This window comes from Nocardia sp. NPDC102475 (genome assembly GCF_055584605.1).
Genome location: NZ_JBVJLS010000002.1, coordinates 1 through 55,754 on the forward strand (window position 1 = coordinate 1; position 55,754 = coordinate 55,754).

Annotated in this window: 59 protein-coding genes and 1 pseudogene (1 of these 60 running past the window's edge); 21 read left to right on the top strand and 39 right to left on the bottom strand. The window is 64.8% G+C overall.

The genetic code is table 11. The features are described from left to right. Both ACZ60G_RS02980 and ACZ60G_RS02985 read left to right on the top strand, forming a co-directional pair. Nucleotides 1-387, top strand: a 387-nt coding sequence (locus tag ACZ60G_RS02980) for a transposase (protein WP_465806775.1), incomplete at its 5' end; no start/stop codon positions are given. 952 nt (nt 388-1,339) lie between these two features. Beyond that, entirely contained in the window at nt 1,340-1,855 is a 516-nt protein-coding gene (locus ACZ60G_RS02985; protein WP_465806777.1) for a glycine-rich domain-containing protein, read from the top strand. On the opposite strand, the gene ACZ60G_RS02990 is transcribed toward ACZ60G_RS02985, so the two are convergent. Genes ACZ60G_RS02990 through ACZ60G_RS03000 form a run of 3 tightly spaced genes read right to left on the bottom strand, consistent with a single transcriptional unit; the run spans nt 1,848 to nt 5,645 of the window. After that, on the bottom strand, nt 1,848-3,620 hold the full coding sequence (locus ACZ60G_RS02990) for an SDR family oxidoreductase (protein ID WP_465806778.1): 1,773 nt from the start codon (nt 3,618-3,620) through the stop codon (nt 1,848-1,850). The genes ACZ60G_RS02985 and ACZ60G_RS02990 overlap by 8 nt on opposite strands. A 25-nt stretch (nt 3,621-3,645) precedes the next feature. Next, entirely contained in the window at nt 3,646-4,737 is a 1,092-nt protein-coding gene (locus ACZ60G_RS02995) for a PDR/VanB family oxidoreductase (RefSeq protein WP_465806779.1), read from the bottom strand. A gap of 11 nt (nt 4,738-4,748) precedes the next feature. Next, nucleotides 4,749-5,645, bottom strand: a complete 897-nt coding sequence (locus ACZ60G_RS03000; protein ID WP_465806780.1) for a metal-dependent hydrolase — start codon at nt 5,643-5,645, stop codon at nt 4,749-4,751. Nucleotides 5,646-5,885: 240 nt separating this feature from the next. Between ACZ60G_RS03000 and ACZ60G_RS03005 the strand changes: the two genes are divergently transcribed. Then, nucleotides 5,886-7,283, top strand: coding sequence for a WS/DGAT/MGAT family O-acyltransferase (locus ACZ60G_RS03005; RefSeq protein WP_465806782.1), 1,398 nt, complete (start codon nt 5,886-5,888; stop codon nt 7,281-7,283). Nucleotides 7,284-7,336: 53 nt separating this feature from the next. Here the strand turns inward: ACZ60G_RS03005 and ACZ60G_RS03010 are convergent, their stop codons facing one another. Together ACZ60G_RS03010 and ACZ60G_RS03015 are read right to left on the bottom strand one after the other, a co-directional pair. Continuing rightward, nucleotides 7,337-8,245, bottom strand: coding sequence for an alpha/beta fold hydrolase (locus tag ACZ60G_RS03010; protein ID WP_465806783.1), 909 nt, complete (start codon nt 8,243-8,245; stop codon nt 7,337-7,339). A gap of 64 nt (nt 8,246-8,309) precedes the next feature. Continuing rightward, nucleotides 8,310-8,768: a MaoC family dehydratase gene (locus ACZ60G_RS03015; RefSeq protein WP_465806785.1), complete on the bottom strand. Its 459-nt coding sequence runs from the start codon at nt 8,766-8,768 to the stop codon at nt 8,310-8,312. Between the two features lie 108 nt (nt 8,769-8,876). On the opposite strand from ACZ60G_RS03015, the gene ACZ60G_RS03020 reads away from it, so the two are divergent. Beyond that, nucleotides 8,877-9,620: a glucose 1-dehydrogenase gene (locus tag ACZ60G_RS03020; RefSeq protein WP_465806787.1), complete on the top strand. Its 744-nt coding sequence runs from the start codon at nt 8,877-8,879 to the stop codon at nt 9,618-9,620. Here the strand turns inward: ACZ60G_RS03020 and ACZ60G_RS03025 are convergent. Next, nucleotides 9,571-9,939 (bottom strand): helicase associated domain-containing protein, encoded by a 369-nt coding sequence (locus tag ACZ60G_RS03025; RefSeq protein WP_465807611.1) that lies wholly within the window; start codon nt 9,937-9,939, stop codon nt 9,571-9,573. The two genes, ACZ60G_RS03020 and ACZ60G_RS03025, sit on opposite strands and share 50 nt — an antisense overlap. Before the next feature lie 86 nt (nt 9,940-10,025). Here ACZ60G_RS03025 and ACZ60G_RS03030 point away from each other — a divergent pair, with 86 nt between their 5' ends. From ACZ60G_RS03030 to ACZ60G_RS03045, 4 genes and pseudogenes are all read left to right on the top strand, one after another. Continuing rightward, nucleotides 10,026-10,193 (top strand): DUF397 domain-containing protein, encoded by a 168-nt coding sequence (locus ACZ60G_RS03030; RefSeq protein WP_465806789.1) that lies wholly within the window; start codon nt 10,026-10,028, stop codon nt 10,191-10,193. 502 nt (nt 10,194-10,695) lie between these two features. Further along, on the top strand, nt 10,696-10,941 hold the full coding sequence (locus ACZ60G_RS03035; RefSeq protein ID WP_465806791.1) for a hypothetical protein: 246 nt from the start codon (nt 10,696-10,698) through the stop codon (nt 10,939-10,941). A 300-nt stretch (nt 10,942-11,241) separates the two neighbouring features. Further along, a complete protein-coding gene (locus tag ACZ60G_RS03040) occupies nt 11,242-12,096 on the top strand; it encodes an SDR family oxidoreductase (RefSeq protein WP_465806793.1) in 855 nt (284 codons plus the stop codon). Between the two features lie 96 nt (nt 12,097-12,192). After that, nucleotides 12,193-12,519: pseudogene (locus tag ACZ60G_RS03045) on the top strand (anthrone oxygenase family protein); the annotation flags it as partial. A gap of 26 nt (nt 12,520-12,545) precedes the next feature. Here the strand turns inward: ACZ60G_RS03045 and ACZ60G_RS03050 are convergent. The 5 genes from ACZ60G_RS03050 to ACZ60G_RS03070 form a co-directional block, all read right to left on the bottom strand. After that, complete coding sequence (locus tag ACZ60G_RS03050) at nt 12,546-13,226, bottom strand: TetR/AcrR family transcriptional regulator (RefSeq protein ID WP_465806794.1); 681 nt, start codon at nt 13,224-13,226, stop codon at nt 12,546-12,548. Further along, nucleotides 13,223-15,487 (bottom strand): MMPL family transporter, encoded by a 2,265-nt coding sequence (locus ACZ60G_RS03055; protein ID WP_465806796.1) that lies wholly within the window; start codon nt 15,485-15,487, stop codon nt 13,223-13,225. Before ACZ60G_RS03055 ends, ACZ60G_RS03050 begins: the two co-directional genes overlap by 4 nt. Nucleotides 15,488-15,604: 117 nt before the next feature. Then, the gene (locus ACZ60G_RS03060; RefSeq protein WP_465806798.1) at nt 15,605-16,402 is read right to left on the bottom strand and encodes an N-acetylmuramoyl-L-alanine amidase; all 798 of its coding nucleotides are present in this window, start codon (nt 16,400-16,402) and stop codon (nt 15,605-15,607) included. Nucleotides 16,403-16,440: 38 nt separating this feature from the next. Further along, a complete protein-coding gene (locus ACZ60G_RS03065; protein ID WP_465806799.1) occupies nt 16,441-17,229 on the bottom strand; it encodes a hypothetical protein in 789 nt (262 codons plus the stop codon). 105 nt (nt 17,230-17,334) lie between these two features. Continuing rightward, nucleotides 17,335-17,964: a LysE/ArgO family amino acid transporter gene (locus tag ACZ60G_RS03070; RefSeq protein WP_465806801.1), complete on the bottom strand. Its 630-nt coding sequence runs from the start codon at nt 17,962-17,964 to the stop codon at nt 17,335-17,337. Between the two features lie 65 nt (nt 17,965-18,029). Here ACZ60G_RS03070 and ACZ60G_RS03075 point away from each other — a divergent pair, with 65 nt between their 5' ends. After that, complete coding sequence (locus ACZ60G_RS03075; protein WP_465806803.1) at nt 18,030-18,923, top strand: LysR family transcriptional regulator ArgP; 894 nt, start codon at nt 18,030-18,032, stop codon at nt 18,921-18,923. Here ACZ60G_RS03075 and ACZ60G_RS03080 read toward each other — a convergent pair. The 5 genes from ACZ60G_RS03080 to ACZ60G_RS03100 all read right to left on the bottom strand — a co-directional run bounded on the left by ACZ60G_RS03080 (nt 18,903) and on the right by ACZ60G_RS03100 (nt 23,588). Next, nucleotides 18,903-20,132 (bottom strand): cytochrome P450 family protein, encoded by a 1,230-nt coding sequence (locus ACZ60G_RS03080; RefSeq protein WP_465806805.1) that lies wholly within the window; start codon nt 20,130-20,132, stop codon nt 18,903-18,905. The two genes, ACZ60G_RS03075 and ACZ60G_RS03080, sit on opposite strands and share 21 nt — an antisense overlap. A 42-nt stretch (nt 20,133-20,174) precedes the next feature. Beyond that, on the bottom strand, nt 20,175-20,399 hold the full coding sequence (locus ACZ60G_RS03085; protein WP_465806807.1) for a hypothetical protein: 225 nt from the start codon (nt 20,397-20,399) through the stop codon (nt 20,175-20,177). Continuing rightward, nucleotides 20,396-21,832, bottom strand: a complete 1,437-nt coding sequence (locus tag ACZ60G_RS03090; protein ID WP_465806808.1) for an amidase — start codon at nt 21,830-21,832, stop codon at nt 20,396-20,398. The genes ACZ60G_RS03085 and ACZ60G_RS03090 overlap by 4 nt, the downstream gene beginning before the upstream one ends. Before the next feature lie 79 nt (nt 21,833-21,911). Then, nucleotides 21,912-22,514, bottom strand: coding sequence for a hypothetical protein (locus ACZ60G_RS03095; RefSeq protein ID WP_465806809.1), 603 nt, complete (start codon nt 22,512-22,514; stop codon nt 21,912-21,914). A 102-nt stretch (nt 22,515-22,616) separates the two neighbouring features. Next, a complete protein-coding gene (locus ACZ60G_RS03100) occupies nt 22,617-23,588 on the bottom strand; it encodes an EamA family transporter (RefSeq protein ID WP_465806810.1) in 972 nt (323 codons plus the stop codon). Nucleotides 23,589-23,626: 38 nt separating this feature from the next. On the opposite strand from ACZ60G_RS03100, the gene ACZ60G_RS03105 reads away from it, so the two are divergent. Then, entirely contained in the window at nt 23,627-24,157 is a 531-nt protein-coding gene (locus ACZ60G_RS03105) for a CGNR zinc finger domain-containing protein (RefSeq protein ID WP_465806812.1), read from the top strand. Between the two features lie 592 nt (nt 24,158-24,749). After that, on the top strand, nt 24,750-24,845 hold the full coding sequence (locus ACZ60G_RS03110; protein ID WP_387290543.1) for a DUF2510 domain-containing protein: 96 nt from the start codon (nt 24,750-24,752) through the stop codon (nt 24,843-24,845). A gap of 6 nt (nt 24,846-24,851) precedes the next feature. Here the strand turns inward: ACZ60G_RS03110 and ACZ60G_RS03115 are convergent, their stop codons facing one another. From ACZ60G_RS03115 to ACZ60G_RS03155, 9 genes are all read right to left on the bottom strand, one after another. After that, nucleotides 24,852-26,714 carry an APC family permease gene (locus ACZ60G_RS03115; protein ID WP_465807612.1) on the bottom strand — a complete coding sequence of 621 codons (1,863 nt, stop codon included), beginning with the start codon at nt 26,712-26,714 and terminating at the stop codon, nt 24,852-24,854. Between the two features lie 185 nt (nt 26,715-26,899). Continuing rightward, a complete protein-coding gene (gene dgoD / locus ACZ60G_RS03120) occupies nt 26,900-28,045 on the bottom strand; it encodes a galactonate dehydratase (RefSeq protein WP_465806814.1) in 1,146 nt (381 codons plus the stop codon). Continuing rightward, nucleotides 28,042-28,797 (bottom strand): SDR family NAD(P)-dependent oxidoreductase, encoded by a 756-nt coding sequence (locus ACZ60G_RS03125; protein ID WP_465806816.1) that lies wholly within the window; start codon nt 28,795-28,797, stop codon nt 28,042-28,044. The genes dgoD and ACZ60G_RS03125 overlap by 4 nt, the downstream gene beginning before the upstream one ends. 10 nt (nt 28,798-28,807) lie before the next feature. After that, nucleotides 28,808-29,752: a sugar kinase gene (locus ACZ60G_RS03130; RefSeq protein WP_465806818.1), complete on the bottom strand. Its 945-nt coding sequence runs from the start codon at nt 29,750-29,752 to the stop codon at nt 28,808-28,810. Between the two features lie 270 nt (nt 29,753-30,022). Next, a complete protein-coding gene (locus ACZ60G_RS03135; protein ID WP_465806819.1) occupies nt 30,023-30,634 on the bottom strand; it encodes a bifunctional 4-hydroxy-2-oxoglutarate aldolase/2-dehydro-3-deoxy-phosphogluconate aldolase in 612 nt (203 codons plus the stop codon). Continuing rightward, nucleotides 30,631-31,515: an SMP-30/gluconolactonase/LRE family protein gene (locus ACZ60G_RS03140; RefSeq protein WP_465806821.1), complete on the bottom strand. Its 885-nt coding sequence runs from the start codon at nt 31,513-31,515 to the stop codon at nt 30,631-30,633. The genes ACZ60G_RS03135 and ACZ60G_RS03140 overlap by 4 nt, the downstream gene beginning before the upstream one ends. Nucleotides 31,516-31,534: 19 nt before the next feature. Next, complete coding sequence (locus ACZ60G_RS03145) at nt 31,535-32,575, bottom strand: ABC transporter permease (protein WP_465806823.1); 1,041 nt, start codon at nt 32,573-32,575, stop codon at nt 31,535-31,537. Next, complete coding sequence (locus ACZ60G_RS03150; RefSeq protein ID WP_465806825.1) at nt 32,572-34,092, bottom strand: sugar ABC transporter ATP-binding protein; 1,521 nt, start codon at nt 34,090-34,092, stop codon at nt 32,572-32,574. Before ACZ60G_RS03150 ends, ACZ60G_RS03145 begins: the two co-directional genes overlap by 4 nt. Further along, nucleotides 34,083-35,129: a substrate-binding domain-containing protein gene (locus ACZ60G_RS03155; RefSeq protein ID WP_465806827.1), complete on the bottom strand. Its 1,047-nt coding sequence runs from the start codon at nt 35,127-35,129 to the stop codon at nt 34,083-34,085. The genes ACZ60G_RS03150 and ACZ60G_RS03155 overlap by 10 nt, the downstream gene beginning before the upstream one ends. Before the next feature lie 147 nt (nt 35,130-35,276). On the opposite strand from ACZ60G_RS03155, the gene ACZ60G_RS03160 reads away from it, so the two are divergent. Beyond that, a complete protein-coding gene (locus ACZ60G_RS03160) occupies nt 35,277-36,497 on the top strand; it encodes an ROK family protein (RefSeq protein WP_465806829.1) in 1,221 nt (406 codons plus the stop codon). 72 nt (nt 36,498-36,569) lie between these two features. Here the strand turns inward: ACZ60G_RS03160 and ACZ60G_RS03165 are convergent, their stop codons facing one another. The 6 genes from ACZ60G_RS03165 to ACZ60G_RS03190 form a co-directional block, all read right to left on the bottom strand. Then, nucleotides 36,570-37,625, bottom strand: coding sequence for a DUF4185 domain-containing protein (locus ACZ60G_RS03165; protein WP_465806830.1), 1,056 nt, complete (start codon nt 37,623-37,625; stop codon nt 36,570-36,572). A gap of 17 nt (nt 37,626-37,642) precedes the next feature. Beyond that, entirely contained in the window at nt 37,643-37,978 is a 336-nt protein-coding gene (locus tag ACZ60G_RS03170; RefSeq protein WP_465806832.1) for a hypothetical protein, read from the bottom strand. 21 nt (nt 37,979-37,999) lie between these two features. Continuing rightward, nucleotides 38,000-38,950: a hypothetical protein gene (locus tag ACZ60G_RS03175; RefSeq protein ID WP_465806833.1), complete on the bottom strand. Its 951-nt coding sequence runs from the start codon at nt 38,948-38,950 to the stop codon at nt 38,000-38,002. 156 nt (nt 38,951-39,106) lie between these two features. Next, nucleotides 39,107-39,706 (bottom strand): DUF4232 domain-containing protein, encoded by a 600-nt coding sequence (locus tag ACZ60G_RS03180; RefSeq protein ID WP_465806835.1) that lies wholly within the window; start codon nt 39,704-39,706, stop codon nt 39,107-39,109. 167 nt (nt 39,707-39,873) lie between these two features. After that, entirely contained in the window at nt 39,874-40,572 is a 699-nt protein-coding gene (locus tag ACZ60G_RS03185; protein WP_465806837.1) for a DUF8020 domain-containing protein, read from the bottom strand. 94 nt (nt 40,573-40,666) lie between these two features. After that, nucleotides 40,667-41,593 carry a PDR/VanB family oxidoreductase gene (locus ACZ60G_RS03190; protein ID WP_465806839.1) on the bottom strand — a complete coding sequence of 309 codons (927 nt, stop codon included), beginning with the start codon at nt 41,591-41,593 and terminating at the stop codon, nt 40,667-40,669. Between the two features lie 144 nt (nt 41,594-41,737). Here ACZ60G_RS03190 and ACZ60G_RS03195 point away from each other — a divergent pair, with 144 nt between their 5' ends. The 8 genes from ACZ60G_RS03195 to ACZ60G_RS03230 are packed head-to-tail and all read left to right on the top strand — an operon-like array spanning nt 41,738 to nt 49,461. Beyond that, on the top strand, nt 41,738-42,895 hold the full coding sequence (locus tag ACZ60G_RS03195; protein WP_465806841.1) for an acyl-CoA dehydrogenase family protein: 1,158 nt from the start codon (nt 41,738-41,740) through the stop codon (nt 42,893-42,895). An 11-nt stretch (nt 42,896-42,906) separates the two neighbouring features. After that, nucleotides 42,907-43,431, top strand: a complete 525-nt coding sequence (locus ACZ60G_RS03200; RefSeq protein ID WP_465806842.1) for a YiiD C-terminal domain-containing protein — start codon at nt 42,907-42,909, stop codon at nt 43,429-43,431. Continuing rightward, entirely contained in the window at nt 43,428-44,321 is an 894-nt protein-coding gene (locus ACZ60G_RS03205; RefSeq protein ID WP_465806844.1) for an alpha/beta hydrolase family protein, read from the top strand. Before ACZ60G_RS03200 ends, ACZ60G_RS03205 begins: the two co-directional genes overlap by 4 nt. Nucleotides 44,322-44,329: 8 nt before the next feature. Beyond that, nucleotides 44,330-45,457 carry an ABC transporter ATP-binding protein gene (locus tag ACZ60G_RS03210; RefSeq protein WP_465806845.1) on the top strand — a complete coding sequence of 376 codons (1,128 nt, stop codon included), beginning with the start codon at nt 44,330-44,332 and terminating at the stop codon, nt 45,455-45,457. Nucleotides 45,458-45,480: 23 nt separating this feature from the next. Further along, entirely contained in the window at nt 45,481-46,869 is a 1,389-nt protein-coding gene (locus ACZ60G_RS03215; protein ID WP_465806847.1) for an ABC transporter substrate-binding protein, read from the top strand. Next, nucleotides 46,866-47,717: a metallophosphoesterase gene (locus tag ACZ60G_RS03220; RefSeq protein WP_465806848.1), complete on the top strand. Its 852-nt coding sequence runs from the start codon at nt 46,866-46,868 to the stop codon at nt 47,715-47,717. The genes ACZ60G_RS03215 and ACZ60G_RS03220 overlap by 4 nt, the downstream gene beginning before the upstream one ends. Then, the gene (locus tag ACZ60G_RS03225) at nt 47,718-48,659 is read left to right on the top strand and encodes a carbohydrate ABC transporter permease (RefSeq protein WP_465806850.1); all 942 of its coding nucleotides are present in this window, start codon (nt 47,718-47,720) and stop codon (nt 48,657-48,659) included. After that, nucleotides 48,649-49,461: a carbohydrate ABC transporter permease gene (locus ACZ60G_RS03230; protein WP_433622830.1), complete on the top strand. Its 813-nt coding sequence runs from the start codon at nt 48,649-48,651 to the stop codon at nt 49,459-49,461. The genes ACZ60G_RS03225 and ACZ60G_RS03230 overlap by 11 nt, the downstream gene beginning before the upstream one ends. Nucleotides 49,462-49,502: 41 nt before the next feature. Here ACZ60G_RS03230 and ACZ60G_RS03235 read toward each other — a convergent pair whose 3' ends face one another. The 5 genes from ACZ60G_RS03235 to ACZ60G_RS03255 form a co-directional block, all read right to left on the bottom strand. Next, nucleotides 49,503-49,835, bottom strand: a complete 333-nt coding sequence (locus ACZ60G_RS03235; protein WP_465806852.1) for a hypothetical protein — start codon at nt 49,833-49,835, stop codon at nt 49,503-49,505. 68 nt (nt 49,836-49,903) lie between these two features. Then, nucleotides 49,904-50,251, bottom strand: coding sequence for a hypothetical protein (locus ACZ60G_RS03240; protein WP_465806854.1), 348 nt, complete (start codon nt 50,249-50,251; stop codon nt 49,904-49,906). A 254-nt stretch (nt 50,252-50,505) separates the two neighbouring features. Then, nucleotides 50,506-51,300: a hypothetical protein gene (locus ACZ60G_RS03245; RefSeq protein WP_465806856.1), complete on the bottom strand. Its 795-nt coding sequence runs from the start codon at nt 51,298-51,300 to the stop codon at nt 50,506-50,508. 207 nt (nt 51,301-51,507) lie between these two features. After that, on the bottom strand, nt 51,508-52,044 hold the full coding sequence (locus tag ACZ60G_RS03250) for a hypothetical protein (RefSeq protein WP_465806857.1): 537 nt from the start codon (nt 52,042-52,044) through the stop codon (nt 51,508-51,510). Between the two features lie 677 nt (nt 52,045-52,721). Continuing rightward, a complete protein-coding gene (locus tag ACZ60G_RS03255; protein WP_465806859.1) occupies nt 52,722-53,198 on the bottom strand; it encodes a hypothetical protein in 477 nt (158 codons plus the stop codon). A 149-nt stretch (nt 53,199-53,347) separates the two neighbouring features. Here ACZ60G_RS03255 and cyaB point away from each other — a divergent pair, with 149 nt between their 5' ends. Further along, nucleotides 53,348-53,920, top strand: coding sequence for a class IV adenylate cyclase (cyaB, locus tag ACZ60G_RS03260; protein ID WP_465806861.1), 573 nt, complete (start codon nt 53,348-53,350; stop codon nt 53,918-53,920). Between the two features lie 24 nt (nt 53,921-53,944). Here the strand turns inward: cyaB and ACZ60G_RS03265 are convergent, their stop codons facing one another. The 3 genes from ACZ60G_RS03265 to ACZ60G_RS03275 all read right to left on the bottom strand — a co-directional run. Next, nucleotides 53,945-54,364, bottom strand: a complete 420-nt coding sequence (locus tag ACZ60G_RS03265) for a VOC family protein (protein WP_465806862.1) — start codon at nt 54,362-54,364, stop codon at nt 53,945-53,947. A 40-nt stretch (nt 54,365-54,404) separates the two neighbouring features. After that, the gene (locus tag ACZ60G_RS03270) at nt 54,405-55,217 is read right to left on the bottom strand and encodes an SDR family NAD(P)-dependent oxidoreductase (RefSeq protein WP_465806863.1); all 813 of its coding nucleotides are present in this window, start codon (nt 55,215-55,217) and stop codon (nt 54,405-54,407) included. 301 nt (nt 55,218-55,518) lie between these two features. Continuing rightward, a protein-coding gene (locus ACZ60G_RS03275; protein WP_465806865.1) for an MFS transporter crosses the window boundary here: on the bottom strand, nt 55,519-55,754 show its 3' end. 1,183 nt of this gene lie beyond the right edge of the window; the window shows 236 of its 1,419 coding nt (coding positions 1,184-1,419); its start codon lies off the right edge, out of view — the gene reads right to left on this strand; its stop codon occupies nt 55,519-55,521.

Here is a 55,754-nt window from a genome sequence, read left to right on the forward strand (position 1 = left end):
TTCAAAAAATTCCTGGTCACTATCGACAAAGCCGTGCCCCGCGACCTCGACGTGCACCTGGTCTGCGACAACTACGCCACCCACAACACCGCCGAAATCAAGACCTGGCTGGCCCGGCATCCCCGCTTCCACATCCACTTCACCCCCACCGGATCGAGCTGGATGAACCAGGTCGAACGCTGGTTCGGCCTGCTCACCGACAAACTCATCCGCCGCGGCGTCCACACCTCCGTCAAGGCCCTCGAAGACGACATCACCGACTGGATCCAGACCTGGAACGACAACCCCCGCCCCTTCTGCTGGACCAAGACCGCCGACGAGATCCTCAAATCCCTCGCCGACTACCTCGTCAAAATCAACCTGCCAGCCCCCAAAACAAAACAGTAACTTACTGGCCCAATTTCAGGCGCGACACACTAGTGCCCCGTCCAGATAGGTTGCCGCGCTATCCGGTCCGGCCAGCTCGCTGAGCGCAGTCGAAATGCGGCACGACACGGCCCGCGGCACCGCCATATGACTGCGCTCGACGGATCTCGATACCTCAGAAGCCAGCTGGACGCGGCACTAGCCCGTAGCCGCTCGCGCATCTCCGGTCGACCGCACGGCCGTCAGGAACCTCCTCCACCGCAGCTACCACCACCACAGCCGCTGCCGCCGCTACTGCTGCCCCCACCGCAACCACTACCGCCACCCGCACCACACCTACCGCCGCTCCCCGAGTCATTGCCTCCCGCATCACCGGCATCCCAGGACGAAGAACTGGACCCCCCGATCCACCCGAACCCGCGCCACTGCGTCCGACTCGGCAAGTTGGTCACCAGCAGCACGAATCCGGCGATCCCGCCCATGATGAGGACCGTGATCAGGAAGACCAGCAGCAGGGCGAGCATTCAGGACCCGCCACCGCCGCAGCTACTCCCGCCGCCACCACAACTGCTCCCCCCACCGCCGCAGCTACTACTACTCCCACCGCCGCAGCTGCTGCCGCTGCCGCCATCGTGCCCGTGCCCGTGATCATGTCCGTGACCGTGGCCATGCCCATAACCCCCACCACTGCCCGGATCGAAACCCACCCCCGAATCGAACCCGGCGGCCCCGTAAGCCCACTGCGAGTCACTGGAGCCCCCATACCTCATCTGTCCATGCCGCACTGCCCTGTTCGCCCGCGTGATCAGAAACCCGACCAGCGCCGTGATACCACCACCGACCAGGAGGATGATCAGCAGCAGTACAACGAAGAAAACCGCCATTCCAAAATGGTATAGGCCCACTCCCCGTCGCTGAACCCACGAAAAGCAACGGCTCGCCGAACAATCACCCATTCGCCGTAGAGTGAATCGTGGCCTTCTTACGAAACCGTACCCAGCGCCGAATCGACCTGAGCGATGTCGGCCGGGTGGTGGCCGCACTCGAATTTCCCGACGCGGTTTTCAAAACCAGCCCGTGGCAGCCGCGGGAACTGGTGGAAACCGGGCTGCGGCAGTGGCTGCGCTGCTGTGGTGCGGCGATGCGCGACGGTCAGGTCATCGGTATGCCGTCCCATGCGGTCGACGAGGCCTGGCACGGATTCATTCTGTGCACGGAGATGTATGCCGCATTCTGCACCGCGGCATATGGCCGTTTCCTCCATCACTTCCCGGAAGGCGTTGCGACGAAGGGCATTTCGCACGGATCCATGGGCGAACAACTCGGCCGCACGGTGGTCGCGTGGTCGATGGTCGCAAAGCCCGGCGAGACGTGCGTGCTCTGGGATCTCGACAGCAAGGTGGGCGTCGAGCACCCGTGGGGTATCGGTACCGAGCGAGTTGCGGCCATAGAGGCCGAACTCGCAGGCACACCTCAGACGCTCAGGTAAGCTTCACCCGTGCGGCGAAGAACCGCACCACCGCCGGGGCGAACTTGTTGAACTGGTACTGCAGCCGCGCCTCCGGGGTGACCGGCACAATGCTGCGATCCCGTTCGACCGCCCGCACGATCTGCGCGGCCACCTTCTCCGGACCGTAGCGCCGCGCCTGGTACAGCTTGTCGTACCGCTCCTGCTTGCGTTGCTCCTCCTCCGCGCTGACACCCGAAAACCTGGTGGTGGCAACGATATTGGTGTGCACGATGCCGGGGCAGATGGTGTGCACGGAGATGCCGCGCCCGGCCAGTTCCGCGCGCAGGCAGTCGGAGAACATGAATACCGCCGACTTACTGGTGGAGTATGCGCTGAACCCCTGCTGCGGACTGTAGGCCGCCATGCTGGACAGGTTGACGATGTGTCCGCCGAGTCCGCGCTCGGCCATCGCCGAACCGAAGGCACGGCAGCCATTGACCACGCCGCCGAGATTGATCCGCATGACCCGATCGAACTCCGCCGATGGCGTATCGAAGAACCCACCGGCCTGCCCGATTCCGGCATTGTTGATCAGAATGTCGGGCACGCCGTGCGCGGCGAGCACCTCCACCGCGTGCAGGTGCACCGCTTCCTCATCGGATACGTCGAGCTGATAGGCATGCGCCACACCGCCTTCGGCCGCAATCAGCTCCCTTGTCTGCTTGGCCGCATCCAAGTTGATATCCGACAGCACGATTTCCGCGCCTAGACGCGCGAATGCCAGGCCGGTCTCGCGACCGATACCGCTGCCGCCGCCGGTGATCACCACGAGCTGATCCTCGAATGGCCTTCGACTGCGCCCGATTTCAGCGCGACGAAGGCCGCGCGGCGCCACGCCACTATTCACCGCGTCGATGAGCTCGGTGGTCGCGGTGGCAAGCAATTCGGGATGGGAGAACGGCATCCAATGTCCGGCGGGCACGTCACGACGCCACAGCCGCGAAACCCATTTGTGCCCATCGTCATATCCCGCGGGCCGCACCGCGACATCGCGACCGGCGACGATCAACTGCACCGGCACCTCGGTCCGGCGCTCTCGCGGTGCGAGCATTCGCGGCAGGATATTGGCACGGTAGATGAGCAGACCTTCCACGGCGTCGCGACGGAACGTGGGGCCGAGAACGATATTCGACGGCGCGGTGTCGTTCATGATCGAAACAATGCGCTGCCAGCGCTTTTCGTGGGCGACAACCCGGAACACCTGATTGAGCCCGGGTGTCATGGAGAAGATCGTGTATCCCGACGACAGCGCCTGGGTGAGTGGCTGCCACAGATTGCGCGGCGTCGGCCGGGACAGCCTGGCGCGCACCCACTTCGCGAGATGGTCCAGGTTCGGCCCGGAGACCGAGGTGAACGACGCGACCCGAGCCGCGGCCTGCGGTTCGCACACCGCCTCCCACACCTGCACCGAACCCCAGTCGTGCGCGAGGACGTGCACCGGCCGATCCGGGCTGACCGCGTCGGCGACGGCGAAGAAATCACCGGCCAGCGCATCCAGGCGGAAGTCTCGGGCGCGCCGGGTGCGGGTGGACTCCCCGTGGCCGCGAGTGTCGTAGGTGACGACGTGGAAGCGGTCGGTCAGCAGTGGCACCACCGCATTCCAGAGATGATGGGTGTCCGGCCAACCATGCACCAGCACAATGGTTTCCGCGCTCGGATCGCCGTATTCGAAGACGGCGATATCGAATTCGCCGCTGCGCACGGTCCGCCGCGTCGCGGCCGAGTCCAGGTCGGTCGTCGTCATTGACGTATCTCCTCGAGGTTCCTACTCACAGGTCCAAAACCAATCGCCCACCCCGCGAACGCGAGACGCAGACGAGCATCTCCCCCGCCTCGTGATCGGCGGCGGTGAGCACGCTCTCGCGATGCTCCGGTTCACCGGAGAGCACCCGCACCTTGCAGGTCCGGCAGAAGCCCTGGCGACACGAATACGGCCGATCCGGGCGGCTCCGCAGAATCGTCGCCAACGCCGACTCTTCCGCAGGCACCTCGACAACTTCACCGGTGGAGGCGAATTCGATCTCGAATGCGACGCCGTCGACGATCGGCGGTGGCGAGAATCGCTCGGAATGCAGTTCGACGCCGGGCATTTCGCGCACCGCATTCGCGACGGCGGTCGTCATCGGGACCGGGCCGCAGCAGTACACCGCGGTATCGGAGGTGACCTCAGCGAGTAGCGTTGCGGCGTCGGGCAATCCGTGTTCGTCGTCGGTGCGCACGGTGACCCGATCCCCGAATCCGGCGATCTCGTCGAGAAACGGAATCGTGTCGCGATTGCGCCCGGTGTACACCATCGACCAGTCGATACCGAGCCGCAGCGCCAGCCGCGCCATCGGCAGAATCGGGGTGATCCCGATCCCGCCCGCGATGAAATGCAGACGGGTGGCGGGTGATCCGTGACCGGGTACCGCGAACGGGAACGCATTGCGCGGACCACGAACCACAATGCGCGATCCGACCCGCAGTTCGTCGTGCACCTCCACCGAACCGCCGCCGCCATCGGGAATGCGGCGCACCGCGATTCGATACGCCCGGGTGTCGGCCGGATCACCGCATAGCGAGTACTGCCGCAACCGACCCGAAGGCAACTCCAGATCGAGGTGCGCACCCGGTCGCCACGGCGGAAGTTCGCGCGCGTCCGGCGATTCCAGTCGCAGGCTCACCACATCCTGGTCGTGCGCCTCGATGCGTCGACCGGTCACCATCAGCGACAGCCGGTGATCATCGGCGCGCGGTGACAGATCCCGGCGGTTGATGATCGTGGTCCACCGCAGCCGCGCCGAGGCGACCGCGTCGAGCACCCGCACCGCCCGATCCTGGTCGCGCTTTCCGAACAGATCGGCCGGCCGCTGCTCCGGCATCGGTCGCCAGTTCAAGACGCAACTGCCTGGGCCGCAGGCGATTTGGCCAGATATGCCACCGCCTGCGCGGTCGAACCGACGGATTCCGGGTTGTAGCCGGGCTTAAATGTCGTCAGCGCGCTCCACAGCAGCGAGGGCACACCGGGCAGCGCACCGCGCCACATCGAGCCGAAGACGCGCGTGATCAGGCGCGGATAGCCGAGGTCCGGCAGCGCGGGATCCTGGTGCACCATGAATTTCGTGCCGCGAACCACCAGCGTGATGAAGATCGGGAAGACGATCATCATGATCGCCGCCCGCCGGACGTAGCCTGCGCCGAAGTAGACGGCCACATCGTGGGCGACGTGCCGGTGTTCGACCTCCTCGGCTCCGTGCCAGCGGAACAGGTCGGCCACTCGCGGGTCGGCGCCGAAGTTCTCCAGATCGGCATTGAGCACCCAATCGCCGAGGTAGGCGAAGAAATGCTCCAGGCAGGCGATGAATGCCAGTCGCTCCACCATGACCTGCCGCTGGGCGACACCATCGACGTTCTTGGGCCCGAGCGACTTCCGGAACAGGTATTCCGCCTGTCGCACATACGGTTCCGGATCGATGCCGTTCGCGGCGAGCACCTCGTGCAGCACCTTGTCATGTGTCTCCGCGTGCATGGATTCCTGACCGATGAAGCCGAGCATGGCCTCGCGCAGTTTCTCGTCTTTGACGTAGGGCAGCGCTTCGGAGTACGCGGCGCAGAACATCCGCTCGCCCTCGGGCAGCAACAGGTTCAAGGCATTGATCAGATGCGAGGCGATGGGTTCCGCGGGCATCCAGTGCAATGGGGTATCCGCCCAGTCGAACCGCACATTGCGCGCGTTGAGGGCGACCTCACCGGGATCGACGTCCTGCCGCACCCTACGAAGTAGCTTCATCGATACTCCTCGATCTCACCCGCCGCGCCACAGCTCGAAAAGAGCCACGACCCGCGACGTTGCGTACCTTCCTTCACGGCCGTAGCAATGATCATACACATATATGAAACTCTCGGTTACATACATGCCTGGCCAGCGCGAATAGCGCCGAAAAGCCCGCTTTACAACAGAAAGCTCCGTTGTGGCCGAGATCCCCGCGATCCGGCAGTAAACTAGAACACGTTCTAGTAGTCTTTGGCTATGGAGCGACTCACCGGATTGGATGCCAGCTTCCTGTACCTCGAGACCGGGACCCAGCACCTGCACGTCTGTGCACTGCTGATCCTCGATCCCGCCGCAGGGGGCGCGTACTACACCTTCGAAAAATTCAAAGCAGAACTCGGCCGCAGGCTACCGCTGATCCCACAGATGCGGCGGCGAATCCACGAGGTGCCGTTCAATCTCGATCATCCGGTCTGGGTGGAAGACCCGGATTTCGATCTGGACCACCACATCCGACGAATCGAAACGCCGAGCCCCCTGGAACGCCGGGAACTCGCGGACCTGGTCGGCGAGATCGCCAGTGTGCCGATGGACCGCAGCCGTCCGCTGTGGGAGATGAGCGTGGTGGAGCACCTGGCGGACGGCAAACTGGCGGTGATCTGCAAGTACCACCACGCTGCCGTGGACGGCATTACCGGCGCCAACATGATGATGCATCTGTGCGATCTGGAGCCGGGTCTCAGCGAGCCCGAACCGGCCGAGGAGTGGCATCCCGAGCCGCAGCCCAGCGACTTGAAGCTGGCGGCCGAGGCGGTGCTGAACCTGCCCAACAAGCTCGGTCTGGTCGGCATGGTGCCGAAAACCCTTGGCATGGTTGCCGGTTTCGCGCAGCGACGGCGAAACAGTCAGGCGGGCATGGCCTTACCGTTGACCGCACCACGAACCCCGTTCAACGGCGCGATCAGCCCGGATCGTGTGGTGGCCTGTGCCGAGACCGAGCTCGCCGCGATCAAGGAAATCAAGACCGCCTTCGATGTGAAAATCAACGATGTCGTCCTGACCATCGTGGCGGGTGTGCTGCGCACCTATCTGGAGAAGCACGACGAGCTGCCCGACAAATCGCTGATCGCCTCGGTCCCGGTGTCGGTGCACGACGCTTCCCGGCACACCGCGGGCATCAACAAGGTCTCCTCGCTGTTCTCCCAGCTCGGCACCGATATCGCCGATCCGGTGGAGCGCCTGCGGCAGGTGGCCGAGGCCAATCGCGACGCCAAACAGGAACATGAATTCGTCGGCGCGGATTTCCTGATGGACTGGTCGAAGTACGCTCCGCCGAACACCTTTCAGTTGGCCGCGCGCGTCTACTCGTCGCTGAAACTGGCCGAGCTGCATCCGGTGGTGCACAACCTGGTGGTGTCGAATGTGCCTGGCCCGCCGATGCCGTTGTATTTCCTCGGCCTTCAGGTCGAGGGCATGTATCCGTTCGGGCCGGTTTTCCACGGCGCGGGACTGACCGTGACCGTGCTGTCCAATAACGGTGATCTGGACTTCGGATTCATCGCCTGCCGGGAACTGGTGCCCGATCTGCAAGCGATCGCCGATGCGGTCCCCGGCGTTGTCGATGAATTGCTGACCGCGGCACGCGATCTGGGCTGACGCCCACCGCTGCCCTGTTCGCCATCGCCGCCGGACAGGGCCGCATTCGAAGTCTATTTCTGTCTTGCGGCAACGGCGGCGCAAGCCTCCAGCAGTACCGGCACGAAGCGGTCGGCCTCGAGCACGCAGGATGCGTGACCGGCCTTGACCAGATGAATGCTCGCACCGGGAATCATGGTCGCCATCTCCAATTGCCGATAGACCGGAATCGCACGGTCCCGCGTCGTGATCACGACGGCGGTCGGCATCTTCAGCTCGGAAAGCCAAGCGGTCGCATCGAATCGGCCGACCTCGGCGATGACCTGCGCCATGGCCCAACCACTGCTGCTGCGAAATTCGGTGAGCGCCCAGCGATTCAGCTTTCCCGGAGCCCACGTGTGCTCCGGCAATTCGGGTAACCGACCCACGTACTCCGCAGCACGGCGGTAGGAATAGGGCCCGATCGCTCCGGCCAATGCGCCGAAGGTCAGATGAAATGCGCGCTCGCGCCACTTCTCCTGGAACCGATACGGCGTCGCGCACAGCACCAGGCCACTCACCCGATCCGAATGCCGGTGCGCGGCAAGCAATGCCACGACACCGCCGAGGGAGTATCCGGCCAGGATCGCCCGCTCGATGCCGAGCGCGTCCGCCACCGCGACGACGTCGTCGGCACAGTCCTGTACCGAGAACCGCTCCGAGCGGATACCGCGGCCGTGCCAGCGCTGGTCGAAGACGATCACCCGGTAACGCTCGGCCAGCGCGTCGAGCGCTGGAAACCAGGTCAGGTAGCCCGTGCAGGCGGTGGCGTGCAGCAGGATCAGGGTCGGGGCGCCCTCGGGGCCCGGAATATCGACGACGTAGGTGCGCCCACGCGCCGGCAACTCGACGAGCCGACCGCCGGGAACCTCCGCGATATCGGGCACCCCCGAACGCCGGGAGAACCGCCGCATGGCCACCACCGCGGGATTCGGATTCGTCATCGTCGGCCTCCTCGCGCGGCGATATTAGAACGCGTTCTACATCGATGATGCCATAGGATTCGGTTCAGGCGAGCGCGCGGACGATGTATTCCGCGATGCAGGCGGGCTTATCGCCGCCTTCGCGTTCGATGGTCGCCTGGATGACGATCTGCAGACCGCCGGGAACCTCGTCGACGCTCACGACCCGGGCGCGGCCGCGGATGCGGGAACCGGCGGGCACGGGCGAGGGGAAGCGGACCTTGTTCAGGCCGTAGTTGAGTCGCGCCGAGGCGTCGTTGATGGCGATCAGGTCGGCCATCAGCGGCGGGAGCAGCGAGAGAGTGAGGTAGCCGTGTGCGATGGTGGCGCCGTACGGGCCGGTGGCGGCACGCTCGGTATCGATGTGGATCCACTGCCGGTCCTCGGTCGCCTCGGCAAAGGCATCGATGCGGTCCTGGGGGACCTCGATCCAGCGGCTCACGCCCAGATCGGTACCCGCTGCGGTGCGCAGTGATTCCATGCTGAAGACGGTCGGCTCACTCATAGACCGCACAGTAGCGCCGAGTCCCACTGGTCGATACCGAGGCGAGATTCGACCGGCAATCATCTGTAACGTGTTTCAGCAAGTCGACGAGATCGAGAGGAGGCCGCGATGGGGCGGTTGACCGGCAAGGTGGCACTGATCAGCGGCGGTGCGCGGGGCATGGGCGCCGCGCACGCGCGGGCACTGGTGGCCGAGGACGCGCGGGTGGTGCTCGGCGACATCCTCGACGAGGAGGGCGCGGCCCTGGCCAAGGAAATCGGCGACAATGCCGCGTATGTCCACCTCGACGTGCGCGAAAAGCAGCAGTGGCAGGATGCGGTCGCCGAGGCCGTGCAGCGCTTCGGTGCGCTGAATGTCCTGGTGAACAATGCCGGGATCGTCAATGGCAACCTGCTCGTCGACTTCGAATTGTCCGAGTGGCAGAAGATCATCGATATCAATCTGACCGGCACCTTCCTCGGCATGCAGGCCGCGACCCCCGCGATGATCGAGGCGGGCGGCGGTTCGGTGATCAATATTTCCTCGGTCGAGGGCATGCGCGGCAGCCCCGGCCTGCACGGGTATACCGCAACCAAATTCGCGGTCCGTGGACTCACCAAGTCGACCGCACTCGAGTTGGCGCAGTACGGAATTCGGGTGAATTCGATCCATCCGGGGCTGATTCGCACACCGATGACCGAGGGCATTCCGGAGGATTTCTTGCAGATCCCGCTGGGGCGCGGCGCTGACCCATCCGAGGTGTCGGCATTGGTGACCTATCTGGCCAGCGATGAAGCGTCCTATTCGACGGGCGCTGAATTCGTCATCGATGGCGGTCTGACCGTAGGAGTTCCGCACAAGACGTTCTCCTGATCGCCGCTGGGCGTGCGGGCCAGCACCCTCCACCCGACCTGCTGATCGCCCTGGGATCACCGGACTTACGCGACTCGGCCGCAGTGCCGGTCGATGCCGGGTTCGGTCCGCGCTTGCTGTCGCTGCGCCGACAGCCGTCCGGTTCGGTGGTCGGCGCGCGGCATGCTCGGATCCATGCACCGAGCCGAATCTCGTCGCCGGTGATGTGCCGGGTGGAAACATCGACATGCCCGTATTGCTCGCGGAAGGCCCGCAGTGCGGCGATGGCGTTGTCCCGCTGGATTCTCGCCGGAGGCCGCCGGTTGCGGTGCCGAGTGATCGCCGTGGTTCACCAGGGTCTCCCCCACAATCGGTGGCGGCGTGCGGAATCGGGGTGGATACGTCCCGCCTCGACCAACGCGTCGAATGCGGCGTGTTTGCGGGCGCAGTCGTGGTCGCGATGCAGCTGCATCGCGCAGCGTCGGCGTTCGTGACTCGAAGAACCCCACCGGCCCAGCGCTGATCTTCGCCCCGGGCGAATGGGATGCCTTCACAGCTGGCGTCACCGTCGGAGAGTTCAACCACCCCGCCTGAGCCGGGCAAAACCGAACACCACAAAGCGGCCCCGCGCGACCATGACGTCGACGCGGGGCCGTTGCTATTGTCGCGGAAAGCCGCCCTGCACAACGGATTTGGTGGCATGAATGCCACGAATACCACCGAGCCGAGAGCACGCTTCAGCGCGGTTTGCCGCGCCCCTACCCTTGCGCCCTCCCTCAGCCTCTGCTTGCGATCGTTCAGCCGCACTGGCCTCGGCCTGTTCGTCTGTGGAGGATTCGAGAGTTCCTGCTGTTGGCCGGGGCCGGGTCGTCGTACGGTCGGCGAGCTCACGACCGCGCCAGCGCTCGCGACTCGTCTCTGGGCTCCTCCGCGGCGGTCGGCATGACCGAATCCCCATAAGCCCCAATAATGTTGACATCACATGCTGTTGACATCATGCGATGTCGATTATTAACCTTTTAGGACATTCCCGCGTGTGCGCGCGTCGGCGGCTCCGCGTACACCGTCGGCATGTCTAGCCTTTCGAGGAGTACGCATGAGGTTCGGGCAGGCAGCACAATCGGTGGTGCTGAGCATTCTTCGTCCTGGCGGCCTGCTGTCGGCGGTTCAGATCCAGCGACAGGCACAGCTGACGGGGTGGAGCACCCGCAGTGCGCTGGCGCGGCTGCATGCACGCGGTCTGGTCGTCGCCATTTCGCACAGCGGGTGCTGGCAGATCAGCGAACGCGGACGCGCGACGACAACGGCGCGAAGTGCGTCGTGGCTGCCCTCCAGCCGCTGACGCTCACTGCCGCCGCTCGCCGCGCAGCCGTACACCGTTCGGCTCGCAGAGTTCGACTGAGTATCCGGTCCGCAGACCTGGAGTCCCGAGCGGTCGTGTAATTCCGTTCCAGCCGGTTCACCGCACGGTCGCAGCGCCGACCACACCATGCCCGGCTTCGGGCGCCGGTCCAACAGTTCGGACGCAGCTTCCGCTCTGGCTCGCAGCTGCGGCTCGATGTTACGGAAGTCATATGTCATGACACTCCAATCAATCTAGTATGAGATTCATACGATATGATTCCCAAAAGATGGAGATGTCATGATCCTTGTCACCGGAGCCACCGGAACCATCGGCCGCCCGCTAGTCGAACTGCTTGCCGCACAAGGGGTTCGAGTACGAGCCGTCACCCGGTCCCCCGAAAGTGCCGTGCTGCCCGCTGGCGTCGAGGTAGTGGGCGGCGATCCGGCCTGGCCGGACACGCTTGCCGACGCCCTTGACGGTGCGTCCGCGGCATTCCTGCATCCACGCGCCGTGGGCGATGCGGCCTTCGAATTCGCGGAACTGGCTGGTAAGCGTGGTGTGCGGCGGCTTGTCGCCCTCTCGGCCATCAATATCGACGACCCGCTCGACGCACAGCCGTCCCGATTCCGCGGCGACCGGAACAGAGAGGCCGAGCGGGCGGTGGTGGACAGCGGTCTGGAGTGGGTGAGCCTGCGCGCCAGCAGCTTTGCCATGAATGTGGTGCAGAGCGGCTGGAATGCCCAGATACGGGCGGGTGATGTGGTGCGCGGACCCCATGCCGAATTCGCCGAAAGTCCGCTGCACGAAGGGGATATCGCGGCGGTCGCGGCGCATGCCTTCCTGACCGACGATCTGCTGGGTCAACGAGTGGAATTGACCGGGCCTCAATCACTTACCCATGCGGATATGGTTCGGATCATCGGCGAGGTCATCAGTAGGCCCTTGCGCTATGAGGAGGTTCCCGCCGCTGTGGTGCGGCAAGGCATGGTGGCGCGCGGCTTTCCCGAGGATTTCGTCGACTCCCTGCTGAACCGCTACGCCGATGGCGTCGGCCAACCCGCACCGGTCACCGACAATGTCGAGAAAATACTCGGCCGCACAAGAACTTTCGCCGCGTGGGCCGCCGATAACGCTGCCGCGTTCCGGAATTGAGTGCGGACCATGCGCATAATCGCCAATTTCGCCGCCCAGGTATTCAGCGGTATCTTCGCCGGATTCCTGATCGCCGTCCTCGTCCTCGAACTATCGATGCGAGACGCAACCGCAGCCGTCTATACCCAGGTCAGGCAGATCGAACTGGAATGGCTCGATGTCCTCGCCACCGTCACCCTGCTACCGGCCCTGATCGTCACCGCTCTCATCATCGCGACCCGTTTCCGCGACCGCGGCCCGACCCGCTGGCTCCCGATCATCGCGTTCACACTGCTCGCGGGCGTCCTGATCCTGACGATCATCGTCAACCTGCCAATCAATGCCGACCAGCGCGACTGGATCGCCACCATGCCTCCCGGCGACTGGGCAACCATCCGTGACCATTGGCAGCTCTCCCACGCGGTCCGCACAGTAGCCGCCACTCTCGCCTTCGCGGCTCTGTGCGCGGCTCAGGGCACCCGACGGTTCGCCACCACCCACTCGGCGACGGCGTCGGGGGACATGTCTTCGCCGAGCACGTTATCGATGACGACCCGCCCGACACAGATCGAGCGCAGTACGCGATCGGCGAACGCCTCCACATCGCCCCACGGCAGATAGGGTTTCGCGATCAGCAGCGAAGCGATACCGTGCACACTCGACCACAGCTCCAAGACGACCGGCACCGGATCACCCGGCGTGATCAAGCCGAGGTTCATGCACTCGGTGACGGTCGCCGCGAGATGGGCGAAGGCACTACTGGTCAGCACCTGGTCGACCGCGCCTGCCGTCTCACCGGGCGTCATGGCCAAGCGGTACTGCTCCGGATGCTCCCTGGCGAACCGGACGTACGCCAGGCCCTGCTGACGCAGGCGCTCCACAGGGGAATCGTTCGGATCGGATGCGGCAAGCATTTCCGCGTCCAGATCTTCGAAGACCTGGGCCACCACCGACTCGATCAGCTGATCCTTATCCGCGAAATGGCGGTAGATCGACGGCGGGGTGACACCGACGATCTTGGCGATCTCCCGGATGGAAACCGCGTCGACGTGACCGGCATCGGCCAGCAGTTTCTTTGTGGCGTCGAGGATTTCGGCGCGTAGCTCCGCACCGGAGCCACGTGCCGAACGCTTCCTGCGGGTAAAAGTCACGTTCGTCCGGCTAGTTGGTGTTTATCGGCTTCGGTTGTGCCCGGTGCGGTTTCGCCCTCACTCAGGCCGATCTTGGCGTGCAGCCGGGTGAGTGGCGCGGGCGCCCACCAGTTCGCGGTGCCGAGCAGCCGCATGAGTGCGGGCGCGAGCAGGCCGCGGATCAGCGTTGCGTCCGCGAGCACCGTCAACGTCAGACCCAGGCCCATCATCTGGATGAACGATACCTTCGACGTGACCATGGCGGCCATCACGATGGCCATCAATAGTGCGGCCGCGGTGAAGATCCGGCCGGTGCGCGCGACACCCAGGGCCACCGCGCGAGTGTTGTCCGCGGCGGTGCGTCCGGAGGCCAGCCACTCTTCGCGGATGCGCGAGAGCAGGAATACCTCGTAATCCATGGACATTCCGAAGGCGAGACAGAACATCAGGATCGGCATGGTCGGAACCAGATATCCGGTCGCGTTGTTGCCGATAACGCTGGACAAGTGTCCGTCCTGGAAGATCCAGACCATCGCACCGAACGCGGCGGTCAGCGAAAGCGTATTGAGTGCAAGAGCTTTCAGCGGCAGCAGCACACTGCCGGTGAACAGGAACAGCACCACGAAGGAGGCGAGCACGATCAGGCCACCGGCCAGTGGCAGTCGCGCACCGAGTGCGTCGAGGGAGTCGCGGTTGATCGCGGCGCTGCCACCGAAGAGCGCCGGCCCCGGGCTCGAGACATCGCGAAGCCGGTCCAGTTGCGTCTTACCCGGGGAGGTGAAGGGATCGACTGTCGTCGCGACAGTGAGGAATGCGCCGGTGTCGTTCGTCATCTGCGGCGATCCCGGCGCCACCTTCAGTCCGCCGGCGTACAGGCCAGAGCCCGAGAGCACTCCGGACACGCCATCGACCTTCGACAGCGCGGCGGCGTAATCGCCGATGGCGGCGGGATTTCCGTGGTAGTCGTCGAGCATCACGCTGACATTGGTCGCGGCATTGGATTGGAAGTCCGAACGCAGTGCGTCGCCGACCGTGCGACTGCTGGTGGAGGCGCCCGCATTGAGTACTCGATCGTCCGGATAGCCGAATTTCACACCGAGGAACGGGGACCCGATCGCCAGCATCAGCACGATGATGGCGATGGCGACCGGTGCGGCATGGCGCATCACCCACTGGACTGTGCGGTACCAGAAGGTCTGCTCGGGTGCGCGCTGAGCGTGCAGGTCCCGGCCGAGCAAGCGCCCCAATGGCTTTCGCAGATCCAACGCATTCACTCGGTGTCCGAGCACCATCAATACCGCGGGCAGGATCAGGATCGATGCGGCCGCGGCCGCGGCGACCACCGCAACGCCGGCGTAGGCAAAGGATTTCAAGAAGTACAGATTGAACACGCCCAGCGCGGCCACCGACAGCGCGACGGTCAGCGCGGAGTACAACACCGTGCGTCCCGCGGTCTGCACCGCGCGCACCACCGCAGCCTCGACATCGAGTCCATTACCGAGTTCCTCGCGGTAACGGCTGACAATGAACAGGCTGTAGTCGATCGCGAGGGCGAGACCGAGTGCCGTGGTCAAGTTCAGCGCGTAGATCGACACATCGGTGAAGACCGTGAGGGTGCGCAGGATCGCCAGGGTGGTCAAGATCGCGAAGATGCCGACGGCCAGCGGCAGGAAGGCCGCGACCAGGCTGCCGAAGACCAGGATCAGCACGATGAACGACAGCGGGATGGCCACGCTCTCCGCGACCGCGAGATCGTGGGTGATCTGCTCGTTCGAGTCGTGGTAGATGGAGCTGAGGCCGCCCTGATAGACGCTGACGCCGTCGCTGGTGCCGGTGACCTCTTCGGCGATCACACCGGCGGCCTTTTGGGCCACGGACTCCTCGCCGGTGATGTAGCCGAGCACCAGTGCGCTCTTACCGTCCTTGCTGCGCAACACGGATGAGAACGACTGCGGAGCGGTCCAATAGGACTGGATGCCGATCACATCGCCGCGCGAGCGCAGGGTGTCGACCACCTTCGCGCCCGCGGCCTTGGCGGCCGGGCTGTCCGCACCGGCATCATCACGAACCAGCAGGATGAGATTGGGTTCCGCGCCGCCGAAGTTATCGGCGATCAACCTGGCGACCTGTGACGATTCGGCATCGTCCGGGGTGAAACCGCCGGTCTTCATATGCGAGATCACCGTGGCGCCGAATGCGCCGCAGAGTACGGCCAATAGTGCGGCGGCGAGCAGGATCGTCCGCGGATGCCTGGTGGCCAGATGTGCGATCCGTACGAGCATGAGCGACTCCCCTAGTTCGACTGGCCCCCAGTTAACAGCGTTAGCGTAACGCCGTTAACTCAGTGACGACAGTGATGCACAGCTAACAAATAGTGATCCCGATCATGGTTTAGGCAACTACCCGAGGAAGGCGACGATCGCATTGGCGATGGCGTCCGCGTACCGCGCCCGGCCGCCGGGCGATTCGATCAGCGCGGCGTCACCCGGATCGCGCATATTTCCACACTCGACCAAGGCGACCGGACGTTCGGACAGGTTGAGACCCGCCAGATCCGCGCGCGGGTTCATGCCGTCGGAGCCGACGTAGGTCGACGGGACGAAGCCAGACCCGATCATGGTGTCGCGCAATGTCGTTGCCAGTCGCTGCGACGGCTCGTGCTGTGCCGGGTTCAGTGGCGGCGACGAGTACGCGACGTGAAAGCCGTGTGCGCCCGCGGCGGCGCCGTCGGCATGGATCGAGACGACAGCCGCTGCGCCGCTGCGGTTTCCGATGGCGGCGCGCTCGTCGACACACGGGCCGACGCCCGCATCGTCGTCGCGGGTCAGCACGACGCGAATTCCGCGGGCGGCCAAGGCATCCCGGACCCGGATTGCGACATCCCAGTTGAATTCGTGCTCGGTGTAGCCGTCGGTGGCCGACGTGCCGGTGGTGTTGCACGCTTTGGTCTTTCCGCGACCGTCCGGCACCTGACGGTTGATCTCGCCGGGCTGTGCGGCATTGCCGCCATTGTGACCGGCGTCGATGACGACCACCCGGTCATCGGCAATGACGCGCGGCGGGGATGTCGCCGGTTCGTCGCCGACCTGCGGTGTCGTGGAGCGCGCCGATGAACCCGATGCGTCGTGCGCGCATCCGCCGAGCAACATGCCCCACGCGCAGATCGCGGCGGTCGTCTTCCAGCTTCGCAATCGCATGACATCGACACTGCCATAGGCTCGCGGCCGGTTCATGGCTAGCGGAAGGCCAGTGCGCCGAGCGTATCCGCGTGCCGGTACTGCAGGTACTTCTTGACCGTGTCCGCGGCGACGGCCGCATTGGCGGTGGCCACCGTGACCACGACGAACTCCTTCTCGGTCCCGTCACGCCATTTGCCGGTGACGAAATTGTCGATGTAGGTGCCCGGTCGCAGGTGCACGTCCTCGTCGGTGAACTCGCCGAGCGCGGCGGTGGCCTGACCCTCGCTCGACATCGCCATGACGAATTGCGTGATCTTCAGCCCGCCGCCCTCGGCCCGGTACACCATTTCGGCGGCGTACTCGCAGCCCAGGCCGCTGAGCTTGCCGTTCACCTCGAAATCGCGGCAGTTGGCGTGGTCGCGGCCCTCGACCCAGTCGGCATGCAGTTCCACGCTGTCGAATTTGAAATTCCAGTCACCGGCGAAGTCGCTGTAGCTGAGCTTGCCCGCGGACGGCTGGCCCGGGCGCGGCGTTGTCGTGGTCGTTCGCGGAGTGCTCGCGCTCGTCGCCGGCACGACGGTGGCATCCGACGCCTGCGGTTGGTCCTTATCTCGCGCGGTGATGACGACCAGGCCGACGCCGACCACGGCGAGTACCGCGACCAGCCCGAGCACCACCGCGACGATCGCACCGGTCTTCGATTTCGGCGGCGGGCCCGGCGTCGGCGCGCCGGGATACCCCATCGGATAGCCCGTCTGCGCCCAGCCCTGCTGAGCTGGATAGTCCACCGGTTGCCCCCACGGCGCCGGATCCTGCCGCGGCTGCTCCCCGTATGGATAATTCACTGCCTGCCCACCTCTCCCGCCGGGGCGGCGACCCCCACCCTGCTTCGGCCGAACCAGTCAGGTACTGATCGCGAGCCGATCCCCCGGCGTTGCAGTTATGCCAGCTTAGCCGGTGAGTAATAGGCCCAGCGCAAGGCAGAACATCACGGCCGCGATCACCGAATCGAGCACGCGCCAGGCGATCGGGCGGGCGAACAGCGGGCCGAGTTTGCGGGCGCCGTAGCCGAGCGAGGTGAACCAGATGATGCTGGCGAGCATCGCGCCCGCGCCGAGCAACCAGCGGTCCGGACTGGTGTAGGTGTTGGCGAAGGAGCCGAGCAGCAGCACCGTGTCCAGGTAGACGTGCGGGTTGAGCCAGGTCAGGGCCAGGCAGGTGAGGACGGTCGCGCCGAGTGCGACGGTGGCCCCGGTGGACTCGGCGGTCAGGCTCGATGACGCGAAGGCGCGGCGGGCGGCGAGAATGCCGTAGCCGAGTAGAAATGCGGCGCCGGCGTAGCGGATCACCGCCAGCAGCACGGGTGCGGATTCGACCACGACGCCCAACCCGCCGACTCCCGCGGCGATCAGCACGATGTCCGACACGGTGCAGACCGCAACCACCGCGAGCACATGCTGACCGCGCAGACCTTGTCGCAGGACGAAAGCGTTCTGCGCGCCGATCGCCACGATCAAAGAGAGTCCGAAGCCGAGTCCCGAGATGGCCGCCAGGGCCGCCGATGATGCCGTCACATGCATCGACGCTAGATCCGCAGCTTCGACCAGACCAGCTAAAGATTCTGAAGTACCTTTATGATTTCTTAATGGACCTGCAGCTCGATCAGCTCCGCGCGCTCAATGCGGCGGTCACCGAGGGCACCTTCGATGCGGCCGCGCGCAGTCTGCGCGTGACGCCTTCGGCGGTCAGTCAACGCATCAAGGCACTAGAGGATGCGGCTGGTCGCATATTGCTGCAGCGCACAAAACCGGTGCGGCCCACCGAATCCGGGCTCGCCGTGCTGCGGTTGGCGCGGCAGATCGAACTGCTCGCCGGCGATGCCGCACGCGAACTCGGCGATACCGATCGACCCGCGGATCGACCGATCCGGGTGCCGATCGCGGTCAATGCCGATTCGCTGGAAACGTGGGTGATGCCCGCGCTGCGGCAGGTCCCACCCGGTGTGTGTTTCGAGATACATCGCGAGGACGAGGAGCATACGACTCGACTGCTGCGCGACGGGACGGTGATGGCCGCGATCACCGCCACCGCCGCGGCGGTGCAGGGATGCCGGGTGAAGCGGCTCGGTGCCATGCGCTATCGGCCCATGGCGAATCCGCGATTCGCGCGGACCTGGTTCGCGGATGGGCCTACCGCGGAGGCGTATTCCGTTGCGCCGGTTGTGCTTTTCGATCGCAAGGATGATCTGCAGGATCGGCATCTGCGGCGGCGGTGTGGGCAGCCGGTGGATCCGCCGCGGCATTATGTGCCGTCGGCGGCGGGGTACGCGGAAGCGGTTCGGATCGGGCTGGGGTGGGGGATGTTGCCGGATCTGCAGACTCGGGGCAGTCGGGCCTTCGTGCCCATCGATGGGGATTCGTATATCGATGTGCCACTTTATTGGCAGCAGTGGAAGGTCGATTCGCCTGCGCTCAGTGGGGTTGCCGGTGCAATCGCGGCTGCTGCGGCCGAGGCGCTGTCAGATGCTCCACGGCGGTGACTTCGGGAATGTCACTGGCAGCGCGGTCAGTGCGCGGTGGAATGGGCCCGGTCGCCAGGTGAGGTCGGCCGCCGGGGCGGCGAGTCCGAGTTCCGGTATCGCGTCGAGCAATTGGTCGATCGCGTCCTGAGCTATCAAGTACGCCATGGAATTTGCGGTGCAGGCGTGCGGGCCCGCGCTCCATGCCAGATGGGAGCGGTTGCCCGTGTGCTCGCCGACGATTTCGGGGTCGTTATTGCAGGCCGCCATGCTGATGAGGACGGGTTGGTGTGGGGGCAGCCACATTTCGTCGATCAGGATGGGCTGTCGCGGATAGGTGATGCAGTAGTTCGCCAGCGGCGGGTCGGTGAACAGCACCCGGTCCAGCGCGTCGCGGGTGGAGAGGCTGCCGCCCAGCATTTTGTCGGCGACGCGCTCGTCGGTGAGCATCAGCAGCAAGGTGTTGGCGATCAGATTCTGGGCCGGTTCGATGCCCGCCCCGTAGAGGAGCATCACATGTTCGAGCACCTCGAGATCGTCCAGGCCGACGGGGTGTTGTAGTAGTCGGGTCGTGATGTCGTCGCCGGGTTCGGCCTTCTTGAGTGCGATCAGCTCGGTCAGTGCTTCGTGTACCAGCTCATTTCCCTTGGCGGCGTTGACCGTATCCAACATCGCCGCCAGGCCGAGTGCGGTGCGGCCCCCGATTTCGGGCGGACAGCCGAGAACGGCATTGATCGCGGTGAAGGCGAGTGGGAGTGCGTACTGGCTGATCAAATCGGCCGATCCGGTCGTGCAGAACGCATTGATCAGCGGGATGGCGATCTCGGCGACCGTGGTGTGCAGTGCGTGCAGGTCGACCGCCTCGATGGCCGCGTTCACGGCCTCCCGATAGCGCGCGTGCACCGCGCCGTTGCTGTGCAAAACGCTTGGGCGCCAATCCATCATCGGTAGGACCGGACAGTCCGGTGCGACGTTCTTCTGCCAGGTGCGCGGATCGCGCGGAAAGTGCTCGGGATCGTGCAGAATTCGCACCGCGGCGCGATAGCCGATCACCAGGGTCGCGGGGGTGTCGGGAGCCAGGTCCACCGGCACCAGCGAACCGTACTTGCGGCGCATGTCCCGATATGCGCGATGTGGGTCGGCGGCGAACTCCGGGGTGTAGAGCGGAGCGCGTTCACCCTCGGTATCGAAGGGCGAGCCGTGCGGGACGGGAGACTGCTGAGTGGTCACGAATCCAACTCCAAACGGTGGACCAATCGACGCGCATGCCGCCTACGTCGAAAACCGCCGAGATAGAGCCGAATTCGCCGCGCCACCCCTGCGGCGTATGAATGCCGAATCAGTTCGGCTGTTTCCCCGGTACGGCACGTAGCCGCCACTGGGATCGATATAGCGGGCCTCGTCGACCGATTGCAGCAGACCTGCCATCCCCCGCAGGAGTTGCTCCAACATGGCAATCGCCGCGTTCTCCTCCGCAGAGGCGGGCCAAGAACTCATGGCAATACCTTTCGGCTAAGCGTGGGTGTCAGGCGGTGGTGATCGGTGCGGCGCTGAAAGGCATCACCCGCGCGCAGCACGGTTGCCTCGTCGAAATGGTTGCCGCTGATCGACATCGACAAGGGGACACCGTCGGTGGCGAGTCCGATCGGTACCGCGATGGTGGGGTTGCCGAGCGCATTCCAGTACGGCGTATGCAATCCGGCCAGCACGCTCACCGGGTTCAGCTGCTCCATTGCGTCGATACGTGGGGCGCCGAGGTGGCCGGTCGGGGTCGCCACCAGGTCGACCTCGGTGAGCAGTTCTGCCATCTTGCGCTGCGCGACGTGCCGAACCCTTTGGGCCTGAACGTAATCCGCACCGGCCACTGTGGTGCCCGCAGCGAAGACGACGCGACTGCCGCGGGCGTAATCGTGGTATCGGGAGCGCAGGGTCGGTCGATGGTATGCGGCCGACTCGGCGGCCAAGACGATCAAGGTGGTGGCAGTTGCCTCGACGTACATCGGCACCTCGACCGGGACTATGGTCGCGCCCGCGGCGCGCAGGGCATCGATAGCGGCCGAGAATCGTGGTGGCTGTTGCGGATCGCGTCCGTCGCCGACGAAGCGGTCGAGATTGTCCACGCCGATGGTGATCCCGTGCAGGTCACCGGTGAGCGCGGCGGTGTAGTCGGCGACGGGTTCAGTTGAACTGTAGGGATCTTCGGGATCGTGACCGGCCAACACCTCCAGCAGCAAGGCGCAGTCGGCGGCCGTGCGAGCCAGTGGACCGGCATGGTCGAGGGTGTAGGCCAGTGGCACCACACCAGATTTCGGCACCCGGCCGAATGTCGGTTTGAAACCGGTGATGCCGCAGAAGGCTGCCGGAATGCGGAGACTGCCGCTCGTATCGGTGCCGACCGCACCCAGAAAAGCCCCGGTCAAAAGCCCACTGGCCGAACCAGAGCTGGACCCGCCCGCCCACCGCTTGGCGTCCCACGGATTCCGCGGTATCGGAAATGGCTTCTCCGGATCCGGGACACCGATGGCGAATTCCATCGTGGTGGTCTTTCCGACCACGATGCCACCGGCCTGCTCGAGCCGCCGCACGACCGCGGCGTCCCCGGCCGAGTGCGCCCATGCCGGATCGAGCACCGAACTCTGCGCCGTGGTCGGCCCGGCCGAGTGCGCGAAAATATCTTTGACGCCCAGCGGAATCCCGTCCAGTGGCGCGAGCGCCTCCCCCTCCGCGATCTTGCGATCCACCTCGGCGGCCTGCGCCCGCGCCCGCTCTTCGAACCGAGCCAGGAACACCCCGAACGTCTCGTCGTGCGCATCCGCGGCCGCCAGCGCCCCTTCCACTAGCTCGGCCGCACTGACTTCCCCACGCCTCAGCCCCGCCCGCGCGTCCGCGATCGTGGTGAATACCGTTGCTGTCGAATCAGTTTCAGTCATCCCATCCCCATCCGTAGCACCCCGATCCTGCCACGCCGATCCCGTCGGCGGGCGAATTCGGAACACTTCCCCTTCACAGTCACAATCGATCCGGGTCCGCGCTATTGCTGGTTGGGATTTCGTCGCGCTGGGCGGTCGAGACGTCGGCTGCGAGCCAGGGCATGCGGTCGAGCAACCGGGCGATCTGGCCTGCCATGCCACTGGTCGCGCCCGCCGCGCTGGAAACGAAAACGGTATCGCCGGCACGCAGACCCGCCACGGCCGTCAGGCCCGCGTAGGCGACCAGCCCGAATCCGAGATAGCTGGACGGCGATGGGTACGCATCCGGATCCACGACCCGGATCGCGCCCGCCTCGGCCATCGCGTACTCCCGCCAACCGAGCCGATGCAGCACCAGCGCACCCTCCGCAACATCCGGATCCGCGGAGGCGACGACCTCACCGATCGCGTCGCCGAACATCGTGGCGCCAACAGCGAACGGCGGCATGGGAATTCCCGGATAAGCGCCGATCTGCATGAGCATCCCTGGATCAATCGACATGTACAGATTCCGCACCAGCACCTGCCCCGGCGCCGGATCGGGCACCGGCTGCTCGACGAGTCGGAATTCGGATAGTTCCGGAAATCCGTCCGGTCGTGCGGAAAGCTGGACAGCCCGTGCGGTTCGCGTCATAACAGTCATGGGAGCGACGCTAAGGATTGACGTATACGTGAAGGTCAAGCCCATGGGTTGACCTCGCCGGTCGCGGCAGATGTGGCTACAGCTCGAGCCTGTGCGGCCGCATCACCGTTCCAGGGAAAGCTTTCGACTCGAGGCGGGGGCCTGCGGGGCGGTTTCGCCTCGGCGGACGGTTATTACTCCGGTGAGGATCAGGGCGCCGCCGAGGAGTTGGAGCGGGCGGGGAGATTCACCGAGGAGGACCCAGGCGAAGGCCAGGGCGGCCAGGACTTCGAAGAGGGCTACGAAGGAGGCGAGGCGGGAGCCAAGGAGTCGGGTGGCGGCGATGCCGGAGACGTAGGCGAGGGCGGCGGTTATCGTGCCGAGCGCGAAGACGGGGAGCCACCAGGAGACGGTGAGGTGTTGGAAGGCAACGGAATTGGTGGTGGCGTGGAGGGGGACGATGCCGACCGCGCCTGCCGCTAGGAGAGCGAGTCCGCCGAAGAGGAGGCCTCCGGCCGCGAGTACGGTGCCGGGCAGAGTGCCGTCGCCGTGGGCGGAGAGCAGGAAGTAGGCGGCGGCGCCGATCATGGCGGCGAGGGCCCAGGCGATGCCGATGCCGCTGGCGGCCAGGCCGGAGCGCAGGTCGATGACCAGGACCAGGCCGGTCATTCCGAGCAGTGCGCCGAGCACCGTTGCCGCGCTGGGTCGTTGGCTTTGCCGCAGCCATAGCCAACCCACCACCGCGACCGGCGCGGTGTATTCGATGAGCAGTGCCACGCCGACCTGCATATGGGCGACGGCGTTGAAGTAGGCGAGTTGGGTACCGGCCACGGCGAGCAATCCGTACGCGGTGATCAAAGACGCGTTGCGGCGCAACAGATCCCAGTTACCGCGCAACTGCACCATCGCGATCGGCACCAGAACAGCGGCAGCGAGCAGCACCCGGACCGCCACCACGGATGCGGAGCTCCAGCCCGCATTCATCAAGCCGCGAGCCAGTGATCCCGATAACCCGAACGAGGACGCGGACACCACCGCGCAAAGCAGTCCGGTTCGCAGCCGCTGCGCAGTGTTGTCATGAGTCATCGAAACCATGACTAATGACGCTAAGGTCGGTGAGGTAATATGTCAACATGGCCTTTGCTCATGACACGGAGGCGGCGCTGGTTGCCGCGGTGGAGCTGGTGAACTCGGCGGAGGAGCCGGATACGTTGACCGAGATCGGCCAGCTCGACGAGTTTTTCGTCAAACACGTCTACACCGGCGTGCACTCCGGCGACGCCGCGGAGCTCGCGGCGGTGCGCGCCTTGCGTACGCCGCTACGCCGCATGCTGACCAGCGATCGCGATACGACGGTGCGACTGATCAACGAGACGCTGGCGAAGCATCGAGCCCTGCCGCAATTGGTCCGGCACGGCGATGTCGACTACCACATCCACGCGGTGCCCGCGCAGGCTCCGCTGCCCGTTCGCATCGCCGTCGAGACCGCTATGGCAATGATCGATCTGGTCCGCTCCGACGAGCTGAGTCGGCTGTCCCTCTGCGCCGACGACGACTGCCAGGGCCTGGTTCTCGACCTGTCCCGCAATAGATCACGCCGCTACTGCAGTACGGCCTGCGGAAATCGCAACGCTGTCGCCGCCTACCGCGCCAGGAAGAAGTGAATCCCGGTCAGTGGAAGCGCTCTTTTGGCGCGAAAGTCTCATACTACCTTGCTGGCACCGTGTCCAGATAGCTTCTGCCGTATCGCTGCCCGGGGTTCCGTCGAACGTAGTCGAATGGTGGTCGCCCACGGCGAATTCGACCGCCATATCACTACGCTCGGCGAGCTGCCGGAGGCAGATAGCACAGCAAGCAATCTGGATGCGGCACTAGGATGCGACTGAATATCTCGCGGCGCGATTCGCAGGTGTTCCAGCACCGAACGGATGTTGATCCGTTCAGATCCAGCCGAAACCACAGCAGCCCCCACCGCTGCCACGCCGACGCACTCCTGGACCAGCGATCACCATGCGTTCTTGGCGGCGTCGGCCGAGAAGCCACGCCACCAGCGCATGGTGATCATCCGTCCAGCATGGTGGCTCGGCAAGTCACCGCGCAACGCACTCTCGGACTGGGGTCCGAGACAATGACAATATGGGAGCAATCAGCGTGTGGCACATCTTGATTCTGCTGGTTTTACTTGCGGTGATCGTGTTGCCGATCGTGTTGATCGTGAGGTCGAGTTCGGGAAGTGGGCGCCAGGCGCCTGGGGCGATGGCTCCGGGGTGGTATCCGGACCATGCGAATCCGGGGCTGGTGCGGTGGTTCGACGGGTATCAGTGGACGAATTACACGCAGCCGCGGCAATGATGGGCGCTAGCTGTCGACGTGGACGTGGGGGCGGTCGGCGGGGTTCGGGACGGCGCGGCGGATGATTTCGCGGGTTACCGGGGCGACCTCGCCCTCGCCGACGAAGAGGAACTTCAGGAGGTTGACCAGCGGGTTGCCTTCTGTCCATTCGAAATACACGTGCGGTTCCAAGCCGGTGCGGTCGCGGATGGCGAGCAGGATGGCGGCGATGGAGTTGGGGATGGCGGTGGCTTCGACGCTGAGGATGCGGTAGCCCTCGAGGTCGAGTCCGGTGACGCGCAGGTCGGTGCTGAAGTCGGAGGCGTCGCGGACGATGACCTCGAGGAACAGGATCGGGGCATCCGCCGGGATATGGCTCTCCAGGCGTTGATCGGCTTCCTTCTCCCGGTACTCCTCGGGCCTGCGCTGGTCGATGTCGTGGGTGACGATGCGGATCATGCCCTCGGCCGCGGCCTGGTCGATCATGCGGGCGGCGGTTTCGTCGAAAGTCACCTCGATGGCACGCAATTCGAAGGAGCGCCGGGCGCGCGATACGAAAGACATGACGATGATCGTCAAGATGAACAGCGATGCCAGCTGCACGCCCTCGGGTCGTTCGAAGATATTGGTGATGGTCGTGTAGACGAAGACCGCCGAGATCGCGCCGAAGCCGATTACCTTGTTGCGCTCACCCTTCCGCGCGGCCGATAACGTCACCGCGACCGCCGCGGAGGTGATGAGCACGAGCACACCGGTCGCATACGCACCGCCCTGCGCGTCGACATCGGCGTTGAAGTACCAGGTGATACCGAACGCGATCACCGCGAACACGAGCACCAGTGGCCGCACGGCACGCGCCCACTCCGGCGCCATGCCGTACCGGGGTAGGTAGCGCGGCACCAGATTCAACAGCCCCGCCATGGCCGACGCGCCCGCGAACCAGAGGATCGCGATGGTGCTCACGTCGTACACCGTGCCGAACATATCGCCGAGGTATTCGTGCGCCAACCAGGCCAGCGCGCGACCGTTCGCGGACCCACCCGCTTCGAACTCCCGCTCCGGAATCAGCACGACCGTGATGAAGCTGGTCACGATGAGGAAGCTGCTCATAATCAGGGCGGAGGTGGTCAACAGTTTGCGCGTCCCGGCGATGCGAGCGGTCGGGTTCTCCTCGGAATCCCCTGGCGCACCCTTGATTTGCGGCATCACGGCGACACCGGTCTCGAATCCGGACAAGCCGAGCGCCAGCTTCGGGAAAACCAGCAGCGAGACGCCGATCATCGCCGCGACGTTGCCGTGCTCGGCAGTCAGCACATGCGTCCAGTCGACGACCAGATCACCCGCGGTGAGCACGTGATACAAACCGACAACGGCGACAACCACATTCAGCGAGAGGTATGCACCGACCAACGCGACCGCGATCTTGATGGCCTCGGCGAAACCCTTCAGGAAGATCGCCGCGAGCAATGCCAGCAGGACGAGTGTGATGAGCAGGTTGTGATCGTGCAGACCCGCAGGCACATAAGGGTTTTCCACGATGTGAGCGGCACCGTCGGCGGCCGAGAGCGTCATGGTGATGACGAAATCGGTTGCCGCGAAACCGAGCAGCACCAGAATGAAGATCTTGCCGGTCCACCGCGGTAGGTGTTCGGTGAACATGGCCAGCGAACCGCCGCCGTGCGGACTCTCCCGCGCCACCCGCCGATACACCGGTAGCGCACCGAACAGCGTCAGCGCGACGAGCACCAGCGTGGCCAGCGGCGACAGCACACCGGCCGCGACCGCCGCGATACCCGGCTGATAGCCGAGGGTCGAGAAGTAGTCGACACCGGTCAGGCACATCACCTGCCACCAGGACCGCTCGTGTTCGGCATCACCCGGCTTGCGCATGGGGCCCGCATGCTGCGAATACCGCTCATCGGTCGCGCCCTGTAGCAGCCAGGCCGAAAAGGGTGAGCGCGTGCGCTCGTCGGTTGTGGTCACGATATCCCTTGCGAGGTTTGTCCGGTGCCGGATTGTCGCCGACCCGGGCAAATCTACGGGAAACACCAGACGGATAACGACGCCCTGAAGCATCACCACTCAGCGAAGGAACCGTCCTTGCGGTGCCAGATCGGGTTTCGCCAGCGGTGGCCCTGTTCGGCGGCACGAGTCACCGCAGCTTCGTCGATCTGGATGCCGAGGCCGGGGGCTTGGAGCAGGTCGACATAGCCGTCGCGGTAGGCGAAGACCGTCGGGTCGGCGAGGTAGTCGAGCAAGTCCGAGCCGGTGTTGTAGTGGATGCCGAGGCTTTGCTCCTGGATGAGCAGGTTGGGGGTGGCGAAGCCGACCTGGAGGCTGGCGGCGAGGGCGATGGGGCCGAGGGGGCAGTGTGGGGCGAGGGCGATATCGCGGGCCTCGGCGAGGGCGGCGATGCGGCGGACCTCGGAGATGCCACCCGCGTGCGAGAGATCGGGTTGGACGACGGCGATGCCCTGATCGAGCACCGCATTGAAATCCCAACGCGAATAGAGACGTTCACCGGTGGCGATGGGAATGCCTGTCGCGCGGGTGATCTCGCCGATCTGGCTGCTGCACTCCGGGACGAGCGGTTCCTCGACGAAGAACGGCAGATACGGTTCGAGTAGCGGCAGCACCCGCCGCGCCATCGGAATGGACAGGCGGCCATGGAAATCGACGGCGATATCGAAATCGTCGCCGGTTGCCTCGCGCACCGCCGCGACTCGATCGACAATGCCCCGGGTGGCGCGCGGGGTATCGATCAGCTCCAGTTCGGCGGAGCCGTTCATCTTGATCGCGGTGAAGCCCTGTTCTTTTCGCTCTACCGCCGCCCGCGCGACATCGTCGGGTCGATCACCACCGATCCAGCTGTATACCCGGACACGATCGCGCACCGCACCGCCGAGCAACTGCCAAACCGGTACGCCCAGCGCCTTTCCGGTGATATCCCACAGCGCCTGGTCGATGCCCGCGACCGCACTCGACAGGATCGGTCCGCCCCGATAGAAGCCGCCCTTGGTGAGCACCTGCCAGTGCGCTTCGATACTCATCGGGTCCTTGCCGACGAGGTAGTCGGCCAGTTCGTCGACCGCGGCGGCGACGGTGTGGGCGCGGCCCTCGAGCACCGGTTCACCCCAGCCGGTGATGCCCTCGTCGGTCTCGATCTTCAGGAAGCACCAGCGCGGTGCGACCAGGTAGGTGGTGAGTGCGGTGATCTTCACCGGGACTCCTTTCGCACGCTCCAGCCGCCGTCGACGACCAGGTTGGCACCGGTTATGAAGGATGCGTCGTCGGAGGCGAGGAAGGCGATCGCGGCCGCGACCTCCTCGGGTGCGCCCATCCGGTCCAGGGCGGTGGCCTGGGCGGATAGCCGTCGACCTGCCTCGTCGACGTCGTCCCATACCGGGGTGAGGATCGGGCCGGGCAGTACGGCATTGACCCGCACGTGAGAGCGCCCGTACTCCACGGCCAGTTGCCGGACCAATGCGGTCAACCCGCCCTTGGCGGCGGCATAGACCGGATATCCGGCTAGGCCGAATTGGGCGTGCACGCTGGAGACCGCGACCACATTGCCGCTGCGGTTGCGCAGATCGTCGATGAAGGTGTGCAGGCCGAGGAACAGCGGGGTCAGGTTGACCGCGAGGCCGTCATCCCATGCCTGCCTCGTCAATTCGTGCGCCGGGATCGTGGCCTGCCGGGATGCGTTGCTGCACAGGAAGTCCAGTGGTCCATACAACTCGTTCACGCTGTTCCGCAGCTCGATCCAGGAGTCCTCCGATGACACATCGCACCGGACGAATTCGGCTCGATGACCGGCCGCACGGATCTTGGAGGCGACCTCGCGCCCACTCGTCTCGGCGATATCGGCGATGACGACCGCGGCACCATCGGCGGCGAGCCGATGTGCGGTGGCCGCACCGATGCCGGATGCGCCCCCGGTGACGACCGCGACCCGGTCTGCCAGACGACTCATGCTGTTCCCTTCATCGGTTGATGTCGGCGCCGGTGAGCAGGCCGAGTTCGTGCCGGAACGGCAGACCAGCCCAGTCACCGGGTACGGATACGGCGAATGCGCCGCAGGCGGCGGCCAATTGCAGGCTGTGCCTCGGGGACCCGTCGTCGAGCACACCGGCGAGGTAGCCCGCGACGAACGCATCGCCCGCACCGACCGGGTCGACGCTGCGGATTTCGACCGCAGGCTGCGGTATCAGCTCGCCGTTGTGCAGTGCGAGCGCGCCTTCGGATCCGAGTTTGATCACGACTTGCGAAGGACCCAGTGCGGCAAGCGATTCCGCCATCGCGGCGGGGGCGGCGGCTGGTACCAGGATGGCCGCTTCGTCGGTACCGGCGAAGACGATATCGGCGCGCGACACCAGCTTCGAAAGTTCCACGGCCGCATCTGATTCCGACCACAATGCGCGGCGGTAATTGATGTCGAGAGACACGATCGCCCCGGCGTCGACAGCGGCGTCGAGTGCCGTGTGGACTGCGTCCCGGGCGGATGGGCTCAGTGCCGGGGTGATGCCGGTGAGATGCAGCACCCGTGCGGCGGCGATCCGGTCGGTGTCGATATCGGCGGGCGACAGTCGAGAGCCCGCGAAACCCTTGCGGTAGTAAGTGACTCGCATGTGGGCGGCGGTTCGTCGCTCGCGCAGGATCAGACCGCTCGGCAGTTCTGGATCGATTCGGCACCGCGAGATGTCGACCTGTTCGGCGCGCAGTCGGTCGAGCACCATGGTGCCGACGGCATCGGCACCGACGCTGCCCACCCATGCGCTCTCGTGACCCAGCCTGCGGACGCCGATGGCGACCGTCGCTTCCGCACCCGCGAAATCCATCCGCATTGCCGCACCGGGAGCCAATGGACCGGGGTCAGTGGCGGCTACGACACCGAGTGCTTCGCCCAGAGTTATCAATCCGCCTGTCATGGCCGTGGCCTTCGCGCGCTCACGGCCGCAGCATGCGGATTCCGCGAATCAGGGCTGATAGCGGCGTATTTCACACGAATCGCCTCCCGCCCGTGCATCCGGGAAGGGGCAGCGCGCTCAGGTATCCGGTTCGGCCGTCACCATGGTGAGGTCGACCTCGCAGAAGACCCACTGCACGACGATTTCGCCCGATTCGTCGATCTTGATTCTGCAGAACACCGCTTGCGCCTTCCGTACGCGGAGCGTGTTCGAACTCCCACGAAACAGCCCTCATAGCAATGCCTTCCGCACCACGGATGCACGCTCACGCAGCGCATCCAAATCACCGCCGATGCACGCGTCACCGACGAGCGGCGACCCCATACCGAGCGCTCTGGCCCCGGCATCCAAATACGCTCTGGCATCAGCGAGCCCGATGCCGCCGGTCGGCACCAGCGGGATCTCGTTCAACGGACCCCGAATCGCCTTCAGATAGCCGGGACCGCCGACCGAGGCCGGAAAGACTTTCACCATGGTCGCGCCCGCCTGCCACGCACTGTGGATCTCGGTGGGCGTGAACGCGCCGCAGATCACCGGGACACCCATGCGGCGGCCCTCCGCGATCACTTCGGGGCATACCGTCGGGGTAATCAGATATGCCGCGCCCGCATCCACGGCTCGCGCGGCATCGATGGCGGTGAGCACCGTGCCCGCACCGACCGGGTGGGCCGATCCGGCGCAGTCGCGCAATGCGTCCAGTGCCCCCGGCGAGTTGAGCGTGAACTCCACCGCGGTAATGCCCGACTCGTGCAGTACTGCGGCCACCTCGGCGAACCGAGCGGCCGTCGGGGCGCGCAGGATCGCGATTACCGGCGGATCCAGGATCAGGCCGTGGTCGGTCATGGGTTGCTCACCAATCTCGCATCGGAGTAGGTATTCGTCGGAAGACCGGTCACACCCGGTCTACAGGTGAACAGCCGCCCGGCCTCGGGATCGGCGGAACCTTCGGCGGCCGTGGTAATTACGAGAACATCCAGGTCCGGGCCCGCAAAGGCGCAACTGGAGACCTGCGCCGGGCCGACATCGATCACCGCATGCGGCCGACCCGATGGATCGAATGCCCGGACCTGCCCGGCACCCCACACCGCGACCCAGACGAAACCTCGCGCGTCCACAGTCAGTCCATCGGGCAGACCGTCCGGGAATTCCGCGAAGGTGCGCCCACCACTGAAGGTGCCGGTGGCCGAGTCGTAGTCGAATGCCTCGACTCGATGCGTCGGGCTGTCCGCGTAGTACAGAGTGGCGCCGTCCGGGCTCCAGCCGAGTCCGTTGGAGATCGTCACCTGCTGCCGCACGATGCTCAGCTCGCCATCGGGATCGAGTCGATAAAGCGCTGCGGTGCCCTGGATTTCGTCTTCCGACATGGTCCCGGCGAACAGTCTCCCCCACGGGTCTGCCTTGGCATCGTTCATGCGCCGCCGAACACCGTCATCGGGCAGCGATAGCGCCGCGACCTCGGTCATTGTGCCGTCGGCGATATGCAGGAAAGTGTCGACGGCAGTCGCGATCAGCCCGCCAGATGCGCACGGCACCACCGCGCTGACCCGCTTCCCCACCGCCACTGTGGACCGCTGTACGAGGTCGCCGTCGCGCAGTGTCGCGCGATGGATACGGCCCGCCGGAATGTCCACCCACAGCACCTCACCGGTGCGGTCATCCCAGACCGGTCCCTCGCACAACCTCCCCGGCCTCGGCGAGCAGCGGTCGGCTTTCAGTTCGATCATCATTCGCTCCTGACGGGTGCTAGGTCGGCAATCCGACCGCACGTTCCCCGCTGCGTCGCTGCTGAATAACAACCGCCGCCACCAGCAACGAGCCCTGAGCGACGTTCTGCCAGAACGTATTCACACCAACAACATTCAGCCCGTTGTCCAGCGCACCGAGCAGCACGACGGCCAGCAGCGTGCCCCCGATCGTGCCCTTGCCGCCCTTCAGCGCACACCCGCCCAATGCCGCCGCGGTAATCGCCTTCAGCTCGAGTCCCTCACTACCGGAGACCGGCTGCCCTGAGCCGGTCCGCGCGGTCAGGATGATTCCGGCGATCGCCGCCACCGCACCCGCGAGCACGAACACCGCGATCAGGTACTTGTTGATATTGATGCCGGAAAGCCTTGCGGCCGTGTCATTGCCGCCGATGGCATAGATATTGCGGCCGATATCGGTGTACTTCAGCAGCACATGCATACCGATCGCGACCACCGCGAGAATCACCACCGGCACCGGCAGACCCAGGATCTTGCCGCGAGCGATGAAGATGAACACGTCGTCGCCGAGCACGAAACCCTGTGCCTTACCGCCGGATATCAACTGCGCGACGCCCTTGAACGCGGCCAGGGTGGCCAGTGTCGCGATCACCGGATTGACGCGCCCGTAGACGATGATCAGCCCGTTGATCGCCCCGAGCACCAGCCCGACACCGATCGCGGCCAGAATGCCCAACCACGCATTGCCAGAGGTCGCGGTAAATGCCATCGCGCTGATCACCGAGGCGACTCCGGCCTGCGAGCCGACCGAAATATCGAGCGCACCACAGATGATCACGACCGTCTGGACCACGGCGAGCAGACCGAAAACCGTTACCGCTTCACCGATTCCGGCCAGATTCGCCGGATCCAGATAACCGTCGTTGAGCCAGGCGAAGATCGCGACGATCACCACCAGTGCGCCGATGAGGCTGAGGTTGCCGGTGCCGATCGCCTGCACCAGACGACGGGCGGCTGCGCCGGGAGCCGGCACCGAGGGCGCTGCGGTCTCCACCGGAATCGAAAGTTGTTGGTCTGTCATGGGTTTCCTCGCGATGTATGCGACAGGTCGGCGGCCATGGCCAGCGCGAGAATCGCCTCCTCGCTGGCCTCTTCGCGGTCCAGTTCGCCGGTGACCCGGCCGTGCTGCATGACCACGATCCGGTCGGCCAGACCGAGCACTTCGGGTAGCTCCGAGGAGATCACCAGCACCGCGACACCGGATTCGGCCAGTTCCTCGATGACGTGGTAGATCTCGATTTTGGCGCCGACATCGACGCCGCGAGTGGGCTCATCCAGGATGAGCACCTTGGGTTTGCGGGCGAGCCAGCGCGCCAGCACCACCTTCTGCTGATTGCCGCCGGAGAGCTTGCGCACTTCCTGCTCGATGGAAGGTGTTCGCACTCTGAGTGATTCGACATACTGACGCGCGAGCCGCCGCTCTTCGCCGCCCCGGACGAATCGAAACCGCCGTAAGCGGTCGAGCATCGCGAGCGAAATATTGTCGCGCACACCGCGATGCAGCAGCAGGGCTTGCGCCTTGCGCTCCTCCGGCGCGTACCCCATCCCGGCCCGCACCGCGTCCCGCGGTTGCCGCAGACGCAGTTTCTTACCGTCCACCCGCACCTCGCCGGAGCGGATCGGCAGATCACCGGCCAGCGCACCGGCCAGTTCCGAGCGACCCGCGCCGACCAGCCCGGCCAGCGCGACCACCTCACCGGCGCGCACCTGCAGACTCACCTCCGTTACGTCGTCGGTGGTCACCGCATCCGCGTCGAGCACCACCCGGCCCGGCGTATTGTGCTTGCGCGCGAACAACGTCGACAGATCCCGGCCGACCATCATCCGCACGATCTCGCGGTCGGTGGTGTCGGCGGTCGCGCGCTCACCGACGAGCGCGCCATCGCGCAGCACCGCGACCCGATCGGCCAGCCGGAAGATCTCCCGCATCCGATGCGACACATAGATCACCGCGAGGCCCTGCTCACGCAATCGACCGATGAGCGCGAACAGCGATTCGGTCTCATGGTCCGACAGCGACGAGGTCGGCTCGTCGAAGGCGATCACCTTGGCATCGGTGGTCAACGCGCGCATGATCTCCACCAATTGCCGTTGCGCCGCAGTGAGTTTCGATCCGATGGTGTCCGGGTCGAGGTCACGGTCGAAGCCGAGTCGGGTGAGATCGGCGCGCATCCGTTCGCGCAGGGCGGCCCGATCGAGCAGTCGGCCCGAGCGCCGCGGCAGCGATCCGAGATAGACGTTCTCGGCGACGGAAACGTGCGGCACGATCTCCGGCTCCTGGCCGATCACCCGGATTCCGGCCGACCGCGCGTCGGCGGGGGTGGCCAGCTCGAGTCGTACGCCATCCAGCTCGAGCCGGCCACCGTCCGGGCGGTGATCGCCACCGAGGATGCGGATCAGGGTGGATTTACCCGCCCCGTTCTCGCCCATCAGGGCCGTCACCGCACCAGCGGGAAAATCCAGGCTCACTTCGCGCAGGGCCGGCACCCCGGCGAAGCTCTTGCTCAGCCCGGATACCCGCAGTCCGGTCAGCTGCATGTGACGCCCGCCTGCTGCCAGTTGGTCGAGTCGACCATCTTGGTCGGCGCATAGGCTTCGGGCGGCATCTGCTTGCCGTTCTTCAGGTAGTCGTAGATCGTCTGAACCGACAGTGCGCCAACGTCTTTGCCGTTGATGAACAGTGCCGCCTTGAAGCCGGTCGGCTTGCCGCCGCGCCATTCCTTGCAGGCCAGGTAGGCGCCGAGTCCGACGCCGAGCACATTGTCGGCGGAGTATCCGGCGTTCTGGATCGCCGCGACGCCGCCGCTGACGTTCTCGTCGTTGCAGCCCATGACAATCCAGTTCTTCACCGACCGATTGCCCGACACCGTCGCCGAGATCTTGTTCTGCGCGTCCGACGGAGTGTTGTCGGTGCCGACCTCGATCACCTTGACGTCCACACCGGCGGCATCCTTGAAGGCCTTCTGGTTGGCCTTGACCCGGTCGGTGCACACGGTCACGTCCTGTTTCCAGGCGTCGATGATCGCGGTCTCCTCCGGCTTCCATCCGGCCTTCTTGAAGTCCTGACCGGCGCGGGTGCCGACCTCGGTGCCCATTTGAGTGCCGCTGAAGCCGACCCGTGGCACCAGATTGTCCTTCGCGCAGGACGTCGGATCCGGCCCGTTCGTACAGACCTGGTCATCGGAGGTCAGCAGCGCGACACCACCGGCCTTCGCGAGCTGGGCGACCTGCGGGCCGACCGAAGGATCGGGTACCACGACGATCACGCCGCTGGCCTTCTGGTTCACCGCGTTCTGCACCTCGGTGACCGCCTTGTTCGCGTCATTGCCGAGGTTCACCACCTTCAGATCGATGCCCAGTTCCTTGGCCTTGGCCTTGGCGCCTTCGGCCTCGCCGATGAAGTACTCCTGATCACCCTGCTTCTGGGCGTAGACCAGGCTGATCGCCCCGGTGGTGTGCTGCGGTCCGGTCGCCTGCGAATCGTCTTTGCCCGATGAACAGGCCGACGCGGCCAGTGCGAGCGATACCCCGCAGAAAACGGCGCTGGTCCAACGGCTTCGGCGGGTCCAGGACATGGGGTGCTCCTCTGATGCTGCGCCGGGCACTCGGCGTCTTGTAGTGACCTGGGTTACAGTAGGACTTCGGCTAACCGTTGTAAATAGTGTTGTCAGAACTGCTCGGGTAGCGTCTGCGAATATCAATCGGAAGGAGATGGCCCGACCGTGTACCAGCTGACCGCGCGCGACATCCGACGCCGGAATCGGTTCTATGTACTGCAGGCGGTCTATGCCGCCGAGGGCCACACCAGCCGTCAGGAGATCGCCCGCGCCACCGGGCTCTCGTTCGCGACGGTGGGCAACTTGCTCGCCGAACTACTCGATGTGGGGGTGCTCGCCGAACTCGGCTACGACGCACCCGGCATCGGGCGGCCGCGCGCACAGCTGGCGATCAATCCCGCGCGCGGCACCCTGGTCGGGGTCGATATCGCCGAAACCAGCATTCATTTCGACCTTTTCGACCTGGCGATGACGGTGCTGCGGTCGGTGGAGATTCCGGTCGACCCGGCGGCCACCCGGCCCGAGGATGTCACCGAGCTGATCGTTCGCGGCATCGGCGAGCTGACCGCCGACGACGCGGAGCGGGTACTCGGCGTCGGATTGAGCGTGCCGGGACTGGTGGAACCCGAGGGCGGTGTTTCGGTGTTCTCGCCGTACTGGGACTGGCACGACGTGTCGTTGAAATCGCTGCTGCAACCGCGGGTGCCGCATCCGCTGTATCTCGACAATCCGCTGAAAGCCAGTACGGCAGCGCATCTTTGGTTCGGCGCGGGCCGGGATGTGGACGATCTGATCGTGGTCACGCTACGCGCCGGAGTGGGCATCGGCGTCGTCATCGATGGCGCGCTCTATCGCGGCGTGACCAACAGTGCGGGCGAATGGGGCCACACCAACCTCGTCATCGACGGACGCGAATGCCGCTGCGGACGTCACGGCTGCGTCGAGGCATATGTGAGCGCGCGCGGCATCGTGCAGACCCTGCGCGAAATCGCACCGGCCAGCCCGCTACTCGCCGCCGACGATGCCGCCACCGTCGGGGCCATAGGCGCCAGCGACGACCCCATCGCGAACGAGGTCATCGAAAAGACCGGCAATTACCTGGGTGTCGCCGTCGCGAACCTGGTGAACCTCTTCAACCCCCGCACCATGGTCTTCGGCGACCTCGTCGCGAACGTCCTCGGCGACCGCCTCCTCGACGCAACCCGCCGCGTAGCCGCCCACCACGCCATGTCCGACCCCTTCACCGCAGTAACCCTGCAGCTGTGCACCCTCCCCCACAACCCCGTCAGCCTCGGCGCCGCCACCTTCGCCCTCGAAGGCTTCCTCGCCGACCGCGAAACCTTCGGCTCCATAGCCGCCCGCCGCGCCATCCGCTCCACTACCTAGCTCGTTGGCACGAGTTCGCGGCGATCCGGGTCGAGCGCCGCGAAGCGGCCCGCCGCCGTCGAGGCAAGGTGACTATGGCGTAATGCCGTCGAATTGCATGACCCAGTAAGGGTTGTTCGTGGTGGTGTTCCATTGCGAGACATACAGGGTCACGTCGGTAGGCGAGGCGGAGCGGGGGTGGATGTAGCCGCCGTAGAGCTGAGGGAAGGAGCGGACCCAGAACTGCCACCACGGAACGGAACCCTGGATCTGTGGTCTCGGGGCGGTCCACACCCGGTCGATTGCCGGTGCCGTGCGGGTGGAGATGCAGTAACCGCCGACGTCGAAGTAGGACATGACCCACGTTCCGGCAATGTTTTTCACACTCAACTCCCCGATGGGCCCCGCCCCCGCGAACAACGGGGTGGGTGTCGGGTTGCCCCACTGCCAGGTCGAGCCGTTGTAGCCCCAATACTCGTAGTCGGCGCGGGCGGCGATCTGCCGCCACGGCACGCGCATCAGGATCGGTCCGTTCCGATTGTGGATGCGGCCCCATTCCTTGGATACGACATACAGGTAGCCGTCGCCGTTGTTGTTCCCGATGCCGGCGAAGGACTGCATCATGAACGGGCTCCAGCCGGCGTAGCCGTCGCTGCCGTCGTTGGGCCACACGGTCGCGTAATCCGTCCACGTGACGGCGTCGTCGTCGGAGTACGCGAGCCCGCAGAACAGCGCCCCGTACCGGTCGTTGGACGCCTTCCAGTCGTGAACGCTGGTGTAGGTCAACCATGTTCGCCCGTTCGGGTCGACGAAGGCGTCATTGGGAATCCGGGTGACCTCGAACCCGTAGCCGTTGTCGGCGTCGTGGGTGTAGGTGAGGGCCTGTGTTGCCTGCGCCCCGCCGGGGGTCGCGGTGAAGGTGGTGGTGGCATCCGGAAGGTTGGAGCTGAACAGCAGGATCGGCGAGCCCAGCCAGGTGCCGGAGCCTTGGCTGTCACCTGTGAAAGTGTCGCCGAAGACGAATCCGGACCGGCCCGGCTGGAAATGGCTCCGGTCATATGGGATCCCGAGGTCGGCGCCGCCCACCCCGAACTGCTTCGCCGTACTCCCGGCGTACCCGGTGATCGCGGTGCCCCAATGGTTCGACATAGGTTCTCGATTCGGGCTCAGACGGCAGCGGCGAGGACGAATCGGGTCCACGCCGCGGCTCGGTTGGCGTTCTCGGTCCAGACCTGCCGGGTGGTGAGGTCGATGGCGTAGACACAGCCCTCGCGGGCCCCGCCGTTGAAGGTGGCGAACCATGCGGTCGGTCCGGCTTGCGGTGTGCCGCAGGCTGGTACGACGTCGAATGGCCCTTCCGGGAACGTGATCTCGGCGACGGTGGCAGCGGTGAGGGCAGCCAGGGTGCCGCCCGCAGCGGCGGCGGTCGCCGCCGCCTGTACCTCTGGCACGCAATCGGTGATCACGAAAAAGCGGCCGTTCGTGCTGGCGATTGTCGGCATGCGAATACTCCCTCGGAGGGACTATCGGATGGGTGGCTGGAAGCCGTCGATATCGAGCTTCTGTCCGATTGCCGCGATCGCGTCGACGAGGGACCAGCCGCCGAGTTGCGGCCAGCCGCTGCCTTGTACACCCCGCATCTGAATCCACTCGTCGCGGATGCGGCCGTCGAGGTCACGCGGCAGCGGGACCTGGGTCGGCCCCGGCGGCGGCTCGAACCCGGGAAGCCCGAGAGTCTGCCCCACGGTGGCGACACCGTCGACGAGGGTGTGACCGGCCAACTGCGGCCAGCCGTTGCCGCCGATACCCATGAATTGAATCCACATATCGGTCACCGGATCCGGCGCGACGACTCCGACACCGACCTGATTGGCGAAGTCCTCCGGCGAGAATCCGTCGGCGGAGTTCATATCGCAGTTCCCGAACGGCGAGGCGCCCTCGGGCAGGCCACCGCCATATCCCTGGCCGTCGGTGTACTGATGTGCGATCTGACCGGGCAGATCGGGGTTGCTGCCGTAGCCGGCGCCGATCATATTGAGCCCATCCGGGCGTACCGGCCACATGCTGTCGAAATCGGGCCGGTTCGCATAGCCGATGACCCGGCGGGTGGAGCCCAGCCAGTCGGCCAGCCGCCAATAGGCGCGGTTGATACCGTCGGACTGGTCCCCGCCGGGATTGCCGCCCGATTCCACATCGATCATGGAGATCATCTTCGGATGCGGACCGCCCGCCTGGCCGACCATGCTCCGGTGGGTGTCCACCGTGTCGAGCCAGTTCGGCCGCCAATAGAAATAGACGATGAAGCAGGCTATTCGCCCGGCGTCCGCGGCTCGAGCAGCCCAGGCATAGTTCGTGTAGAAGTTGTGGTCCCGGTAGGTCCCGTCGTTGGAACGGCACGAAAAGATCTGATACGGATAGGAATCATCGACCGGAACTTGGAACTCGGACACATCGGCGAAAAGGGAATCAACCATAATCCCCTCCAAGAGGTCGACCGGCCCTCGAACGGACCGGATCTGGGTGGTTGCTACCAATTCTCCAGGGCCGCAGCCGGTCACGTCATCGATAACGTACTTCTCGTGACCACGTCGTAATCGGTGCCGCCGCAACAAAACCCGTCGCCGCTCGAGCTACCCGCCACCAGCGCCCGCCACGACGGCGCGGACCCTCAGCTGCGTCGTAGTCAACTGCCCGTTACCGCACGCTGTCGCAGCGCGCTCGAGATACGCCGATGCGGTGTTGTCGGGCGGGTAGATCCGCAGCCCCGGCACCGCCACCGGCTGACATTGCTCGAGTGGAATGTTGTGCACGTTGACCGCGAATACCAGCGCCGACGCCTGGCCGCCGGGAACCAACTGGACCGGACCGGGCGAGGTGCCCTCGCGCGCGGCGGGCGCACCGACGGGTGCGCTATCGGGACCGGTGGTATAGGAGACACCCGGGAAACCTTCGAGTACACACGGACCGGACCCGTTGTTGGTGAACACGATCGGAAAGGCGACAGTTCCGGCAGCCGCGGTTTCCGGTCCGAGACCAGTCGCCAGATCGGATGTTCGACATTGCGGTGCAACGGCATTCGAATCGCGCGCTGGCACCGGGGCGGCCAACGATCCCGAAACCACATCCAGCGCCGGGCCCGCGCTGTTGCTCGCCGGATCCGGCGCCGCGGGTTCGGAACCGCAACCGCTGAGGGTCGCGACCGTAGCCGCGGTGAGCAGCCACCACGCCATCCGCCATCTCCTCACAACAACTCACGGTACTCCGCGTGCGGGCCGATGTGCAGCGGAAATGCAATCACCACAACCGGATACGCCACGAACGAAGACCCCGCCCGGGGTGAGGAACCGGGCGGGGTCGGGTGTCCCCCAACGAACGCCGTTGGGTTCTTCTTCGCTATCTACTTCGCCGGCGGAAACGGCGGCTGGTTGATAGTGGAGAAGTACTGGATGGCAGCGCCGATGGCCACCGGGGCGGTGATCAGGATCTGGCCCGCGAGGGTGCCGAGGGCGCCGATCGCGACGATGCCGCCGAGGCAGCCGACGGCTGCGGCCGGGATGAAGGCGCCGAAGAGGCCGATGATGGCGGCCGAGGCGACGGTCGCACCGGCGATACCGCCCAGGACGCAACCGATGGCGCCGCCGCTGATGCCACCGACCAGGGTGCCGAGGGTGGCGCCCATGGTGATGGTGCTGGTCATGCGGGACCAGGCGGCCTGCTCACGGTCGTAGTCGGTCTTCCACGGCGCCTTGTCCTCGAACGGCAGCGCGACCGGCTTGTAGGCCGCGTGCGCGATGTCGAACTGCGGGGTGAGGGTGGCCGAGTGGTCGGCGATATCGGCCACGATCGGGAATTCGAAGTCGTCGACGCGGAACTTCAGCGGCATACCGGTGAGCACGGTGCCGTTGCTCGCCTTGATCTTGAAGACGTTGTCCTCGATGACCATGGAGCCGCCATCGGTCTTGACAATGGACTGGGTGTCGGTGGCGTAGGCCGTGAATCCGACCGCTTCGTCACTGTCGGGCTGGGCGCCGGCGGTACCGGCGGCGATGCCGACTGCGGCGACCAATCCGGCGGCCACCGCAACGATTTTCCTCATCCTTACTTCTTTCCTCTCGATTTTCGGGGAGGTCGGGCGCGCGAGCGCGCCGCATGCCGGTCGCCGATAGCGCCGACAGCTCAGGGTTCGCCGGTCACAGGTCGAGGACGAGCACGTCCGATCTGGCCCGCGAAACGCACAGCATCATGGTGTTGCCGCAGGCCTGCTCCTCGGCGGTGAGCACCGAGTCGCGGTGGTCGATTTCGCCTGCGAGCACGGCGGTTTCGCAACTGCCGCAGGTGCCTTCGCGGCAGGAGGTGATGATGCCGATACCGGCGGCGGCGAGCACATCGGCAATGGACTCGTCCGCGCCGATGTGGACAGTTGTTCCACTGCTTGCCAATTGGACCTCGAACGAGCCCCGCGGCGCGGTAACCGTTCGCGGCACGAAGCGTTCTACGAAAACAGCCGAATCATGTAGAGCCCCTTCGGCTTCCACGACTGCGAGCAGTGGTTCGGGCCCGCAGCAGTAGATCGCGGAATCCGGGTGTTCGGCGACGATGTCGGCGATGGGCAGCAGTCCGTGCTCGTCCTGCGGCAGCAGTCGTGCGTGCGGGTGGCGAACGATCTCCTCGGCGAAGGCCATATGCGCCAGGGTCCGTCCGCCGTAGTACAGCTCCCACTCAGCGCCGGCGGCCTGCGCGGCGGCCACCATCGGCAGGATCGGCGTGATTCCGATACCACCCGCGATGAACACGTAACTTGCCCGCTCGACGAGCTCGAAATTATTGCGGGGAGCCGAAATACGCAGCTCCGAGTCCACCAGCGCCGTCCGGGACAGATACTCGGACCCACCGCGCCCGTCGGGCTCGCGCAATATCGCGATCCGCCAGTGCAGCCGATCCGCCGGATCACCGCAGAGCGAGTACTGCCGCACCCCGGCGGCGTCGACGGCCACGTCGATATGTGCGCCCGGCTCCCACGACGGCAGTTGACCGCCCGCAACCGGGGTCAGCTCGAGTGAGAACACACCCTCGGCCTCGTCACGGCGGGCCGACACCCGTACCGGAATGTCCGTCATCTGGTCCCCTCGGCTATCTCGTCTTCGCGACTACCGTCGCCGAGAGACCGCCGATCCGCACCGGACGAATGCGCAGTCGATTCGCACAATCGACGTTGACTATCGACCCGACTCAGACGCCGCCCGCCCACCGAAACTGACGCCATGACCACTGTGGCGCATTTGGTGGACAAGACCACCCAGTTCATACGTGACCAGGTAATTCCGGTGGAACGCGAGGTCGTTGTCGACGGGCGCGTAATGGACGACGCGCTGCGGCTCGAATTACAGAAGAAGGCGAAAGAGGCGGGCGTATTCGGCCCGCTGTCCGCCCCGGAGTACGGCGGACTCGGCCTGGACACCCGGGCCCAGGCGCGGGTGCTGGAAGCGGCGGGAGCCAGTCTGCTCGGACCGATCGCGGTGAACGCCTGGGCGCCCGACGACGGAAACATCCACCTGCTCGCCCACGTCGCCAATGCCGAGCAGCAGCAGCGCTATCTGGCGCCGCTGGCCGCCGGCGAGGTGCGTTCGGCCATCGCGATGACCGAACCAGCACCGGGCGCGGGATCCGATCCCGGCATGCTGCAGACCGTCGCCGAGGAGACCGACGACGGCTGGATCATCAACGGCGCCAAGCATTTCACCACCGGCGCCCAGGGTGCGGCGTTCACCATCTGTGTCGCGCAGACCGGTGACGGACCCACCATGTTCCTGGTGGACCAGGACAATCCGGGCCTGAAGGTCGGTCGCCGGATGCCGACGCTCGACCATTCCAGCGCGCCGGGCGGCCACTGCGAGATCGCCTTCGTCGACTGCGCGGTACCGGATTCCGCCGTGCTGGGCGCGGTCGGTCAGGGACTAGTACTGGCTCAGGTCCGGCTCGCGCCCTCGCGTCTGGTGTTCTGCATGAATTGGCTCGGGCTGGCTGTGCGTGCGCACCACCTCGCCATCGAACACATCAGCACCCGAAAGGCTTTCGGTGTGCCGATCGCCGATCACGGTCTGGCACAGGGTCTCGTCGCCGATAGCGAGATCGATATCGCCGCGGCCCGTGGCGTGATCCGCACGGCGGCCGAGACCATCGACGAGCAGGGGCCGACATCCGCACAGGCGCGCCACGATGCATCGATCGCGAAAACCTTTGTCTCCGAGGCAGTCTGGCGAGTGCTCGACCGGGCGGTGCAGCTGCACGGCGGACTCGGTGTCAGCGAGGACTATCTGGTCGCCCGGTTCCTGGTGGAGGCCAGGGCCTTCCGCATCTATGAGGGGCCATCCGAGGTGCTGCGCTGGTCCATCGCCCGTCGCGCACTGCGCAATCGCTGAAGGAGACAACAATGACAACGCGTGAAATCGTCGGATTCGCCGCCGCGTATCCCGAACTCGATTGCGATGCGGTCGATTACGAATATCTGCGGGCGGTATCGCAGGATATGGTGCCGTTCGGACGACACGTCGGCACTCTGATCACCGAGATCTCGCCGGAACGCGCGGTCGTGGAAATTCCCGCCGTCGATACCGTGCGCAACCACATGGGCACCGTGCACGCCGGTGCGTTGTTCACCGCCGCCGATATCGGTGGCGCGGCGGCCTTCGTCGGCGCGGCTGCCACTCGCCTGAACACCGTCGAGCGACTGGTGCTGCGCGCGGGCACAGCGTCCTATCGCAAACCGGCGGTCGGGCGGATCCGCGCCATCGCCACCGTCGACCAGCGGGAACTCGCCGAGGTACTGGCCGCCACCGCCTCGAACCGGTTCGAATTGTCCGGCAAGGCGCTGCTGCTCGACGACGCCGATGTTGTCGTCGCGAAATTCACCTTCGACTACGTCTGCGATATCGCGATCATGGAGGCCGACCAGTGACCAGCACGGCACCCCAGAAAAGTTCGGGATTCCAAGCCTTGGAGTCGACCACGGTATCGACCGCCGATGGCGTCGAGTTCACCGTCCGCTTCCTGCCCGCCAAGAAGGCCGATGCGCCGGTAGTGCTGATCCTGCCCGCCATGGCGATGAAGGCGAAGAACTATCTGGCCCTCGCCAAAGAGCTGAACGCCCAGGGGCTTTCGGTCGCCACCTGCGATCTGCGCGCGCACGGTGAGGCGAAGCCGGAATTCGGGCTGCACAGCGATTTCGGCTATCGCGAGATGTTGGAAATCGATCTGCCCGCGATAGTTTCCGCGGTGCGCACACGCTTTCCAGAGGCACCGATCCACCTGTTCGGGCACAGCCTCGGCGGCCAGCTCGCGCTGCTGTTCGCCGCCGCCGAACCCGATCGGGTCGCCGGAGTGACCGTCATCGGGACCGGCACCGTGTTCTGGTGGGCGTTCGGACCGCGCCGCTGGTTCGAGGCACTGAGCCAGATCCAGTGGATCGGCTTGGTATCGCGCTGGAAGGGGCACTGGCCCGGCGGCGTGCTGATCCCCGCACCGATGCCCGGCCGCGTGATGCGGGACTGGTCGATGCACTCGCTGACCAGCTACTACCGACCCAAAGGTACAGCGCGGCAATACAACACGCTGCTGCGCGAGATGACACTGCCGGTGCTGGTCATCTCGCTGTCCGAGGATGTGCTCGGCCCGAAGTCCAATGTCGACTTCCTGGTCTCCCGGATGCCGAACGCCCGGGTCACCCAGTGGCACATCGACGAGAATGCGCCGGTCGACCACCGTGACCACTTCCAGTGGGTCAAGGATGCACCGGCGATCGCGGCCCGGGTGGCGACCTGGGTCGTCGCGGGCGAGCTGCCGGTCTAGGAGATCTGGTGGCACGACTGCGCATCGAGCAGGTATCCAAGCACTTCGGCACCACCTATGCGGTGCGGGAGGTGAGCCTGGATATCGCCGACGGTGAGTTCATGGTGTTGCTCGGACCGAGCGGCTGCGGCAAATCCACCCTGCTGCGGATGATCGCGGGTCTGGAGGACCCGACCGGCGGCCGGATCCTATTGGACGACACCGATATCACCCATCGGGCACCGCAGCAGCGCGACCTGGCAATGGTGTTCCAGAGTTACGCGCTGTATCCGCATCTGACGGTGGCGAATAACATCGGCTTTCCATTGCGGGCGCGGCGCACACCGCGCGCGAAAATCGCGGCCCGGGTCGCGGAGGTGGCGGCAGCGCTCGGGTTGGACGAGTTGTTGCGCCGCAAGCCCGCCGCCTTGTCCGGTGGGCAGCGACAACGAGTTGCCTTGGCCCGCGCCATGGTTCGCGATCCCGGCGCGTTCCTGATGGACGAACCGTTGTCCAATCTGGATGCGAAATTGCGCAGCGCCACCCGGGCCGAACTGATTTCGCTGCATCGCGGGTTGGGAGCGACGTTCCTCTACGTCACCCACGACCAGGTCGAGGCAATGACCATGGCGGACCGGATCGCACTGCTCAATGACGGTCAGGTGGAGCAGGTCGGCACGCCGACCGAACTCTACGACCGGCCCCGCTCGACCTTCGTCGCCGGATTCCTCGGTGCGCCGCCGATGAATCTGTTCCCCGCGACCGTGACCCAGCGCGACGGCCGCCTGTTCCTGGTGGCCGATGGCATCGACACCGAATTGGCCATAACCGCAGTGGATTTCGATGCCGACATCGAGGTCGTCGCCGGAATCCGCCCCGAACAACTGCGCATCGACTCGACTGACCCCGCCATCCGCGGCCACGTGACGATGGTCGAGAACCTGGGCAGTGAGGAACTGATCCACTTCAGCACCGGCGAGCAGACGCTGTGCGCCCGCGCACCGCGCCCGGCCGGCGTGCGCGCCGACGAACCGATCGGGCTGCGCGTCGATCCCGCACACCTGCACCTGTTCCACCCCGAATCCGGACTGCGCCTGACTTGGCAAGAGCCGCACCAGGATTCGGTTACCGATAGCGCCGTAGTCGCCGTCGCCTGATTCGTAACAACCACCCTTCATCGATGAGGAGAACCACCGTGAAACGCACCGTGCCCGTACTGGGCCTGGTGTTCGCAACCACCGTCGCGCTCAGCGCCTGCGGCGGCCTCGGGAGCACCACCACCGACTCGAATGCCGACACCGCCCAGATCCCGGAACTGAAGCCGGATCAGCAGGTGTCCATCGTGTTCGAGTCCTACAACTACGGACTCGCCGGCGCGTGGACCGACACCTTCAACGCGCTGATCGCCGATTTCGGCAAGAAGTACCCGAATATCAAGGTGACCGCGCAGAAGCCGCAGGGCAATAGCCCGAACCCGGCCACCGACACCATCTCCAGCATTCAGAACCAGATGGTCGCGGGCACCCCGCCGGATGTCGCGCAGCTCGGCTTCAGCGATCTGGACTACACCATCCACCAGCTCGGCGCCAAGCCGCTGGACACGCTGGTTTCCAAGCAGGAAGTGCAGCACAACTTCGACGGCGCCAAATACCCGTACGCCCCGAAGGCCCGCACGCTCGCGGACTGGGATGGCCACACCTACGGTGTTCCGTTCGTATTCTCCACGCCCGTCCTGTATTTCAACGCCGCGCTGTTCAACGAGGCCGGACTCGATCCGGCCAAGCCGCCGGCCACCTGGCAGCAGGTCTCCGATGCGGCCGCCGCGATTTCTGGCAAGACCGGTAAGGGCGGTGTGTACATCGACTGCCTGACCAAGACCGCCAAGGACTGGTGCTTCCAGTCGATGGTGCGCTCCAACGGCGGCCGGGTCATCTCCGAGGACCGCAAGACGCTATCGTTCGCGGACGCGCCCGCGGTCGAGGTCACCCAGATGAGCAAGCAGCTGGTCGATTCGGGCAGTATGCCGAAGTTCAACCAGAAGCAGGGTTATGAGGCGTTCGCCCGCGGTGAGATCGGCATGATCCTGGAGACCAGTGCGATCCAGGGCACCTTCGTCACCGGCGCCAAGGACAAGTGGGATCTGCGCGCGGCACCCATGCCGAGCTTCGGCAGCAAGCCGACCGTGCCGACGAATTCCGGTGCGTCGCTGCACATTCTGTCCAACGACCCGGCCAAGCAGCGGGCGTCGTGGGAGCTCATCAAGTTCCTCACCAGTGAGGAGGCGTACACGAAGATCTCGCAGGGCATCGGGTATCTGCCGCTGCGTACCGGTTTGATGGACGATCCGAACGGGCTGAAGACCTGGTCGGAGCAGAATCCCCTGCTGAAGCCGAATGTCGCGCAGCTGGCGAATATGGAGCCGTGGATCTCCATGCCGGGCACCAACTATCTGCAGGTCCGTGACGGCATGATGGACGCGGTCGAGTCGATCGTGTTCCAGGGCAAGGATCCCCAGCCCACCTTGACCACCGCCCGGGATCAGGGCGCCAAACTCCTGCCCGCGTCATGAGCACGGTGACCGTCGTTCAGCTGACCGATACCCACATCCGGGCCACCGGGGAACGGGTACACGGCATGATCGACACCTACGCCAACCTCACCCACGCGCTACAGCAGCTGCGTGCCTCGCAGCAGCGCATCGACGCGCTGGTGTTATCGGGGGATCTCACCGATAACGGGTCGCCGGAGGCATATCGGCGGCTGCGCGATGCGGTGGAGCCGGTAGCCGCCGAACTCGGCGCGCAGACGGTGTACACGATGGGCAATCACGACGAGCGCACGGCGTTCGGCATCGAGTTGCTCGGCCTAAATTCGGTCGACCCGGACGCCACCCATGACCAGGTGTTCGACATCGCCGGACTCCGGATCATCGCACTGGACAGCAGCACACCGCGCAGGCACGACGGGCGGCTCGAGCCCGAACAGCTGGATTGGCTGACCGATCAGCTGCGCGAACCCGCACCGCACGGCACACTGCTGGTGCTGCACCATCCGCCGATTCCGTCGCCGGTGGCCGCGACCGAATATCTGCGGCTCGAGCAGCCGGAGTTACTCGAGGAAGTGCTTGCGGGATCGGATGTGCGACTGATCATCTGCGGGCACAACCACCTGACCGGCGCGGCCGCGCTCGGCGGTATTCCGGTGTGGATCGGGCCCGCGCTGGCATACCGAATCGACACGATCGCACCGCTCGGGCGGCACCGGGGCCTGAACGGATTCGGTTACAGCCGGATCGATCTGCTCGGTACGACACTGGTGGCCACCGCGATCGAGGCGACACCCGCCGAAACCGTCTACGACCGGGCCGAATCGGATGTGCTCGAGCAGTTGGCCGCACTGGCCGCCGAGGCGAGGTAGATGTTCGTCGTCGAAATACCCACTGCGGCACCGGATATCGCGCCGGTGCCGCAGACCCGCCGCCTCGCCCGGTTCCGCCGGGCGGGGCGGTTCGTGGTGCCCTACCTTTATCTCGCACCCGCGCTGTTCCTGCTCGTCGTGTGGATCTATCGGCCGCTGGTGCAGGCATTCGAATTGTCCACCTACTCGTGGAATCTCCTGCCGACCTCGCCGATGAAGCCCGTCGGTACGGGCAATTACGAGCGGCTGGTGGAACTTCCGGCGTTCTGGGATTCGGTCGGGCGCACGGGGGTGCTGATTCTGGGCATGCTTCCGTTCACCGTTGTGCTGCCGGTGTTGATTGCGTTGGCCAGCAGGCGGGTGCAGGGCCGGACCATCTATCACGCCTTCATATTCGTGCCATTCCTGGTGGCTCCTGTTGCGGCAGCGGCGGTTTGGCGGTGGCTGTTGCATCCCGGCAGTGGCTTCGTCGACCAGGTGCTCGGCTCGAATCGCAACTGGGTATACGACGCGGGAACCGCGCACGCCGTCATCATCGGAATCACCGGCTGGCAGCTGCTCGGTTTCGCGGTGCTGGTGGTATGGGCCGGATTGGCCGGTATCAGCGGCGATTATGACGAAGCCGCCCAGGTGGACGGCGCTAGTTCGGGACAGATCCGGCGCTGGATAACCCTGCCGCTGCTCTCCCCCACGCTGCTGTTCCTGGTGCTGACCACCGTACTGCTCAGTCCCACACTGACCTTTCCGCTCATCGACTCGATGACGCAGGGCGGGCCCGCACAGGCCACCACAAATATCTATTACCTGCTGTGGGACTACGCCTTCCACAGCTTCGATGCCGGACTCAGCGCGGCGGCCGGTGTGCTGCTGTTCGCCGGATTCGGTGTGATCGCCGGGATTCTGGTGTGGATCTCGGAAAGGGTTGCCTTCCATGATGATTGACCGTCTGCGGACCGCGAGCAGCCATCTGCTGCTCGCGGTCACCGCCGTGGTGTGCATATTCCCGATCTATTGGCTGTTCGCCACCTCGCTGCGGCGCCCCGAGGATGTCACCTCGCTCTCGCCCTTCCCCTGGCCGATCTCCTTCGCCAACTACACCGATGCCGCCGAAAAGGTCGATGTAGTCGGCTTGATCGGCAATACCTTCTTCGTGGCAGCACTGTCCGCGGCCGGACAATTGCTGGTGGCGTTGCTCGCCTCCTACGCGTTCGCGATGTACACCTTCCCGTTCCAGCGGATCCTGTACCTCGCGTTCGTCGGCACCTGGCTGGTTCCGTTCCAGGTGACGATGCTGCCGAACTACGTGCTGCTCACCCGGCTCGGGCTGGTCAACTCCCTGATCGGCGTGGTCCTGCCGACCCTGTGCTCGGCACTCGCGGTATTGCTACTGCGTCAGCACATGGCCGGCTTCCCCAAGGAACTCGTCGCTGCCGCCAAAATCGACGGCCGCTCTTCCTGGTCCATCCTCTGGACCGTCGTCGTCCCCAACCTCCGCCCCGCCCTCGCCGCCCTGGCCATCCTGCTGTTCATCAACGCCTGGAACGAATACTTCTGGCCCGCAGTCGTTCTCCGCCAATCCAACAGCGTGCTCCAGTTGGGGTTGCGCAGTTTCATGGGCACCGAGGGTGATCAGTGGGGGCCGATGATGGCGCTGGCCAGCCTGGCTTGCCTTCCGGTGTTGCTGATGTATCTCCTGCTGCAACGGCACATCGTGAATGCGTTCGTGCGGTCGGGGTTGAAGTAGCGCAGCGACCGCAGCTGGATAGCTGCCTCGAAAGATCCGGGCTAATTTCCGGGATTGTCGACGGCCTCCTTCAGTTTCTCTGTCTCCTGAGCTTGCTGTTCCTGTTGCAGCCCGAAGCTGGTAGCAGCTGTATGCAGCCCGTTCCCGATCTGCTCAGCCACCGGCTTGGCCTCGTTCAGGCGGTTTTGAATGAAGTCGGCCGCTTGGGTGTATTCGTGCCACATACCGGCGAAGAGGATCCCGAACTGCACGACCGTGTATTTCAACTCGTCGATATTTGCAGCTGTCTTCCCCAACTCCGGCGCCACGTCATTCAGCCAAACCTTGGAAACCGTCTCGAGAAGATCGACGTCTACCTTCAGTTCTCTAACCATAGACAATCACTCCGCAGCTATCAGTTTTCTTACATATATTACGGACGAGTCGATCGCCATCCAACGTATTATGGATCGACAATCTTCCAGATCGCCATCTCGGCCTCCTCGGATGGCGTGCCGTTCCATGGGTGTTCTTGGAAGTTTTCATCGGTCAGAAGTGTTCGGTACTTCGGCTTCGCGGTGCCCCAGTTGTTGACGTCCACGACCGATATACGCTGCCCGACTTCAGTCTTCTTGAGAAGGTGTGCGATATCAGTAGCGGCCGGACGTAGATCGTCCGGCCTTGTCGAGGCCGCCACGTCGAGGTGGACAGTAACGTATATTGTTCCTGGTTTATCGAGAGCATCGTCAGCGTTCACCATGAACAAGCAGGTTCCCGCGGGAAACTGAATTTTCGCAATTTCCGCGGTCAAGTATCTCTCGTCCGAGTTCCGCGGTTCATGGGTTCTTGTGCTGGTGCATGCTACCGTGCTCGCTGGCGCTACAGCTGGCGTACTCGACTCCACAGTTGGCGTAGCAAATTCTCGGGTACCACACGCTGCCAAAACGAACATACCCGCCACCGCAGCTATGATCTTCGGAGCCGAATAGCGATGATCAAAGCCCCCCGTTGATTTGACATACACCACAGAGAGATCATCGCCGGCCCGCGACGAATGTCCGTACATTAGGCCGCTCCGTCCTGTTTCCAATCGTCCTCTTTGTTATCGAACTGATCGCTCGCACTGCTGGGCCAAGTCACTTTGCCTGATTTGGCGACATCGAACCCGCTCGGTGCCCTGACAAGGTTCTTGAGATCCTGGCTGGCGACGTACACCTTGCTCTCGACCTTCACGAAGTCGGTGAGTGCCTGAACGACGAGTTCGACGGCTGCCACAATAGCGCCATTCAAATTATTGATAGTCCAGACCGCGGCAGCGCCGGCTGTGGCCGCCGTCTCCTCGACAAACGTTGCAACCTGAGCGATTATCGTTGCCAGTTTATTGGTTATGTTGTAGTAAAGATTCTGCCCTTCCTCCGCCACGGTAATAAGCTTGTCGTGAATAGTGTTGCACATATTCTCGATGGAGGTCATGGCCGCCTGCTGACTTTCCTTTGTTGTCTTGAAAGACTTGTAGGCACTCCCATCCCATCGCCCCTCCATGTTCAAAACACGTCTACCTTGCATACCATTACAGGTACGGACCTGGGCACCTATGCCTTGCCACTTTGCCGCGTAATCCAAGAATAACCAGGGAGCAAACATACCCTCAACGGCTTGTTTGAGCTGCTCGAACAGTTCAGCGAGCTTATCTTGAATATCATCCCTGACTTGACTCACCTTCAAGTACACCAGGGGTGCGTAATACTTCAAATCGTCGACTGCGTCATTGATTTTATCGGGCGTCTTCTTGACTTCCTCCACCTTTTTGGAGAAGTCATCCCTGATCTGCGCTAGGGTCGTTTCCGTCAATTCGCCCATAGGAATCAAACATCCATTCGTATAATTTTGATCTACTTATTCACAGACCGGCGCACATCCCTAAGGGGCGAGCGGGCCACGTCGTGCAAGTGCCCAAATTGCCAATGGGACGCGAGACGATCCGCCTCGTTCACTTCTGCACTGGACACATGCGATCGACCGGGTAGACGAGGTTCAGGTCATGCAATATCAATTGCACAAAGACCCCTAGCCATACTGCAATAGATAATTCTCGTGCTCCACGATCCGCGAGGCCGCCGCACTATCCGATTCTCGGTCCAGGTGGACATCTTTCACCGGCTGAGGTTTCTTCGATCGTATTTGCTGACAGCATTCGAGAACGTCTTGGGCGATGAAATCGACATCAATTCCCTCCGCCCAGCGCGGATCGATACTGATCGAGATCAGCTTGGACTCTGTTGCCGTGACTGTCAGCGCCGGCCGACCGTCCGCGGTACGCCCCGGGCCATGAACCGTGATCGGATTTTCGAGAAATAGATGATCGTATAGTTCTCGGAACTCGTCGATGGTACGGGTTTTCAGCAATAACGGGGCAGCATCGCGCAACGACGGCACCGTCGATGGCGGCAGCGTTCCGGACTCGACCATGCGAGCAGCCAAGAGATAGAGCCCGTAGCGATAGCCGTCCACAATCGACTGACCGTACTGCGGCGGATCGAACGTATTCTTCCAACTGCGACCCAAGCTGATGCCTATGGGCAGCCGATCGGAACCGACCTCCACGGAAACCAGGGAGGACTTCTGAGGTGGCTCGAGGCCGAGTCTGCTCATCGGGGTGGCCGACGACCGAGGCGTTGGCGCGATATCGCGGAGGGGCGGGGAAGGCCGACCGACCGGAAGCGGGGGTGTAGCCGGAGGGGGCGGACTATACGAGGAAGGAATGCCTGCCACGTGCGGGCGCGAAGAATCCGAGGCTGCGGGAGAAGCCTTGGGTCTCGGCTGAAGCGGTTCCTCGTCCCAGAATTCATCGGGGTCGTCATAGTGGTTGTAGAACCCGGCAGCCATCACTGCACCTCGCGGTAACCGCTGGCCGCCATTTCAAATAGCGAAGTCTTCTCTGGAATCGACATCAACCCCCCACACGTGTCAGCCGCCCGATGGTCGGACTCGACCACCCTCCCTGGCGTCGTTCAGCTTGTCAACAGCCACTGACCGCACACTATACGAAAGCCTTGACCGGGCCACAACTTCGCGCGGATCCCGCGGATGCGTTCGCAGACGACGCAATTGCGCACGCTGACCAGGCATCCGGGGGCTCGACATCTTTAAGGCCGTGTGATGTAACGTCATTCGGCTGCTCCTTGTGGTTCTTACGTTTACTGCGTCGGAAATCTTTGGCGGGCTGCGATGTGTCGAATGGGTGCCGACGACGACGATCGTGATCGGCTGCTCGATAGCGCTCACCAGAGATCTCCTTCGGGTTCTGGGGCTGTTCGGAATTCGGACAGACCGGCCGCCTCGATCACGCCGGGCCAGTACAGACACCGTCGCTGATCAGTGCGCTTGCCGGACGCTGCCACATCTGCGCACACCGCCGTAGCTGTGCCGACGGGCAGATGTCGCATAGTTCCCGGATGCCGCAGTGGCCGGTTGTAGTCCGCGACCCCATGCGCGTAAGCAACGGCACAGCTGGTCTTACGGAACAACGGCGAACCCGGCCGACCGACCGTGGCGGCGTTGAGTATTCGCCGTTCCAGCGCCTCAGGAAACACCTTGCGCCGGTTACCATCTCGATAGGGTTCCGACAGACCGTGGGCGCGGTAGTACTCGCGGATCTGGTCCTTGAAGAACAAACCGGTGAACACCGTCGCGTGGGCGTGGTGGCTCAGCTCGAGACTCCGCCGCAGGTGGGGTTCTGAGTCGTTGAGGCCCGGCACAATAGGCCGCCAGTACAACACTGAATCCCGCCGGGTCCGGTGCGCACCTCGCTAGTCAACCGAACTTGGGCCAGTCCCCAATGCCTTCGTCCGAACGCTGGAGCGGGCCTTCTCTCATGCGGATCAGATTGTCTGAAATGGAGGCGAGTGTGATCGAAGCCGAATACAAAGCCCGGCTTACGGACGCTGACGGTGTTCGCGAGAAGTTGGTGGCGCGCGCGGACGTCGATGTGGTCTCTTACCACGACATCTACTTCGATGACGCCGACAAGTCTTTGACTGCGACCGGTCGTGAATTCCGCTTGCGGACAGTTCGTTCGGGCGATGGCTCCGCTCGCCACCTCCTCACGTTCAAAGATGCAGCAGTCGAACAGGAAAGCGGGTCGAAGCCCGAATACGAGACGGACGTGAGTCGACGGGATGTGATGGAGCAGATCATCGCGCGGCTGGGTTATCGGCCGCAGATCTCCTTCACTAAGCGGTGCGAGAACCACCGGTTCACCGCTGCTGGCCGCTTAATGCTCGCGACAGTCGTCACGGTCCCGGAGATCGACGGCACGTTCCTGGAACTGGAAACTCAGGTCGACACCGAGGACGACCTCGCCAGCGCACTCGCCGATCTCCGTACAGTCCTCGCCGCGCTCGGCGTCTCGCCTGATCAGCTCACGACCGAGCTGTACACCGAAGCGGTGGCCGCAAGCCGCGACATCCGGAAAGGCTGATTGGCGGCCCTAGGCGACAACCCGCTAGTGCGGCGGCTGCGCAAACTGAATGATCTGCAGGTAGTTGCCGTCCGGGTCTTTGAAGGTGGCGAATCTTCCGGCGGGGCGGTCGGTGGCGCGCGCGACCCATTCCACGCCCGCGGCGTCCAGTTGTGTTTCGAACGCGGCGAAGTCGTCGACGTGGAAGTTGAGGATCGATCGGCCTGGTTCGGGGTTGGTGTCGCCGATGTCGTCACGCTGATCGATGACGAGCATCAACTGCCCGAGAACGATCGGGCCATCTCCGGTGTGGTCGGGTGCGAGTACCTCGAGGTACCACTTACGCAACTCCGTCGCTCGTGTGCTCCCGAGCAGGATGCTCCCAGCGGGCATCGTGGGCATTCCGATCAGCTCCGTTTCATACTGCGACGTCGACAGGGTGCCGACATCGGTCGAGGAGGTCACCAAAGATTTCTCCGGCAACCTGTCGTCAGTCGTGCAAACCTCAGTCGACGAGTGCGCCGCCGGATAGATTGGCGATTGCGCCCGTCATGGCCCCAGCTCGATCAGAAGCCAAAAATGCGGCCGTCTCTGCTATTTCGGACAGCGTGGGCAGCCTTTTGAGCAGCGTCCCCTGCGCCATCGCCCCGCCTTCGAGCAATTCCTGGACCGACTGCCCGGCCGCTGCCGCGATTTGTTCGAAGAGGTCTTTGGTGTAGGAACCCGCTGCCGGCGCATCGACGACGGCGTGTGGACGGATGCCGATGACCCGGATGTTGCTGGGCGCCAGCTCCGCGGCCAGGTTCCGCGTGAAGGCCTCCTTGCCTGCCGCACTCACGCTGTGCCCCAAGATGCCGCCCACAGCCAGTTTGGAACCCGGCTCGGACAAAGTCAGGATGACGCCGGGACGCTCGCGACCCATGTGCTGTGCCACAGCCTTGCTCGTGATGAACAGCGTCCGCAGAAAGCCGTCGATCGGCCGCATGAACTCCTCCAGCGAGAGGTCCGCCAGCAAGGTCCCCTGGTCGTGCATGACACTCACGGCGTTGAGGGCGATGTCGATATTGCCTGCCGTCGCCGCGACCGCATCGGCGTGCTTTTCGACCGCCTGTTGATCGAAAACGTCGACTTGTGCGGTCTCGACTGTTCCGCCCGCGGCGGCGATATCACGCGCCACGGCGTCGAGCTTCGCCTGCGTCCGCCCGGCGATGAAGACCCGCGCGCCTTCCCTGGCGAATACCCGTGCGATAGCGCCGCCGATAGCGCCCCCGCCGCCATAGATCACAGCGCTCTTGTCTTCGAGCAGCAATCCACTCATATCCGATCAGACTCCGTTCCATCACGTGCGACGTCGACAGGGCGCCGACATCGGTCGAGGAGGTCGCCAGAGATCTCGCCCAGCAACCGGTCGGTCAGCCGTGGTGGCTGACGCTGAACTCCACTCCGAACCTCCGATAAGCAACCATTGGTTGCGTATCACTCTGCCATGAGCATCAGAAACACGCAACCTTTTGTTGCGCAATACTCTCGGCTGCGACAAACTCACAGAGGGGGGGTCGGCGTTCACCTGATGGGCCCGCTTTATCCGCAGCCCTGGCCATGACCGGTGATCCTCGCACTCACGTCTGGGCGGTTGGCCGCTTCGGCAGAAGCAAGACGACAATGCCTGCTACGACAGCGATTGCGAACGTCCCGAAGGACGCGACGGCAAAGGCGTGGCCGGCGGCGGCGACCCTGCCGACTTCCGCGGGATGGAACGAGCTGAAGTAGACCGCTCCGATAACGGCAACGCCCAGCGCTCCGCCACACTGCTGGGCCGTGGACAACGCCCCTGACGCGACACCGACCGACTCCG

Excerpts from the sequence above, each read along its gene's own strand:
- ACZ60G_RS02990 (WP_465806778.1), bottom strand. The coding sequence starts at position 3,620 with ATGACGACGACCGACCTGGACTCGGCCGCGACGCGGCGGACCGTGCGC.
- ACZ60G_RS02995 (WP_465806779.1), bottom strand. The coding sequence starts at position 4,737 with ATGCCGGAGCAGCGGCCGGCCGATCTGTTCGGAAAGCGCGACCAGGAT.
- ACZ60G_RS03000 (WP_465806780.1), bottom strand. The coding sequence starts at position 5,645 with ATGAAGCTACTTCGTAGGGTGCGGCAGGACGTCGATCCCGGTGAGGTC.
- ACZ60G_RS03005 (WP_465806782.1), top strand. The coding sequence starts at position 5,886 with ATGGAGCGACTCACCGGATTGGATGCCAGCTTCCTGTACCTCGAGACC.
- ACZ60G_RS03010 (WP_465806783.1), bottom strand. The coding sequence starts at position 8,245 with ATGACGAATCCGAATCCCGCGGTGGTGGCCATGCGGCGGTTCTCCCGG.
- ACZ60G_RS03015 (WP_465806785.1), bottom strand. The coding sequence starts at position 8,768 with ATGAGTGAGCCGACCGTCTTCAGCATGGAATCACTGCGCACCGCAGCG.
- ACZ60G_RS03020 (WP_465806787.1), top strand. The coding sequence starts at position 8,877 with ATGGGGCGGTTGACCGGCAAGGTGGCACTGATCAGCGGCGGTGCGCGG.
- ACZ60G_RS03030 (WP_465806789.1), top strand. The coding sequence starts at position 10,026 with ATGCGGCGTGTTTGCGGGCGCAGTCGTGGTCGCGATGCAGCTGCATCG.
- ACZ60G_RS03035 (WP_465806791.1), top strand. The coding sequence starts at position 10,696 with ATGAGGTTCGGGCAGGCAGCACAATCGGTGGTGCTGAGCATTCTTCGT.
- ACZ60G_RS03040 (WP_465806793.1), top strand. The coding sequence starts at position 11,242 with ATGATCCTTGTCACCGGAGCCACCGGAACCATCGGCCGCCCGCTAGTC.
- ACZ60G_RS03055 (WP_465806796.1), bottom strand. The coding sequence starts at position 15,487 with ATGCTCGTACGGATCGCACATCTGGCCACCAGGCATCCGCGGACGATC.
- ACZ60G_RS03060 (WP_465806798.1), bottom strand. The coding sequence starts at position 16,402 with ATGCGATTGCGAAGCTGGAAGACGACCGCCGCGATCTGCGCGTGGGGC.
- ACZ60G_RS03070 (WP_465806801.1), bottom strand. The coding sequence starts at position 17,964 with ATGCATGTGACGGCATCATCGGCGGCCCTGGCGGCCATCTCGGGACTC.
- ACZ60G_RS03075 (WP_465806803.1), top strand. The coding sequence starts at position 18,030 with ATGGACCTGCAGCTCGATCAGCTCCGCGCGCTCAATGCGGCGGTCACC.
- ACZ60G_RS03085 (WP_465806807.1), bottom strand. The coding sequence starts at position 20,399 with ATGAGTTCTTGGCCCGCCTCTGCGGAGGAGAACGCGGCGATTGCCATG.
- ACZ60G_RS03090 (WP_465806808.1), bottom strand. The coding sequence starts at position 21,832 with ATGACTGAAACTGATTCGACAGCAACGGTATTCACCACGATCGCGGAC.
- ACZ60G_RS03095 (WP_465806809.1), bottom strand. The coding sequence starts at position 22,514 with ATGACTGTTATGACGCGAACCGCACGGGCTGTCCAGCTTTCCGCACGA.
- ACZ60G_RS03100 (WP_465806810.1), bottom strand. The coding sequence starts at position 23,588 with ATGGTTTCGATGACTCATGACAACACTGCGCAGCGGCTGCGAACCGGA.
- ACZ60G_RS03105 (WP_465806812.1), top strand. The coding sequence starts at position 23,627 with ATGGCCTTTGCTCATGACACGGAGGCGGCGCTGGTTGCCGCGGTGGAG.
- ACZ60G_RS03110 (WP_387290543.1), top strand. The coding sequence starts at position 24,750 with ATGGCTCCGGGGTGGTATCCGGACCATGCGAATCCGGGGCTGGTGCGG.
- ACZ60G_RS03115 (WP_465807612.1), bottom strand. The coding sequence starts at position 26,714 with ATGCGCAAGCCGGGTGATGCCGAACACGAGCGGTCCTGGTGGCAGGTG.
- ACZ60G_RS03125 (WP_465806816.1), bottom strand. The coding sequence starts at position 28,797 with ATGAGTCGTCTGGCAGACCGGGTCGCGGTCGTCACCGGGGGCGCATCC.
- ACZ60G_RS03130 (WP_465806818.1), bottom strand. The coding sequence starts at position 29,752 with ATGACAGGCGGATTGATAACTCTGGGCGAAGCACTCGGTGTCGTAGCC.
- ACZ60G_RS03135 (WP_465806819.1), bottom strand. The coding sequence starts at position 30,634 with ATGACCGACCACGGCCTGATCCTGGATCCGCCGGTAATCGCGATCCTG.
- ACZ60G_RS03140 (WP_465806821.1), bottom strand. The coding sequence starts at position 31,515 with ATGATCGAACTGAAAGCCGACCGCTGCTCGCCGAGGCCGGGGAGGTTG.
- ACZ60G_RS03145 (WP_465806823.1), bottom strand. The coding sequence starts at position 32,575 with ATGACAGACCAACAACTTTCGATTCCGGTGGAGACCGCAGCGCCCTCG.
- ACZ60G_RS03150 (WP_465806825.1), bottom strand. The coding sequence starts at position 34,092 with ATGCAGCTGACCGGACTGCGGGTATCCGGGCTGAGCAAGAGCTTCGCC.
- ACZ60G_RS03155 (WP_465806827.1), bottom strand. The coding sequence starts at position 35,129 with ATGTCCTGGACCCGCCGAAGCCGTTGGACCAGCGCCGTTTTCTGCGGG.
- ACZ60G_RS03165 (WP_465806830.1), bottom strand. The coding sequence starts at position 37,625 with ATGTCGAACCATTGGGGCACCGCGATCACCGGGTACGCCGGGAGTACG.
- ACZ60G_RS03170 (WP_465806832.1), bottom strand. The coding sequence starts at position 37,978 with ATGCCGACAATCGCCAGCACGAACGGCCGCTTTTTCGTGATCACCGAT.
- ACZ60G_RS03175 (WP_465806833.1), bottom strand. The coding sequence starts at position 38,950 with ATGGTTGATTCCCTTTTCGCCGATGTGTCCGAGTTCCAAGTTCCGGTC.
- ACZ60G_RS03180 (WP_465806835.1), bottom strand. The coding sequence starts at position 39,706 with ATGGCGTGGTGGCTGCTCACCGCGGCTACGGTCGCGACCCTCAGCGGT.
- ACZ60G_RS03185 (WP_465806837.1), bottom strand. The coding sequence starts at position 40,572 with ATGAGGAAAATCGTTGCGGTGGCCGCCGGATTGGTCGCCGCAGTCGGC.
- ACZ60G_RS03190 (WP_465806839.1), bottom strand. The coding sequence starts at position 41,593 with ATGACGGACATTCCGGTACGGGTGTCGGCCCGCCGTGACGAGGCCGAG.
- ACZ60G_RS03195 (WP_465806841.1), top strand. The coding sequence starts at position 41,738 with ATGACCACTGTGGCGCATTTGGTGGACAAGACCACCCAGTTCATACGT.
- ACZ60G_RS03200 (WP_465806842.1), top strand. The coding sequence starts at position 42,907 with ATGACAACGCGTGAAATCGTCGGATTCGCCGCCGCGTATCCCGAACTC.
- ACZ60G_RS03215 (WP_465806847.1), top strand. The coding sequence starts at position 45,481 with ATGAGGAGAACCACCGTGAAACGCACCGTGCCCGTACTGGGCCTGGTG.
- ACZ60G_RS03220 (WP_465806848.1), top strand. The coding sequence starts at position 46,866 with ATGAGCACGGTGACCGTCGTTCAGCTGACCGATACCCACATCCGGGCC.
- ACZ60G_RS03225 (WP_465806850.1), top strand. The coding sequence starts at position 47,718 with ATGTTCGTCGTCGAAATACCCACTGCGGCACCGGATATCGCGCCGGTG.
- ACZ60G_RS03230 (WP_433622830.1), top strand. The coding sequence starts at position 48,649 with ATGATGATTGACCGTCTGCGGACCGCGAGCAGCCATCTGCTGCTCGCG.
- ACZ60G_RS03235 (WP_465806852.1), bottom strand. The coding sequence starts at position 49,835 with ATGGTTAGAGAACTGAAGGTAGACGTCGATCTTCTCGAGACGGTTTCC.
- ACZ60G_RS03245 (WP_465806856.1), bottom strand. The coding sequence starts at position 51,300 with ATGGGCGAATTGACGGAAACGACCCTAGCGCAGATCAGGGATGACTTC.
- ACZ60G_RS03270 (WP_465806863.1), bottom strand. The coding sequence starts at position 55,217 with ATGAGTGGATTGCTGCTCGAAGACAAGAGCGCTGTGATCTATGGCGGC.